Origin of the sequence: Arenibaculum pallidiluteum (genome assembly GCF_017355985.1) — a bacterium.
In the GTDB taxonomy this organism is placed as follows: Bacteria; Pseudomonadota; Alphaproteobacteria; order Azospirillales; family Azospirillaceae; genus Arenibaculum; species Arenibaculum pallidiluteum.
This window is the reverse complement of the sequence record NZ_JAFIQU010000015.1, coordinates 1-52,866: the sequence shown is the minus strand read 5'-3', so window position 1 is coordinate 52,866 and position 52,866 is coordinate 1. Positions and strand designations below refer to the sequence as shown.

Here is a 52,866-nt window from a genome sequence, read left to right as displayed (position 1 = left end):
CGACGGCCCGGAAGCCGTCGAGCAGCGTCCGCGCCGAGCGCAGGAGATGGTCGCGCTGCGCGGCGTTGTAGTAGATCCGCGCATCGGGCTTGAACACCTGGGCGCCGAAACCGTGCTCGGGATGGGCATGGGTGACCGTCAGCACGATCCGCCGCCCGGGGGCGAGCCGCCGGGCCAGCGCCAGCACCTCCTCGGCGCTGCCGATACCGAGCCCGCAATCGACCACCAGCACCGAATCCCGGCCCACGACGATGCCGATGTTCGGCACGAGCGGGATCCGTTTGTCCGGAAGCACGAAGACGCCGGGCGCCATCTCGGCCGGGAACCGGGCATCGACCACGGGCATGGGGCGCGCCGGCGCGGGCAGCGTGGCCGGCGCCGGATCCTGCCGCTGGTTCCGGTCCTGGGCCATGGCGCCGACGGGCGGGGCGGCCGCGGCCAGGCCGCCGAGCAGCGCCGCCTTCAGCAGCCGGCGACGCGCGCCGAAGTCATCGGAGGATTGCGAAGCTTCCATCGGATCCACCTGCATCGGTTTCACGGAAGGACATGGGGTTTCACGGAAGGACATGGCGCGACAGCCGGACCCGGCGCGGGGCCGCCCTCGAAGGATCACGCGGGCGCCGCGATCCCTCAAATCAATAAAGCGTATGGGCGCCGATCCATGGCAGCCATGACCCGACGGCAGGCTTGCTATGAGCTGCGGCGCTGCTTGACGCCGAATGCGGCGGATGCCACCTCCTGACCACCACGCCCGCGGGGACGGCCCCGCCGACGCATCTGCCTTCCACCCGGAAGCAGAGGCGGGAACCGGAACGGGCGCATCGGACGGGACGGCCCGGTCCTTTCGATGGGAGATCCCCCTTGGCCTGGTTCGTCCTGTTCCTTGCCGGCCTGCTGGAGGTCGGGTGGGCCCTTGGGCTCAAATACAGCGCGGGCTTCACCCGCCTGGTCCCCTCGCTCCTGACGATCACCGCCATGGTGGCCAGCATAGGCCTGCTCGGCCTCGCGCTGCGCACGCTGCCGCTGGGCACGGCCTATGCCATATGGACCGGGATCGGGACGGTCGGCACCGCGCTGGCGGGGATCGCCCTGTACGGAGAGCCCGCCGACGCGATACGGCTCGCCTGCATCGCCCTCATCGTCGCTGGCATCGTCGGGCTGAAGCTGGCCTCCTGAGAACGAGCCGAAGTCAGGGCGGATGCGATCCGCCCTAACGCAGGAGGCCGGCCCCGCCGGGAAGCGTCACGCCGCGCGGGCGAGCGCGTCCCGGATCAGCGCCTGCGTGTTGCCGATGCCGTAGAGCTCGATGAAGCCGCCCATCCTGGGGCCCTGGGTCTGGCCCAGCAGCACCTCGTAGAGCGACTGGAACCAGGCGCGCAGCTCGGGGAAGGGGTGGCGCTTGCCGACCTCGTAGACGAGGTTCTGGATCTCCTCGGCCCTGGCGCCGGGCGGCAGCGCCTCCAGCCCGGCCAGCAGGTCCTCCAGCGCCGCGCGCTCCTCCGCCGTGGGGGCGCGGTAGTTCTTCTGCGGCTTCACGAAGTCCTGGTAGTAGGTGACGGCATAGCCGACCAGACGGTCCAGGAACGGGTTCGCCTCGGGGCTCGCGTCGGGCGCGTAGCGGGTGATGAAGCCCCACATCACGTCCTTGCTCTCGGCATTCGCGACGCCGGCGAGGTTCAGCAGGATGTTGAAGCTGAGATCAGTGCGCACAGCCGGCGTCTCGCCGGCATGGATGTGCCAGGCCGGGTTCTCCAGCAGCCGCGCGGGCTCCTCCTGGCGGGCCTTCTCGGCGAAGGTCAGGTACTCGTCCACCGCCCTCGGGATCACGTCGAAATAGAGCCGCTTGGCCGCCCGGGGCTTCTGGAACATGTAGAGCGACAGGCTCTCGGGCGGGGCGTAGCGCAGCCACTCCTCGACCGTCAGCCCGTTGCCCTTGGACTTGCTGATCTTCTGGCCCTTGTCGTCCAGGAAGAGCTCGTAGTTGAACCCCTCGGGCGGCTCGCTGCCGAGGATGCGGCAGATCTTCGAGGCCAGCTCGACCGAGGCGATCAGGTCCTTGCCGGACATCTCGTAATCGACCGACAGGGCGTGCCAGCGCATGCCCCAGTCGGGCTTCCATTGAAGCTTGCAGTGGCCGTCGGTAACCGGCAGCTCGGTGCGGGTGCCGTCCTCGTCCTCGAAGACGATGGTGCCTGCGGCGACGTTGCGCTCGAGCACCGGGACCTGGAGGACCTTGCCGGTCCTGGGCGAGATCGGGAGGAAGGGCGAGTAGGTCTGCTGCCGCTCCTCGCCCAGGGTCGGCAGCATCACCGCCATGATCTCGTCGTAGCGCTCCAGCACCCGCAGCAGCGCGTCGTTGAAGCGGCCCGAGGTGTACCACTCGGTCGAGGACTGGAACTCGTACTCGAAGCCGAAGCTGTCCAGGAAGGCGCGCAGGCGGGCATTGTTGTGGTGCCCGAAGCTCTCATGCGTGCCGAAGGGATCCGGCACCTTGGTCAGGGGCTTGCCCAGGTGCTGGCGGATCATCTCCTGGTTCGGAACGTTGTCGGGGACCTTGCGGAGCCCGTCCATGTCGTCGGAGAAGGTGAACAGCCGGGTCGGCAGGTCCGAGAGCTGCTGGAAGGCGTGGCGCACCATGCTGGTGCGCACGACCTCGCCGAAGGTGCCGATATGGGGCAGGCCCGAGGGGCCGTAGCCGGTCTCGAACAGGACGTAGCCCTTGGCGGGCGGGGCCTTCCCGAAGCGCGCGAGCAGCTTGCGCGCCTCCTCGAAGGGCCATGCCTTGGCCGCCAGGGCCAGTTCCCGCTCGCTCGCCATCACCCGAAACCTTCGCCGCAGCCGATCTGGATCAGGCGGCGAAACTAGGGCCGATCGGCGGGCGAATCAACGCCGGGCGGCGTCGGCCCCCGCCAGCAGCGCCGCATGCACCTCGAGCACCCAGGCGTTTAGGGCCAGGATGGTGTTGGTGCCGGCGGCGTCGGCCGCATGCAGGGCCGGGCAGCCGGTGCGGGGCCGCTCGTTCGCAAGGGCGGGCAGGGCATCGGCGATGGCGCCGCGCAGGGCCAGGGCGGGGCCGCGCGGCGTGTCCTGCAGGGTGAACAGCTCGGCCATCAGCGCCGCGTGCTCGGCATTGGTCAGGTTCAGGCCATAGGCGCCGGCCTCGCTGCCGCCGATCCGGTCGGTCAGCGAGACGAGCTGGTCCAAGTGCATGCGCGCCGCCGTGATCAGCAGCGGCACGCTGTTGCGCGCGACCGCCACGGGATCGAGCCCCGGCCGGCCCGCGGTCAGCACGCAGGCCGCGGACGCGATGGCGGCGGTGAAGAACACGGCGGTCTTCACGCCGGCCATCAGGTGCCCTTCCGGGGTGAAGGCCAGGTGCTGGACGGCGGTGTGGCCGGACTGGAAACGGTGCAGCGTCTCGCGGTAGCGGCGGTAGAGCGCGGTCTCGGCATCGCTCGCCCCCGCCGCGGCGGCGGCCTCCATCGCGAGCGCCCAGCGGTGCGTGCAGTCGATGAAGACATTGGCCATGCCGGCCTGGATGATCGCCGAGACCGAGCCGTGCAGCCGCTCGGGATCGATCCAGCGCAGGAACATGTCGACCGGGATCGGGATCACGGCGTCGCCCGGGGGCGAGCCGTCGCCGGGATCCGCCTCGGGCAGGGCCAGGCAGCCGGGATTGCGCGCCCGCCAGGCGTCGACCACGCGCCAGAGCGGCTCGACGAAGACGGCCGCCAGGACGTTCTTGTCGACCTTCAGCGCGGCCGCGTCGCCCGCGTCGGGCTCGGGCGGCGTCGTCCCGGCAGCCATCGCGGCCAGCATGGGCTTCAGCGCGACGTCGGGGAAGCTGCACCGGCGCATCCAGCCGGCGAAGCCGGACAGGCGCCGGTCCTCCTCCCGGTCGGAAAGCGAATCAGCGGAAGAATTCGAAGAATTCAGGGTCGGGTCGGCCGTCATACCGGTCTCCGTCATGCGCAGCCGGTCTTCGGCAGGCCTTGGTTGTCCGGCGGGTCTTCATGCCCCGCGCGCCCGCTCCGCGCAAGGCGCCATGCGGTCGCGGAGCCGTGTCATTTTGTGACCACTTGCGTGGGCGCGCTCGCGTCATCTCCGCCGGGGGGCCGACTTCGCTTGCCTTCGGACGTTTTCGTGATTATCTGTCTCGCGTCGATCCAGCTATGGGGTGCCCGAGGGCACCATCGGCTTGCCGATTTTCCCCACAGTGACGCGATGCCCCGCCGAGACCCTGGCGGGGGCCCCCGGCCCCGAGATCCCCTCGGGCCGAAACCCATGCGCGCCCCCCGCTGCGGGGCCGGCGCGCCGCCAAGAGGATTTCGCATGGCCAAGGAAGATTTGGTCGAGATGGAGGGCGTGGTCACCGAAGTGCTGCCCGACGCCCGGTTCCGCGTAAAGCTCGAAGGCGGCCACGAGGTGATCGCCTATGCCTCGGGCCGCATGAAGAAGAACCGCATCCGCGTGCTGGCGGGCGACCGCGTGTCGCTCGAGATGACGCCCTACGACCTGACGAAGGCGCGCATCAACTTCCGGCACAAGGACGAGGCCGCCAGCAGCCCGGGCGCCGTGCGCCGTCCGCCGCCGCGCCGCCGCTGACGAAAGCAAGCAATGACTGAGTTTACTTCGCTCGGCCTCTCGGGGCCGCTGCTCGAGGCTGTCCAGGCCGAGGGCTATACTGCCGCCACGCCCATCCAGGCGGGCGCCATTCCGCATCTCCTGGCCGGGCGCGACGTGCTCGGCCTCGCCCAGACGGGCACCGGCAAGACGGCGGCCTTCGCGCTGCCGATCCTCCAGCGCCTGGCCGAGGCGAAGCGCAAGCCGCTGCCCAAGGCGCCGCGCGCCCTGATCCTGACGCCGACGCGCGAGCTGGCGCTCCAGATCGCCGAGGGCTTCCAGACCTACGGCTCCCGCCTCACGCTGCGTGCCGCCGTCGTGCATGGCGGCGTGTCCATCAACCCGCAGGCGGCGGCGCTCGCCCGCGGCCTCGACATCCTGGTCGCGACCCCGGGGCGCCTGCTGGACCTGCTGTCCCAGGGCATGGCCAAGCTGGACGCGGTCGAGATCTTCGTCCTGGACGAGGCCGACCGGATGCTCGACATGGGCTTCATCCGGGACGTCCGGAAGATCGTGGCCCTGGTGCCGAAGAAGCGCCAGACCATGCTGTTCTCGGCGACCATGCCCGATGCCGTCTCCGAGCTGGCCGCGAGCCTGCTGACCGACCCGGCGCGGGTCGAGGTGACGCCGCCGGCCACCACGGTCGAGCGGATCGAGCAGAAGGTCCTGTTCGTCGACAAGGGCAACAAGCGGCACCTGCTGGCCGACCTGTTCCGCGACCCCGCCATGACGCGGGCCATCGTCTTCTCGCGCACCAAGCACGGCGCCAACCGCGTCGCCGAGTACCTGGAGAAGGCGGGCGTGCAGGCGGCGGCGATCCACGGCAACAAGTCGCAGTCGGCGCGCCAGCGGGCGCTCGACGGCTTCAAGGCCGGGCAGGTCCGCGCGCTGGTGGCGACCGACATCGCGGCCCGCGGCATCGACGTCGACGGCGTGACCCACGTCGTCAACTTCGACCTGCCGAACGAGCCCGAGAGCTACGTGCACCGCATCGGCCGGACGGCCCGTGCCGGGCGCGACGGCATGGCACTGTCCTTCTGCGATGCCGAGGAGGTCGACTACCTCCGCGCGATCGAGAAGGCGATCCGCCAGCCGGTGCCCGTGCACGAGGAGCACGCCTACCACGCCGCCCCGATCGCGGGGGCCTATGCCGCCCGCGCGGCGCGCGGCGGGCATGCGGCGGGCCCCCGTCCCGGCCAGGCCGCGAAGGCGGCCGGCAAGGGCGGTCCCGGCGGTCCCGGCGGCCAGGGCCGGCGGCGCCGGCGCTCCGGGCGGGGCGGGGGGCAGGCTGCGGCCTGATCCATCGCCGGCCCGATCCATCGCCGGTCTTGCCGGATTCGAATGCGACAGGGCCCGCCCCCGCAAGGGGGCGGGCCCTTCGCTTTGGTGCCGGACGCGGCCGTTCGGGTCAGGGGGACAGGGGCGGCGAGGGCTGCTCCGCCGGGACGGGATGGCCGTGGCAGTCCGGGGCGTGGGCGCAGGCGCCCCGCTCGACCTGGACGGTGGCGTGGTCGATGCCGAACCGCGTCTGGAGCACGCCGTTGATGGCGGCCACCGCCCCGTTCTGGTCGGCATCCTCGTCGATCACGGCGTGCAGCGTGACCACCGGCCGCTCGGTCGTCAGCGACCAGGCATGGACGTGGTGGACGTCGACGACGCCGGGCACCTGCCGGACCGCGGCGCCGACGCTCGCGGCGTCGATGCCGCTCGGCGTGCCCTCCAGCAGGATGTGCGCCGATTCCCTTGTCACCCTCCAGGCGCCGCGCAGGATGAGGAGGACCACCGCGACCGACAGGATCGGGTCGATGGTTGTCCAGCCGGTCCACAGGATCACGAGGGCCGCGGCGATTGCGCCGACGGACCCCAGCATATCCCCGAGGACGTGCAGCGCGGCGCCGCGGACGTTCAGGTTCTCGCCCCCGCCGCGGTGCAGTATCCAGAACGCGGCGAGATTGACCGACAGGCCGAGGATCGCGACGACCAGCATCTGCCCGCCGAGCACCTCCACGGGATCGAACAGGCGGCCGAGGGCCTCGACCGCGATCCAGGCGGAGATCGCGAAGAGCGAGATCCCGTTCAAGAAGGCCGCCAGCACCTGGAAGCGGTGATAGCCGTAGGTCCGCAGCCGGTCGGCCGGCCGGCGTCCAAGCCTGAAGGCGAACCAGGCCATGGCGAGCGAGGCGAAGTCCGTGAGCATGTGCCCGGCATCGGCGATCAGGGCCAGCGAGCCGGACAGCACGCCGCCGATGACCTCGACCAGCATGAAGCCGCCGGTCAGGACCATCGCCCACAGGACCCTGCGCTCGCTGTCGGCCGTCACCGCATGGACATGCCCTCCTGGTCCATGGCCCGGCCCGTGCCCCGGTCCATGGTCGTGATGCCCGTGCCCATGGTGGGCATGGGCGCCATGCCCGTGATCGCCATGCCCGTGATGGTCATGCCCGTGGTCGCCGTGGGTGTGGGAATGGGTGTGTGCCATGTGGCCGATTCCTGTCGCCGGTCGTGCGGACGGGGGAGCCTCAAGGATGCCGTGCCCGCCCGCATCGGTCCGGTAGAAATGGACCCTGCAGCCGTTGGAGGGTCAAGGGGGCGTGCCGCAGTCGCCTCAGCCCGCGCAGTCGGCGAGGCCGTCCCGGGCGACGATCGCCATGCGCCGCTGGATCACCGTGGCGCGGCGCTGGATGTAGTCGGTCGGACGGGCGGGCGACCAGCGCAACGGGTTCGGCAGGACCGCGGCCATCAGCGCCGCCTGGCGCTCGGTCAGGCCCGAGGCCGGCCGGTCGAAGTAGCGTCGGGCCGCCGCCTCGGCGCCGTAGAGGCCAGGGCCCCATTCCACGATGTTCAGATACACCTCGACGATGCGCGCCTTCGGCCAGAGCGTCTCGACCAGCAGTGTGAAGCCGGCCTCGACGCCCTTGCGCAGCCAGCTCCGGTCCGGCCACAGGAAGGCGTTCTTCGCGGTCTGCTGGCTGATCGTGCTGCCCCCGCGCATGGAGCCCCCCTCGGCATTGTCCTGGAGCGCGTCCTCGATCGCCTCCAGGTCGAAGCCGTAGTGCCCGCAGAACTTGGTGTCCTCGGCGGCGATGACGGCGCGCGCGAGGTTGGGCGAGATCCGATCGAGCGCCGTCCAGTCCTTGTCCAGCCCGTGGCCCTGGACGGCACGCACAAGCATCAGCGGCGTCGCGGGAACGGGGACGACGCGGTAGGCCAGCACCCACAGCACCGAGAAGGCTGCGAGTGCCGCGAGCACGGTCAGGGCGAGGCGGAGGATCCGGCGGGGCACGCCCGGCTTAGACCATGGCGCGCTCGGCAAGGTCAACCGCCGCGCCCGTCGGTCGCGCGGCCCGCGGATGCCCCGGGCGGTCAGGGCTTCCTTCGCTCGATGCCGCCGGTCTCGATGTCGCCGCCGGCATGGCCTGCCGAGCTGTTGCCGGCATCCGCGCCGCCGCCGAGGCCGCCCCTGCCGCCGGAGGGGGCGCCGGGTGCGCCGCCGGGCGTCTCGCCGGGCGCGGCCGGCGGGTCCTGCGGCTGACCCTGCGGCGGGCCGGGGCGGATGTCCATGCCAGGATCGCCGCCCTTGCCAGCGCTGCCCGGGATATAGGACCCCTCCTCGGGGCGGTCGCTCGATCCCAGCGGCTTCCTGGTCATGGTGTCCTCCCGAGTGCGGCGGGGTCAGCGGTTCCGTTCCGTGCCCAGCTCCGTCATGGGGCCGGGAATGCCGGTCCAGGCCAGCAGCGATGCGGCGCCGACGGTCAGGACCGCGAAGGCCAGGTAGGCCACGAGCTTCGAGCGGCGCCTGCGCGGGTGGAGGCCGGGCAGCGTCCGGGTCGGTTCGGGAATGACGGCCATGGTTCCACGTCCCCTTTGGGAACTCGCATCATCTTCGAAACCCCCGCATGCCGCCGGTGTTCCTGGCTTCCCCCGAGCGGCGGCCCTCCCCCTGACCGAAGGGTCAGGGGTGCGGCGCCCTCATCCCATCGCCTCGGCGAAGAGGGCTGCGTAGTCCTCGGCCGTGGCGGGGCGGGGGTTGGTGGCCGCGGAGTGGTCGGCCAGGGCGCCCTCGACCATGCGCGGCAGGACGGCCGGATCGACCCCCATGGCGCGCAGGCTGCCGGGCAGGCCCAGCCGCTCGGTGAGCCGGGCCACCGCATCGGCCAGGTCGGCCCCTTCCGGCAGGCCCAGCGCCGCGCGCAGCCGCGCGAACTTCTCGGGCGCCGCCGGCGCGTTGAAGCGCAGCACCGCCGGCATGATCACGGCGTTCAGCGTGCCATGGTGCAGCACCGGGTCCTTCAGGCCGCCCAGCGGGTGCGACATGGCATGCACGGCGCCAAGACCCTTCTGGAAGGTCAGCCCGCCCTGGAGCGAGGCCATCATCATCTCGCGGCGCGCCTCGGCGTTGCCGCCGTCACGCACCGCGGGCTCCAGCCAGCGCCAGGCGCGGGCGGCGCCGTCGATGGCGATCGCCTCCGCGGGCGGGTTGTAGCGCGGTGACAGGAAGGTCTCGATGCAGTGCGTCAGGGCGTCCATGCCGGTGGCCGCGGTCAGGACCGCCGGCAGGCCGAGCGTCAGGGCGGGATCGCAGACCGCCCGGCGCGGGATCAGGTGCGGGCTGATCAGGCCGAGCTTGCGCCCGTCGCGCAGCGTGATCAGGGCGCCGCGCCCGACCTCGCTCCCCGTGCCCGCCGTGGTCGGAACCGCCAGCACGGGCGCCACGGCCGCGGTGATGCGCGCAGCCCCGCCCAGGATCAGCGCGTAGCGCTCCAGCGGGCCCGGATGGGTAGCCAGCAGGGCCACCGCCTTGGCCAGGTCGATGCTGGAGCCGCCGCCGACGGCGACGACCCCGTCGCAGCCGGCGTCGCGGTAGAGCGCCAGCGCGGCCTCGGCCGCCTCCTCGGTCGGGTTCGAAGGGGTCTCGGCATATGTGGCGGCGATGCGGGCGCCCAGCAGCTCCGCCACGGTCCCGGCGATGCCGGCCGCCATGACGCCGCGGTCGGTGACCAGGAGGGCGCGGTTGATCCCGGCCTCGGCCGCGTCCGCGGCGACCTCGGCGACCGCGCCCTCGGCGAAGCGGATGGTCGTCAGATAGGTGATCAGGCTCATGGGCGGCTCCCCTGCGCGTGCTGGCTTGCGTGCGGGCCTCGGCGGCCCTGTCGGATCTGCCGCTCCGGCGGAGCGGAAGCCGATGGTAAGGTCCGCCGACCCGATGCGCCAAGTCCCCGCCTTGGTGCCAAGCGTGGGAGGAACGTCACGGGAACTCGCGCGCGGCCGGCGGCGCCCCTATAGTGGGCGCCCATGGACACGGCGCCCACCAAGCTTCCACCCCGCCTGATGCTGCCCGACGCCCCGGCACTCGTCGCCGGCGCGCAGCATGCCGTCTGGCTCAGCCCCGACGGCGAGGTCGAGCGGCTGGGGACGAAGGAGGCCCGCGCCCGGCTCGGCATGGAGCCGCCGCTGGTCTGTCACGCGCCCGCGACCTTCCGGCGCCTGGGCGTCGAGCGCCTGCCGGCCTACGACCTGCTGGAGCTCTTCGCCTTCGTGCATCCCGCCCGCTTCTGCGTGCCGACGCCGCGGGGGCTGGCGGCGGCGCTGGGGATCGACGCGCCCCGCGGGCCCGAGGGCGAGGCGCTGGTCCTGTTCTCCGCCGCGCGGCGCCTGCTCGAGGACATGGCGGCCCCGGGGCGCGAGGAGCGCTCGGACCCCGTCGCCATCGCCTGGGTCATGGGCACGGCCGGCGCCCAGCAGGGCTACGGCTGGCCCTGGGCGCGCTTCGTGCTCTCGGCGCTCGGCGCGCCCGCGGGGCCGGCCGGGGCCAGCGCGGCGCAGGCGGCGCGCGCGCTGCAGGTCTGGCGGCGCCTGCCGGAATGGTCCGAGCACGCGCCCGAGCCGCCGCCCGGCCAGGTGCCGGTCGAGCCCTCGGAGGCACGCACCCGGCTCGGCGAGATGCTGGCGGCCGCGGTGCCCGGAAAGGCCGTCGAGCCGCGGCCCCAGCAGGCCGACTACGCGAGCGCCGTCACCCATGCCTTCACGCCCCGCAACCAGCAGGGCGCCCCGAACCTGGTGCTGGCCGAGGCCGGGACCGGCGTCGGCAAGACCCTGGGCTACCTGGCGGCGGCCAGCCTCTGGGCCGAGAAGAACAAAGCGCCGGTCTGGATCTCGACCTATACGCGGAACCTGCAGCACCAGATCGACGGCGAGCTGGACCGGCTGCATCCCGAGCCCGCCGTCAAGGCGCGGCGCGTGGTCGTGCGCAAGGGGCGCGAGAACTACCTGTGCCTCCTGAACCTGGAGGAGGCCGTGAACGCGATGCCGGCCCAGCCGGCCTATGCCGTGCCGCTGGGCCTGATGGCGCGCTGGGCCGCGGCGACGCGCGACGGGGACGTCCAGGGCGGCGACTTCCCGGGCTGGCTGGCCGACATCGCGGGGCGCGTGCGCACCCTGGGCCTCGCCGATCGGCGGGGCGAGTGCATCTATTCCGCCTGCCCCCACTACGACCGCTGCTTCATCGAGCGCAGCGTGCGCCTCGCCCGCCGGGCCGAGATCGTGATCGCCAACCATGCCCTGGTGATGGTCCAGGCGGCGCTGGGCGGCGGGGACGACGCCTGGCTGCCGACCCGCTACGTCTTCGACGAGGGCCACCACGTCTTCGAGGCCGCGGACAATGCCTTCGCGGGACACCTGACCGCCGTCGAGGGCAGCGACCTGCGGCGCTGGCTGATCGGGCCGGAGGGCGGCGCGCGCAGCCGGGCGCGCGGGCTTAAGCGCCGGGTCGAGGATCTCCTGCAGGGCGACGAGGACGGGCTGGAGCTGATCGACGAGATCCTGCGGGCCGCCCGCGCCCTCCCGGGCGAGGGCTGGTCGATGCGGGTCAACGACGGCGCCCCTTCGGGACCGGGGGAGGCGTTCCTGCTGATGGTCCGCCGCATGGTGCTGACCCGGGCGCCCCACCAGGATTCCGGCTACAGCCTGGAATGCGACACGGCCCATCCCATCGAGGGGCTGCTGGACGCCGCCGGGGAGCTGGAGGTCGCGCTCGCGCGGCTGCAGAAGCCGATCGAGGCACTGGTCAAGCGGCTGCGCCAGCGCCTGGACGACGAGGCGGCCGAGCTCGACACCGACACGCGCGGGCGCATCGAGGCCGTGTGCCGGAGCCTGGACCGGAGGGGCACGCTGCCGCTCGGCGCCTGGCAGCGCATGCTGGCCAGCCTGGAGGAGGGCACGCCCGCGGGGTTCGTCGACTGGTTCGGGCTGGAGCGGCACGACGGGCGCGACCTCGACGTCGGCCTCTACCGCCACCACGTGGACCCGACCCAGCCCTTCGCGGCGACGGTGGGCGCGCAGGCCCACGGGATGGTCGTCACCTCCGCGACGCTGACCGACGGCACCGGCGACCTCGAGACGGACTGGCTTGCGGCCATGACCCGGACGGGGGCGCTGCACATGCCGACCCGGGCCATGCGCGCCAGCGTGCCCTCGCCCTTCGACTACGGCGCGCACACGCGGGTCATGGTGGTGACCGACGTGCGCAAGGACGACCTGGACCAGGTCTCGGCGGCCTATCGCGAGCTGTTCCTGGCGGCCGGCGGCGGGGGGCTGGGCCTGTTCACGGCGATCGGCCGGCTGCGCGCCGTGCACAAGCGCATCGCGGGGCGGCTCGAGGATGCCGGGCTGCCGCTCTACGCCCAGCACGTGGACGGGCTGGACGTGGGCACGCTCGTCGACATCTTCCGCGGCGAGGAGCATGCCTGCCTGCTGGGCACCGATGCGGTGCGCGACGGGGTCGACGTGCCCGGCCGCTCGCTCCGCCTGATCGTCTTCGACCGGGTGCCCTGGCCACGGCCTGACATCCTGCACCGGGCGCGGCGCGAGGCGTTCGGCGGCCGGCGCTGGGACGACATGCTGACCCGGCTTCGCCTGCGCCAGGCTTTCGGCCGGCTGGTGCGCCGGGCCGACGACACCGGCGTCTTCGTCCTGCTGGACCCCATGATGCCGTCGCGCCTGGAGGGTGCCTTCCCGCCGGACGTCGAGATCCGCCGCGTGGGCCTGGCCGAGGCTGTCCAGGCGACCCGCGCATTCCTGTCCCAGGGGGACGGGACGCTCTAGTCAGGCCGGGGCCGCCCCCCGGGGAGAGGAAGGCGTGGGCCGCCCCAGCAGGCGCGCGAGCGTCGCGACCAGGGCGTCGCGGTCGATGGGCTTGGCGAGCGCGGCGTCGAGCCCCGCCGCGAGATAGCCGGCCACGCGCTCGGGCAGGGCATCGGCCGTCAGCGCCACCACCGGGACGCGGGCCTCGGGGCCGGGCAGCGCACGGATGCGCCGCGTCGCCTCGAGCCCGTCCATCACCGGCATGCGCATGTCCATCAGAACGAGGTCGGCCTCGCCGGCGGCGACGGCGGCGACGGCCGCCGCCCCGTCCGCGGCCGTGCGCACCGCGTAGCCGAGCCGCCGCAGCATGGTCGCCATCATGGCGGCATTGATTTCGTTGTCCTCGGCCACCAGGATCCGTGCCGCGGACGGCTTCTCCGCCGGCTGGTCCGCCGGCGCGCTCCCGGAGGGAAGTCGCATCGCCATTCGGGCCCGTTGCTCCTGACGAACGCTGATCGTCCCCGAACAAGAGCCGATCCCCGGCGCCGAGGCAAGGGCGGCCGCTTCAGGCCGGCCGGAACACCAGCCGGAAATGGGTCCCGCCGCCGGTCTCGAACCCGGCCTCGCCCTGGAGCTGGATCGCCAGGCTCTTGATGATCTGCATGCCGAGGCCGCGGCTCGCACGCCAGTCGTATCCCGGGGGCAGGCCGACCCCGTCGTCGTCCTGGGTCAGCAGCCAGCTGCCGTCGTCCATGGCCGAGAGCCCGATCCGCACCGTCCCGGGGCGGCCATCGGGGAAGGCGTGCTTCAGCGCGTTGGAGAAGGTCTCGTTCACGATCAGGCTGAGCGGGATCGCGGCGTCGAGGCCGAAGCGCGCAGGGGCGGCGTCGACGGTGACGCGCACGCGCCCCTGCGTTCCGTAGGCTTCCTCGAGATGGCTGATCAGCGTGCCGAGATAGACCGCGAAATCCAGGTCGGCGAGCTCGTTGCTGGCGTAGAGCAGCTTGTGGACCAGCGCCATGGCGTGGATCCGGTCGATGCTCTCGCGCAGGCCCTCGCGCACGCGCTCGTCCTCGATCCGCGCGGACTGGAGCCGGAGCAGCGAGGTGACGACCTGCAGGTTGTTCTTCACCCGGTGATGGACCTCCTGGAACAGAATCTCCATTTCGACCTTGGCGCGGGTCAGGGCCGCGGTGCGCTCGACCACGCGGCGCTCCAGCTCCTGCTGGGCGGCGCGGTCCGCGCGCGTCTGCCGCAGCACCTGCGAGGACAGCAGCCCGAGGCCGAGCAGCGACAGCGCGCCCACCGCGCCGTAGATGCGCAGATCCGCCATCAGGGTCTCCCGGACGGCGGGACCCGGGACGGACACCGCGACGAGGAGCGGCAGGTCGGGGACGTGGCGGATGGCGAAGGCCGCGGTGTCCGGGGGCGGCTGGTCGGCGCGCCGGCCGGCGGGGACCGAATTCTCGCCGTGCGGGCCCACATGGATCAGCGCATCCCCGCCGGCCTCGCGGACCAGCGAGATGCCGGCGCCGAAACGCAGGTTCAGCGAGCGGTAGAAGGTCTCGAAATAGGCGATGTCCAGGGTGATCGACACCATTCCGCGGAACTGCCCGTCGGGCCATTCGAGCCTTCGGCTCATCAGGAAGGTCGGCCGGCCGGTGACGCGACCGACGATCCGCGGCCCGACATAGTCGCCGCTTCCTGGCCGCTCGCTGGCCTGGAAGTTCTCGCGGTCACTAGCGTTGTCGTGCGGGCTGGGCCAGGCGGTGGTCGAGAGGCGCAGCGTCCCCTCGGCGTCGTTCAGCCAGATGTCCTCGACATAGGGGAATCGGTCGGATATCGCCTTCAGCCGGTCCCACGTCCTGCGGTCCACGGCAAGCGCCTCCCAGGGCAGGATGCTGACCTCGTTTGTCGCCTCGGTCAGGACGAGGCTCGATGCCTCGAACAGGCGCGCCGCATGGTCCGCCAGGAAGAAGGTGGAGTCCTCGGCCAGCCGCTCCGCCGCGCCACGGACGTCGCGGCGTGCCTCGAGCCCGAGCCAGACGGTCGCGGCGACGATGACCGCCAGGCTGAACATGGTGAGGCCGATGGTCGCCCAGCCCTTGCGGGTCCGGCGGCGGGCCTCGGCCGCCGGGCCTGCCGCCAGGCTTGCCACCGGGCCCGACGAGACCGTCGATTGCGGGTTCGCGGCCGGAATTGCGGCCAAGGGCGCCGCGCGGGCTGCCGCCGGGTCGGTTACGGGGTCGCGCGCGTCCTGATCCCTCAAACTCGCTCCGCCGGAGAAGGCTTACGGACCCGCGGGCGCATAGACGGCCAGCAGGCCCGACAGCGTCAAAACCGAGAGGACCGTGCTGACCAGGATCACGGCCGAGGTCCTCTCGACATAGGTCTTGTACTGCTGGGCGATCACGAAGGTAAGGGCTCCCGTCGGCAGGGCGGCCAGAATGACCGCCGAGCGTGCCCAATGCGCCTCCATGGTCAGCATGTGGAATGCCACGATCCAGGTCAGCAGCGGCTGCCAGATCAGCTTGAGCGCCGTGATCCAGCCGATCTCGGCGAGATCGGCCGAGAGCGGCCGGCCCGCCAGGAAGAGGCCGATGGCGAAGAGCGCGCAGGGTCCCGCCGCGGCGCCCAGAAGGTTGCCGAGGTTCACCGCCGGCACCGGCACCGGCAGGTCGGTCATGGAGACCGCCATGCCGACCAGAGGCGCCATCACCAGCGGGTTGCGCAGCAGCGCGGACCCGACGTCGCGCAGCGCCTTGGCGATGCCATGGCCGGCGCTGCGGCAGAGCTCCAGCACGATGACGGCAAGGCCGACTCCGATGGCGCTCATGATCACGGTGGCGAGGATCGCTGGCGGCAGCCCCTCCTGCCCGAAAGCGGTCAGGAACAGCGGGATTCCCATATAGCCGGTGTTCGCGAAGGAGGCGTTGAGCGCCTGCAGGCTGAGATTCTCGGCGCTTTCGCGGTGGAGTATCCAGCCGAGCGCCCAGGCCATCACGTAGATCGCCAGCATCGGCCCCAGAAAGGCCGTGATGAAGGGCCAGTTCAGGATCTCGTCCAGCGGGCGGCGGGCCATGCCCAGGAAGACCACCGGCGGCAGGGCGAAGTAGTAGACGAACTTGTTCAGCGCCTCGGAGGCGAGGTCGCCCAGAAGCCTGGACCGTCCGGCCAGGAAGCCCGCGAGGATGATCGCGAAGACGGGAAGGGCGACGTTGACGACCGCGGACATGGAGGGCGGACCATAGGGCAGCGCCCTCCGGCTTGTCGAGTTCGCCCGGGACCGCCACCCGGGGACCGCCACCCGGGGACCGCCGGCACAGGCCGCCGGCCTAGACGCCAGCCGCGACGGAGTGGGGGCTTGACGGTGCCCCGGTCCAGGCCCGAGTTTGCGGGCGGGCCGGGGATCCGGTCAGGAATGGCCGGATCGGGAGACGAGGGAATGATCGATCACCAGAGCGCGCTGCTCTACACCATGGTCCTGGTCGCGGCGGCGGATGCCGAGATGACCGACCCGGAGCTGGACAAGATCGGCGAGCTCGTGCGCTACCTGCCGGCCTTCCGGGGCTTCGACCTCAGGCGCATCCCCGAGGTCACGCGGGCCTGCTCGGCCCTGCTCCAGGACGAGGACGGCCTGGACAAGGCGTTGGAACAGATCCGCGACGGGCTGCCGAGGAAGCTTCACGAGACCGCCTATGCCGTCGCCTGCGACGTGGCGGCCGCGAACGTCCAGATCAGCCAGGAAGTCCTGCGCCTGCTCGAGATGATCCGCCACCGGCTCGAGATCGACCGCCTGGTCGCCGCCGCCATCGAGCGCGGCGCCCGCGCCCGCCACGCGACGGCCTGAACGACCGTCCGGTCAGGGAACCGCCCGCGTCAGGGTAGCACGGCCGTCATGCCGGGAACCCGCCCCGGCGTGATCAGGTCGCCATCGGGCGTGCCCGGGATGCCCGGCTCCACGTCCGGGACCGGCAGGTCCGGAACGCGCGGCGGGCCCGGGTCCGGAAGGTCCTCGTTCGGGCGGGGCGCGCCGTCCGGGGGAAGCGGCTGGGGGTTCGGCATCGGCCGTCCTGCTCTGTCGTGGCTCCTGATCCGACAACAGCGGAATCCCGGACACGTCCCCGGCGCCTTGCCCGCGGCCTCAATTGCCCGTCCTCGGGCCGCCAGGGACGGGCCTCACGGCTCGATGCCCCGGCCGCCCCGGCGCGGTGTTCCTGCGGGCTTGATGTCGTCCGGGCTCCAGGCCGGTTTGGCGCCGGCCCGGCCTGCAGGGTTCTTGGACCGCACGCGGCGCGCCGGCCGCGGAGCCGCCGCCGTGTCGAGCGCATCAGTCACGAGGCGGCCGGCGGCCATGTCCTCGTCGACGATCTCCGCCAGTGCCCGCACCCAATGCTCGTCATGCCGGCCATCCGGTCGCCCTTCGCGCTCCCAGATCTCATACGCGCGCCGGCGCACGCGCTCCTCGCGCTCGAACATGTCGTCGCTCCTCATAGCCCTTCCATGCTCAACGGCGCACGGCGACTTCCGTCCTGCAACGGATCCTGGGCGGCGTCCGGATCGCCTTCGGCGCTGGTTTGCAGCGCTGCCGGTACGGGGCCTTGCGACGCGGTTGACACGCCGTTCGCGTCCGTGTCGAAGAGGCCGATAGCGTCCGCACGCTTGGTGAAGCCGGTAATGACGTCGCGTAAGCCTGATCCCTTATCGCTTTCCAGCGCACCCAGGAGCGAGCACAAGGACGAGCCTGGCGATGATGCGCAGGCTGCCCCGCCTGCGAAAGGAGGAGCTGCCGAGCCTCGGGGACAGTGCACCGACGGCCGTCTATCCGTCGGAGCAGATCTTTACCGCCGCAGCCTCATGCCCGACTCGGATTATCCGATGCTTGCGACGCATGAAGGGATCGACCTTCGATCGCCAGAATTCGTCGCGGAGGTGGGCGAATCGTGCGGCGAGTTCGACGGGCTCGCCGCGCTCGAAGCGCCCGTCGATGCCCGGCATTGCTCCCTGTCCCTCCACCTCTGCGCCACCTTGAGTCCCCGGCGCGGCGTGCTGCGCTGGGGAAGCTTCATGAGTGCGCGATTTCCCACGACATGGTGCTCGGCGCACTCAGGGGAATTCCCATGACCAGCGAACTCGTCGTTCGGCAGGCCTGATGCAATCAAGGTCCGGCTGCAGCCGTGATGTGCTTGGCCAGGCGACGGCGAAGATCAGAACGTGGAGGCGTCCTGTCGCGCATTCGCTACCCCGCCACCGGACTGTGCAATCCCATCGCTCGTGACGACGGCGATGCCGGAAGGTGCCGAGCAATTTCGCCGTTGTCCTTGATTTCGGCGAGGAGCCAATCGCGGAAGGCGGCGATCTTCGGTTCCCCGAACCGGCCGCGCTCGGCGAAGAGGTAATAGCCCGTTCCTTCCGTGACTACGGGACCGAAGGGCACGACCAGGCGGCCGGAGGTCAGCTCCTCGTGCACGAGCAACAGGTCCATGATCGCGACGCCGAGACCGGCCACGGCGGCGGAGGTTGCCATCTCCAGGGTCTGGAACACCTGCCCGCTACGGACATCGATGCCGGTCATCCCGGCTGTCGCCAGCCAGAAGCGCCAGTCCGCCCGGTCCCGCGTGGGGTGGAGGAGTTCGTGCGCCGCGAGATCCGCAGGCCCGCGCAGGGGAACGCTTCCCTTCAGGAGGTCTGGCGCACAGACCGGAGCCAGCATCTCCCGGCGCAGCAGGACGGATTCCAGGTCGGCCGGGCGGTTCCGTTCCATCTCGTGATAGCTGATGCCGAGGTCGTAGCCGCCGAGGCGGAAGTCGCCGTAGTCGCACATCAGGCCGAGCGTGACCTGAGTTTGCGGGCGTATGGTGCGAAAGGCCGCGAGCCGTCGGACGAGCCAGCGCGAGGCGAGCGTAGGTTGGCAGGCGACCCGCAGCTCTCGACCGGGATCGGCGACCTGCTGCGTGGCCCGGACGATCCGCTCGAAGGATGCCGTCAGCTCCGGGAGAAGGGCTCGCCCTTGGGGCGTCAGCTCGATCCCCTGGGGACGCCGCCGGAACAGCGCGACGCCGAGTTCCTCCTCAAGGAGCTTGACATGCCGGCTCACCGCGCCCTGCGTCACGTGCAGCTCCTCCGCCGCCCGCGCGAAGCTCTGGTGCCGTGCGGCGGCCTCGAAGGCGTGGAGCGCATTGAGCGACGGCAGGCGCATGACTACTCCGCAGGCTCAGGAAAGCTGAGGCTGAGGGAAAGTTAACTTGGTTTGCGAAGGTGCGGAACCGGTGGCCTCATTTCTCGTACGTAAGAGATGGAGGCCCTCATGGCTTCGGTGTCTGGCTTCATCTCCCTCGCAGCTCTCCGGTTCGGCACGTTGGTGGTGCCGCATGGCGTGGTGGGCGTCTGGGCGGAGAGACGGCGCTACCGCCGTGATCTGCTGCGCTTGCTGAAGGTCGGGCCGCACATGATCGACGATGTCGGATTGACGGTCGGCGAGGCCGAGCAGGAGGCGAAGAAACCGTTTTGGCAGGCCTGATCCGGGCCGGCACCTCCACGACGGGTCCCGTGCCGCCAAGGTGGCCGGGCGACCCTGGTCGGAGCGCCATTCATGAGTTCTGGAAACGGCTTCAAAGGCGCGGCGTTCTTCATGCCCGGCTTGGGGGCTCAGGGCAGTGTCCTCGCGACGATGCGGCCGCGGACGGGCGCCGTGATCTCGAGATGGTCGGCCTGCGTGACGTCCAGGATGTTGCGGGGCCGGTAGGCGACGGCACAGGTTCCCCCGGCGTGCCGCACGCTGTCGTAGACGATGCCGGCGCCGCCGCCGGCCCTGACCGCCTCGCCGAAGGGCTGGGAGGCCGCGTAGCTGTCCCGGCTGTAGAGATCCGGACGGGCGGCGGCCTGACCGCGGATGTCCGCATAGAGACCGTCGAGCCGGGCGACATAGGCCCGCAACTGGAGGCGCATCTCGCGCCTGCGGCGGAAGATGGCCTCGCGCCGGAGATGGTGGGCGACCTCGGCGATCGCGGTCCGGAGAGCCATCCCGGCATACCAGGCGCCGAGCTCCCCCGTGTTGAACCGTGCGCCGCCGGCCGGGGCGTGCAGGAAGGAGGCCATCACCACGCTGGCATTCGGGGCGCCGAACACCCACTCCGCCCGCGGCAGCCGCGCCAGACGCTCGATCACGAGCCGGTCGTTCGTCCAGCCCTCGAGCTCCATCACGGCCTGCAGGTCCTCGGCCGAAGCGACCCCCTGGAAGGCGGGAATGGGCGGGAAGCGCGACGGGATCAGCCGGTAGGTCGGTCCCGGGATTGTCGTGCTCGGGAAAGACATCAGACGAAGACGATGTCGTCGTCCCGGTAGGGCGCGAAGTCACGATCCGCCTCGTTCGGCACCGCGAAGATGCCGCCGCGCATGGCATCGAGATAGCGTCGGACCTGCATCAGGGCGTCCTGGGTGCCCGCCGTCAGCAACGCGATCGGCGGCTCCCCGCCGAAGGTCGGCGCGTCGTGCGGCTCCCTCAGCCAGCCCGTCCCCTCGGCATCGGTCTCGAACAGGATCCGCAAGGCCTTGTGGATGCCAAGAACGGCCGAGATCCGCAGCAGCGTGTCCACGCCGAGGACGAGATCCTGCCCGGTGCGCGCCCGCGCCACCCAGCCGTGATAGGTGGATCGGCCGGGAAAGCCGAGGACGCGCAACCTGTCGGCCTCGGAAAGCCCCCAGAGATCGGCGATGGCGAGGAACGCCCGCAGGCCCGGCGCACTCAGCCGGCGGCGGTTCGCGCTGGAGTACCGGGTCTCGTCCAGATACTGCGCAGGGGCGGCGATCTCGTGCCCGCCTTCTCGGGCTGCCTTCGGCATGGCTTCCTCCATGGCCGGATTTTATGTCCAGATCTGGACATTATGCTCCGAATCTGGACAGGTCAACCCGCCCGGGGCAGGCCCGGTTCCCTGCTCGCATTGCGGCGCCGGCGGAAATGCCCGGTCGTCACGGCAGCGCCGCCGCATGGATGGGGCGGGCGCCATGACATGCGAAACCACTTTCATGCGACTGGCGATCACACGCGCTTCGCCCGGCCAGGGCTCGACCGGAAGCGCGCCTTCCCCGGCGCCTACTGGCTTGCCCAGATGATGCGGGCCATCCAGGCGACGTCCTCGACGGACAGGCTCCGGTCCGGATGGTCGGGGTTCACGGAATGCAGGTCGATCCGCGTGGCCGTCTGGCGGACGAATTCCTTCGCCAGCACCTCGCCGCCGCGGGTGCGCACGACGACCCTGTCGCCGCGCCTGATCCCCGCGGCGGGCGAGACGATGATGGTGTCGCCGTCGCGGTAGACCGGCTCCATGCTGTCGCCGCTGATCTCCAGCGCATAGGCATGGGGATCGCCGATCTGTGGGAAGAGCAGGACGTCCCACCCAGCCCCGGCGGGATAGCCGGCATCGTCGAAATGGCCGGAGTCGCCGGCCTGGGCGTAGCCGATCACGGGGATGCGCTGGGCGGGCATGCGGGCCGGCGTCTCGCCGATCAGGCCGACGAAGGCGTCGACGCCGGTGCCTGTCGCATCCAGGATCTTCGCGATGCTCTCGGTCGAGGGCCAGCGCTGCTTGCCGTCGCCGGTGACCCGCTTGCTCTTGTTGAAGGTCGTCGGGTCGAGCCCGCCGCGCCGGGCCAGCCCCGAAGGCGACAGCCCGTGCTGCTGGGCGAGCCGATCGATGGCGCGCCAGATGTCGGCATGCTTCAGCATGGGAACAATGTCTCACGCCGGAGAAATGCTGTCCCGCGGAAAATCCTCGCGCGTTACGATTGCACGAAAACTTCACGCGGCGGGTAAGGCCGTAATGCGCGCTGGGCGCGCGCAAGAATTGGCCCGCCGCCCGGCCGGGCGGCGACTGCCACATTCCGGGTGCAACCCGGTGCGCAACCCGCGTCGCGGTACGCTGTTGCCGCGGGTGCGGCGTTCCTAGCCTGCACGAGCGGCGAAAGGAGGGCGCGATGGCCACCGCGTCGGCAAGCGATACCAGCGTGCTCCCCGACCCCCGGGCGCTGGCCGCCATGGACGGGAGGGCGCTGGACGCCCTGTTCCGGCGCAGCCCGGCCGGTGCCGTCCCGCACGGGCGCGCCGAGGGGCTGTTCCTGCTGCTGCCGGGCACTCGCCTGGCGGGACCCCTGGCGGGCCTGCTCGGCATCGCCTGGCGGGGAAAGGACTTCGATGCCGCCGACGGGTCCATGGTGAACCGCGTCACGCCCCTCGGGGTGCGCGCGGTGCCGGCCCGGGTGCGGGCGGAGGCCAGCCGCATGGACGGTCGTCCCTGCCACGTGCTGGACTACACGGTATCCTCGCGGATCGCGCGGGCGGTGCGCGACGAGATCCGCGAGGTCGCCCCCGGCCTCTATCTCGGGCAGGTCTACTGGCACGGGATCCGCGTCGGCCGCTTCGCGCTGCGCTTCCCGCGCCGCTGAGGCCGGCATCCGCGGCGTCCAGTGGTCAATCATTCCGACTTCGTTATGAATATACTCCGCTAGCGTCCGTAGATCCCGTCGAGCACCCGGGCCACCGAGACAAGCCGTTCCGCAGACGGATCGAACCGCTCGCCGGCCGCGAGCCGCGTCGCCCAGTCGGCGGCCGCGCGGCCGCCCCATTCGTCGGGCGGCAGGGTCAGCGTCTCTCGCGCCGTGCCGCGATAGCGCTCGGCGGTGAAGTCGTAGAAGGAGCCGCCGACATTGCGCAGCGCGGCCCCGCCTTCCGTCCCGTAGAAGGCCGCCGAGATCATCGCGTCGCATCCCGCCTGCAGCCGCCAGGAGCAGGCGAGCTGCACGACGGCGCCGGTCTCCAGGGTCATGGTCGCGACCGCGTAGTCCTCGACCCTGTCGGGCCGCCCGCCCAGGGGCTCACCCCCCGCGAAGAGCGTTCCGGAGACCGCGGACACGCCGGGGAAGTCGAGGGTCCAGAGCGCGAGGTCCACCAGATGCACGCCCAGGTCCATGACGCAGCCGCCGCCCGAAAGGGCGGGGTCGTAGAACCACGGCTTGTCGGGGCCGTAGGCGTTGTGGAAGACCAGGTCCACCGCGTAGACGCGGCCGAGCCCGCCTCCGGCGACCACCTCGCGGATGCGGCGCATGCCCTCGGTGAAGCGGTAGGACAGGTCGACGGCCAGCAGCCGGTCGGCCGCGCGCGCCGCGTCGACCACGGCGCGCGCCTCGGCCGCGGTGCGGCCCAGCGGCTTCTGGCAGAAGACGGCGGCGCCGCGCTCCAGCGCCCGGATCGACTGCTCGGCGTGGAGCGCGCTGGGGGTGGCGATCACCACCCCGTCGACGCCGGCATCCAGGAGGCCGTCCAGGCCGGAGACCAGATCGGCCCCGGGCGCGAGCCGCGCGGCCTCGGCCGCCATCTCCGGCGAGGGGTCGGCGATGGCGGCCGCCTCGACCGCGCCCGTGTCCAGAATGGCCTTCATGCGGTGCCGGCCGATCCAGCCCACCCCCAGGAAGCCGACGCGCGGGCGCGCGGTCCGGCCCGTGGCCTGCGAGCCGGGGGCGGCCATGGGTGCGGTGCCGGCCGTCATGGCGTCACCAGCGCCTTGAGGAAGCCGTCGGGCCGGTCGCGCGTCGCGTCCAGCGCGGCGTCCAGCCGGTCCAGCGGGAAGCGGTGCGTGTAGAGCGGCGCGGGATCCAGCCGGCCCGACGCCACCGCGTCGACGGCCGCCCGGATGCCCTGGACGTAGATCCCGGGGTCGCGCTCGTGGGCGTTGATCACGTCGAGCCCGCGCCAGTTCCAGAGCCACATGTTCACCTGCCGCGGCCCGTCCTGGTGGTAGCCGGCGACGATCAGCCGGCCGCGCTCGCGCGTGAGCTCCGCCGCGAGGTCGAGCGGCCACTGCTTGCCCACGGCCTCGATCACGCGGTCGCAGAAGGTGCCGCCGGTCAGGTCCCTGACGCGCTCGATGATTCCGCCGTGGTCCTCCATGGGGATCGTCTCGGCGGCCCCGAAGGAGCGCGCCACGTCCAGCGAGAAGGGACGGCGCGAGATCGCGATCACCCGCGCCCCGGCATCGGTGGCGAGGCGGGTCAGGATCGCGCCCAGGAAGCCGATGCCGACGATGGCGACCGTCTGCCCGGCCTCGATGCCGCTGCGCTGGAAGATGTTCATGGCGCAGCCCAGCGGCTCGCCGGGGAAGGGCTGGCCGGCCAGCGATTCCGGCAGGCGGACGACGGCGTCCGCCTCGGCGATGTCGTACTCGGCATAGCTCTTGTACGAGAGCGCGGCGACCCGGTCGCCCTCGGCCAGGCCGGCGACGCCCGGGCCGACGGCATCCACCACGCCCCAGCCCTCGTGGCCGAGGGATCCGGGCTCCGTCGGGAACTGCATCCATTCGGGCCCGGCCCAGGGCGTCAGGTTGGACGCGCAGACGCCGCAGCCCTCGATCCGCACGCGCACCTGGCCGGGGCCGGGGTCGGGGCGGGCGATCTCCGCGATCTCCACGCGTCCGGGGCCGGTCACCACGGCCGCGCGCATCCTCCCTGCAGCGGCGCCGCTCATGCCGTCACCGTCGGGCCGGCCATCGCCCGTGCCGTGCCCCCGGAAAGCCCGCGGGGGCTGTTGCCGAACTTGTCGCTCAAGATCCTCTCCACGCGTCCTGGACGCCGAAACGGCGCCGGCCGAAATGGCGCCGATTGTGGGGGCCTTCCGTGACGCGGCGAAACTTCTCTTGTTGGATCGCCCGAAAGGGGATGCCGCCTATGAGGAAAGCGTGGTTGATCGCCGGACTCGCGCTGGCCGGATGCGGGACCATGGACGTCACCGACGCGCCGCGCACGATGACGGTCGATTTCGCCTTCGCGCGCGACCAGGCCTGCGGCACCGGCCCTTACGAGATGAACCCGCTGCGGGTGTCGCGCCGCTCGCCGGCGATCCGGGTCGAGGGCGTGCCGGCGGGCGCGCGCCTTCTGCGGTTCGAGATGGTGGACCTGGACCTGCTGGATTTCGATCACGACGGCGGCGAGGTTCCGGCGACGCCGGGAACCGCCACCATCGCCGAGGGCGGGCTCGTGCACTGGACGGGACCGTGTCCGCCCGGCGGCTCGGACCATCGCTACGAGATGCGGGTGGAGGCGCTGGACGCGGCCGGGAAGCCGCTGGCGACCGGCCGGTCGGTGCGCACCTGCTGCCGCCAGTTCGAACGGAGTTGAGGAGGACGCCGCCCATGCGGGGCAGGAATCTGCGCCGGGTCCTTGGCCAGGCCCTGGCCCTGGCCGCCCCCGTGGCGCTCGCGGCCTGCAGCTCGGTCAGCCCCTATGCCGGGATGGGCGTGGGAACGAATGTGGGCGGCGTGCATCTCGGGACCGGCCTCAGCGTGAACCCGCTGAGCCTGCTGCGCAGCGCGGGGAGCGCCGCCACCCCCGCCGCGCCTGCGGTGGCGCCGCCGCAACCGCGGCAGCTGACGCCCGTCCGGGACTTCGTGGGGCCCGGCGGGCGCCTGTGCCGCGACTTCGTCGAGACCGTCGCGACACCCACCGGTCCCGCGACGCGCAGCGGCACCGCCTGCCAGCAGCCGGATGGATCCTGGCTGATCCCTCCGGGCTGAAGGAGGCGGCCTTCCGCTGCCGGGTCCTCCGCTACTCGGCAGGCTGTGCCGCTGCGCCGGAGGGCGCCGGGGCGGTCAGGCGTGCGCCGGCGAGCCGGCGCAGCACCACGTAGAAGACCGGCGTCAGCATCAGGCCGAACAGCGTGACGCCCAGCATCCCGAAGAACACCGCGATCCCCATGGCCTGGCGCATCTCGGCGCCGGCCCCGGTGGACAGCACCAGCGGCACCACGCCCATGATGAAGGCGATGGAGGTCATCAGGATCGGGCGCAGGCGCAGCCGGCTGGCCTCGACCGCGGCGGCGATGGGCGAGCGGCCCTGGTGCTCGAGCTCGCGGGCGAACTCGACGATCAGGATCGCGTTCTTCGCCGACAGGCCGACCAGCACCATGAAGCCGATCTGGGTGAAGATGTTGTTGTCCCCGCCCATGAGCCAGACGCCGGCCAGGGCGGACATCAGGCTCATCGGGACGATCAGGATGATCGCCAGCGGCAGGGTCAGGCTCTCGTACTGCGCTGCCAGAACCAGGAACACCAGCAGCACGCTGATGGGAAAGATCCAGAGCGCGGCGTTGCCCGCCAGGACATTCTGGTAGGTCAGGTCCGTCCATTCGAACCGGACGCCCCGGGGCAGGGTCTCGGCGGCGATGCGCGCGGCCGCCGCCTCCGCCTGGCCGGAGGAGTAGCCCGGCGCCGGGCCGCCATTGATGTCGGCGGCGGTGTAGCCGTTGTAGCGCACGACCATCTCGGGCCCGTAGCTCGGCGAGACCGTGACCAGGGACGAGAGCGGCACCATGGTGCCCCGGTCGTTCCGGGTCTTCAGCAGGCCGATGTCGTCGGGCGTCGCGCGGTAGGGCGCATCGGCCTGGACCCGGACCTGGTAGACCCGCCCGAACAGGTTGAAGTCGTTCACGTAGAGCGAACCGAGATAGACCTGCATGGCCTCGAACACGTCGCGCACGGAGACGCCGAGCTGCTTGGCCTTGACCCGGTCCAGGTCGACGTCGAGCTGCGGGACGTTGATCTGGTAGTTCGAGAAGGTCGGGCCGAGCTCAGGGGTCTGGGCGGCCCGGGCCAGGAAGGCCCCGACCGCCTGGTTCAGCGCCTCGTAGCCCAGCGCCCCGCGGTCCTCGATCTGCATCTTGAAACCGCCCAGCGTGCCGAGACCCATGACAGGCGGTGGCGGGAAGATCGCGATGAAGCCCTCCTTGATTGCGGCGAAACGGCCCTGCAGGTCGGCCGCGATGGCCGCCGCCGAGAGCGAGGGATCCTTGCGCTCCGCGAAGGGCTTCAGCGTGACGAAGACGATGCCGGCGCTGGAGCTGTTGGTGAAGCCGTTCACCGACAGGCCGGGGAAGGCCACGGCGCTCTGCACGCCGGGCCGCGCCAGGGCGATGTCGGTCATGGCCCGGATCACCCCTTCGGTGCGGTCCAGCGAGGCGCCGTTGGGAAGCTGGGCGAAGCTGACCAGGTACTCCTTGTCCTGCTGCGGCACGAAGCCGGAGGGCACCTCGCGGCCCAGCAGGACCGTGACGCCCAGCAGCGCGGCATAGAGCAGGAGCATGGAGCCCTTGTGGCGGACCACGCCGCCGACGCCGCGCCCGTAGCTCTCGGAGCTGCGGTGGAACACCTTGTTGAAGAGCCGGAAGAAGCCGCCGAAGACGCGGTTCATGAGCCGCGTCAGCCAGTCCTGCGGCTGGTCGTGGCCGCGCAGCAGCACGGCCGAGAGCGCCGGCGACAGGGTCAGGGAGTTGAAGGCCGAGATCACGGTGGAGATCGCGATGGTCATCGCGAACTGCTTGTAGAACTCGCCCGTCAGGCCGGTCATGGCGGCCAGCGGCACGAAGACGGCGACCAGGGTCAGGGCGATGGCGATGATGGGGCCGCTGACCTCCTGCATGGCGCGGTAGGTCGCTTCCTTGGCCGAGAGGCCGGCCTCGATGTTGCGCTCGACGTTCTCCACCACGACGATGGCGTCGTCGACGACGATGCCGATCGCCAGCACCATCCCGAACAGGGACAGGGCGTTGATGGAGAAGCCGAAGGCGAGCAGAAGCGCGAAGGTTCCGACGATCGAGACCGGGACCGCCAGCAGCGGGATGATCGAGGCGCGCCAGGTCTGCAGGAAGACGATCACCACCAGCACGACCAGGGCGATCGCCTCCAGCAGCGTGTGCACCACCGCATCGATGCTGGAGCGGACGAACTGCGTCGGGTCGTAGACGATGCTGTAGTCCACGCCCTGTGGCATGTCCTCCTTCAGCTCGGCCATGGTCCGCCGGACCTCGTCCGAGATGGCGAGGGCGTTGGCCTCGGGCGTCTGGTTGATCCCGAGCGCGACCGCGGACTTGTTGTCCAGCAGCGCGCGCAGGCTGTACTGCGACGCTGCCAGCTCGAGCCGGGCGACGTCGCGCAGGTGGGTGACGCTGCCGTCGGCGCCGGTCTTAAGGACGATCTCACCGAACTCCTCGACGGAGCGCAGGCGCCCCCGGGCGTTGACGGAAAGCTGGAGCGGGACGTCGGCGGAGGAGGGCGAGGCGCCGATCACGCCGGCCGCGACCTGGACGTTCTGCTCGCGGATCGCCGCCACCACGTCGCCCGCGGTGAGCCCGCGCTCGGCGACCTTGGACGGGTCGAGCCAGACCCGCATGGCATAGTCGCCGGCGCCCCAGATCTGGACCTCGCCCACGCCAGCAATGCGCCCGAGCCGGTCCTTCACGTTCAGCAGCGCGTAGTTGCGCAGATAGGTCATGTCGTAGCGGTCGTCGGGCGAGATCAGGTGCACGACCATGGTGAGGGTCGGCGAGCTCTTGACCGTGGTGACGCCCAGCCGCTGCACGTCCTCGGGAAGGCGCGGCAGCGCCTGGGAGACGCGGTTCTGCACGAGCTGCTGCGCGTGGTCGGGATCCGTGCCGAGCTTGAAGGTGACCGTCAGCGCCATGTTGCCGTCGCTGTTGGCCTGCGACTGCATGTAGATCATGTTCTCGACGCCGTTGATCTGCTCTTCCAGCGGCGAGGCCACGGTTTCGGCGATGACCTTGGGGTTCGCGCCGGGGAACTGGGCGCGCACGACGACCGAGGGCGGGACGACCTCGGGGTATTCGGAGATCGGCAGCCGGAAGAGCGCGATCAGGCCCGCCAGGAAGATGGCGACCGACAGCACGCCGGCGAAGATCGGCCTGTCGATGAAGAAGCGAGAGATGTTCATGGCGGACCTCGCCGGAACCAGGGGGATGGATCAGGGGGCGGCGGCGGTCTCGACCGCCGCGGACGCCGTGTCGGTGTTGCGGCCGGGCGCCGGAGTCCGGGAGCCCATGGCCGTCATGACCGGCTGGACCTGGGCGCCGGGCCGGGCCTTCTGGGTGCCGTTCACGACGATGCGGTCGCCCTCGGCCAGGCCGCGGGTCACGACGCGCAGGCCGTCCTGCAGCGGGCCGAGGCCGATCTGACGGTACTCGACGCGGTTGTCCGCCGTCAGGGCGAGCACGAACTTCTTGTCCTGGTCGGTGCCGATGGCGCGCTCGTCGACCACCAGCGCCTTGTAGGGTTCGCTGCCGCCGACCTTCACCCGGGCGAAGAGGCCGGGCACCAGCCGCCCGTCCGCGTTGTCGAAGCGCGCACGCACCCGGATGGTGCCGGAGGTGATGTCCAGACGGTTGTCGACATGCTCGATGGTGCCGCTGCGCGGGTGCCCGTCCTCGTTGGCGAGGCCGAGCTGGACCGGGACGTTGGCGGCATCCTTCACCGAGGCGATGTGGCGGAGATAGGTCTGCTCGTCGACGTCGAAGGAGGCGTAGATCGGCGAGACCGAGACGATGGTGGTCAGCGGTGCGGCCGAGGCCCCCGCGGTCACCAGGTTCCCGGGCGTGAACTCGGCGCGGGAGACGCGTCCGGACACGGGGGCGACGACCCGGGTGTAGCCGAGGTTCAGACGCGCGACCGCCAGCTCGGCCTCGGCCGCCTTCAGGTTGGCAGCGGCCTCGCGGGCCGCGTTCTCCTTCTCGTCCAGCGAGCGCCGCGAGATCGTGTTGTCGGCGGTCAGCCCGCGGGCGCGCTCCAGGTCGGCGGCGGCGTAGCGGGTGCGGGCCTGGGCCGCGGCGACGCGCGCCTCGGCGCGGGCGACCTCGGCCTCGTAGGGGCGGGGATCGATGGTGAAGAGGACGTCGCCCCTGTTCACCAGGGCGCCGTTCCGGAAATGGACCGCGACGATCTCGCCGGGCACCTGCGGGCGCACGTCGACCCGGTCGACGGCCTCCAGCCGTCCCGAATAGAACTGCCAGTCGGTGACCTGCCGGGCCAGGACCGGCGCGACGTCGACCGCCGGCGGCGGGGGAGCCGCGGCGGCGGCCGGCGGGGCCTCGGCCTGGCCCTTGACGGCGTAGAGACCGGCCAGCGTACCGGCCGAAATGCCGGCGGCCAGGAGGAAGGCGATCTTGGAACGGGACTTCTGATGGGTCTCGGGCATCGGGATGCTCCTGCGGTTCAGTTTCCGCCGGCGCGCGCAAGGCGCCTGCGGAAGAATTCGGAAACGGCCGCCAGGGCGGGCCGGTGGGTGGACAGGGACGCCTGGGAGGCGTCCGGGAAGCGCTTCACCTCGGCACGGATGCCGGCCTGGGCGAGGCATTCCGCATAGCTTTCGGCCTCCATGCGCAGGGCGGCGTCCTGCGCGGTGACGATCAGGGCCGGCGGCAGGTGGCCGAGCCGGCGGGAATCCAGAGGCGCTGCATAGGGGTGCATGCGCGAGGACGGATCGGGCAGGTAGGCCCGGTAGCAGCGCGAGCATTCGGCGATGCTCTGCCCGAATGCCACCCCGCGCGGAGCGGCGGCCTGGCGGACCCGGGTCAGGCTGGGGTCGAGCATCGGCCCCAGCAGGGCCTGGGCCGCGATGCTCACGTCGCCGCGGTCCCGCGCGAGGAAGGTCAGCGACGCGGCGACGTGACCTCCGGCCTCATGGCCCGCGACGCCGAGCCCGGCCGCCGTGACTCCGAGTCGTCCCGCCTGGGCCTGCACCCACTGCGCCGCCTCATAGGCGTCGAGGACGGCGGCCGGGAACGGATGCTCGGGCGCCAGCGAATAGGCGACCGAGATCACCAGAGCCGGAACCGCCTCGGCGATGAAGCTGGCCGCGGCCTCGTCCGTCTCGGGCGCGCCACCGGTGAAGCCGCCTCCGTGGAAATAGAGCACGCAGGGCACCGGCCCCGCCGCCTGCGGGCGGTACAGGCGCAGCCGGACGGTCCGCTCCGGGCCCGCGATGCTGCGGTCCTCCACCGCCGGAGCCTGCGCACCGGCTGCGTCCATTCCGATCCTGCCAGCCCCGATAACCATGCCGTCCGGGCGCCCAGCGCCCCTCCCGCTTGTTGCGGGGCACAATTTCGGTGGCCGGCGCGGATGAATAAATGTCGCGTTTCCGGGAACAGAATTCGTCCGCGACAAACAATCGCAGCCCGCGACGGCGCCGCATCCCTGGGCGTGGCCTGGGCGGTATCTGCGGGGGCTCGGAGACTCCGCTTTCCATCAACCTGCCGGCCTCGGACGGAGTCCGCCGGCGGCGCGCGAGCTTTCCCGGCACCTCGGGTGTGATCTCCGCCTTGTCGTCGCGGGGCAGGTCCCCGAGGCCGGGGGCAGAGACGGCGCCCGCCCGGCACCAGGTGGGATCGCGTGCGATCACGCGAACGGGCCCGCCGGTTCCGAGGACGTCCGACGGGGCCTTCCGGCCGAGGTGGCCGGCGGGCGTGTGAAGACGCTCATGGAACGGGCGCTCCGGGTTTCCTGTGACGGCCGCTGCGACATGGACCCAGGTTACGGGCCGGCCGAGGCAGCGGCGATACCGGAAAGTCCGGTTTCCGTGCGCGATCGTCCGGAAAGCCCGCGCCAGCAGGCTCAGAGCACGCAGGTCGCGCTGGGATACCCGTCGAAGATTCGGCGCGGCTCGGGCGGGGTTCCGTCGCAGAGACCGTCGACGAAATCCTCGCCCTGCATCAGCGGGCACTGCTCCAGCAATTCGGCGACCCAGTCCACGAAGGCGCGGACCTTGGGCGAGAGATGGCGGTTGTGCGGGTAGACCGCCGAGATCTGCATGGGCCGCGGGCGCCATTCCGGCAGGATTTCGGCCAGCGAGCCGTTCCTGAGCCAGGGCAGCACCATGAAGCGCGCGGGCTGGATGATGCCCAGCCCCTCCAGTCCGCAGCGGACATAGGCGTCCGCGTCGTCCACCGCCACGATGCTGCGCATGCGCACCTCCTGCATCTCGCCGTCCCGCTCGAAGCAGAGATCGACGATGCGTCCCGTGCGCGTCCCGAAGTAGTTGACCGCCAGGTGCCGGTCCAGATCCTCGATTCCCCCGGGGCGGCCATGCTTCTCGAAATAGGCGGGGCTGGCGCAGGTCACGCGCTGCAGGGCGCCGACACGGCGCGCGATCAGGCTCGAATCCTGGAGGTCGCCGACCCGGATCACGCAGTCCACGCCTTCCTGCACCAGGTCGATGGGGCGGTCGCTGAGCCCGATCATGATCTCGATCTCGGGATAGCGCGCGTGGAACTCGTGGATCGCGGGAATGATCACGAGCCGGCCGATGGACCCCGGCATGTCCACGCGGAGCCGGCCGCGCGGGCTCTTGCGCGCTGTGGAAAAGGCTGCCTCCACCTCCTCCAGCTCCGAGAGGATGCGCGAGGCGCCCTCGAAATATGCCGCGCCCTCCATGGTCAGGCTGAGGCGCCGGGTCGTGCGCTGCAGCAGGCGCACGCCCAGCGAGGCCTCGAGATTCTGGATGGTGGTCGTCACCGAGGCGCGCGGCAGGCCCAGCGTGTCGGCCGCCTTTGAGAAGCTGTTGGCCTCGACGACACGGATGAAGACGCGCATCGCATGCAGTTTGTCCATGGCCGGTCCGACCTTCCCCCTGCCCGTCGAAGGGACGGGCCCCCATCGTTAGGGATGTAACCGCGCCGCGCACCTCCTGTCGAGATGGCCGAGGGGATGAGGCGGCGGACAACGGATGGGCTCTCATGGGCGTTCTCCCGGGCTCTCGGATGCTGTCGAGAAAGCCCCAGGCGATTCGCGCCGTCGATTACCTCCGGCGTAACGGCCGGGATCGCGGCCGCATCCCGGGCGGGTACCCGCGTCTCAACCGCGGAGCGCGCGCACTCTGGCGGCCAGGGCGTCGAGATGCGGGTCGGGAAGGCCGATCTCGCGCAGGTGGTCGGCGGTGCTGAACAGGTACTCGGCGCAGCTTCCGCCGCGTCCGAACGCATCGGCGATCAGCGCGGACGCGAAGGCGTCCGGCATGTGGCCGGCATAGAGCGGGTGGCCGCGGTCGGCCACGAAGGAAAGAGCCTGGACGGTGCCGGTCGCAGTCTCCACCGGCAGCCAGCGCGCGTCATAGGCGCCGGTCGCCATCTCGCGCACCCAGATCAGCGGCAGCTCGTCCAGCACCTCGGCGGCCCGGATGCGGAAGGCGACGCCCCGGCAGGTGGCGCCGCGCTCTTCGTCGATCGCGAGCATCAGCCCGGGCTGGCTGACACTGCCGCGCCCGATGCGCATCCACAGGCAGAAGCTGCGCTGCCAGCCCCGCAGAAGGGCGATGCGCCTTTCGGCATGGTGGAAGGCTGGGTTCCAGATCAGCGATCCGTAGCCGAAGAGCCAGAGGTCGCTGCGCCGGTCCCAGGGGGCCAGCGCCGCGTCCATGGAGCGGGCGAGCTCCGCCTCGCTGAGGAGGACGTGCCCGCATTCGGGGGATGATCCGATCTCCTCGCGAATGAAGTCCAGCGCGGCGCCGCTGGCCAGCGCGTCGCGCGTGATCCGGAAGGTCATGCCTGGAGCTCCCTGGTGGCGCAGAGCCCGGCGCCCGCGGCTGTGGGCGGGCGGGTCGGGGCTCGACGCGTGGGGGATGGCGGTTGGGTCGAGTGTTGCGGCGCGGGCGCCGGCGCTTACTCGGCCACGGGGCTCAGGCCGGCTCGCCGCCGACCGGGTGGGGTGTCAGAATCCCGCGACAGCGACGGCCGCGTGCTCGACCGCGGGCGGACCCTCGAAGAAATCGCCGACCAGGCGGCGCCATTCCTGGAAGTCGGCGGAGCCCCGGAAATGGACCGTGTGATCCTCCAGCGTCTCCCACCGCACGTGCAGGAGGTAGCGGCCGGGGCTCTCGACCGAGCGGCGCAGTTCCATGCCATGGCAGCCGCGCGCCCGGCGGAACAGGGGCACAGCGGCGCGCACGCCGGCTTCGAATGCGTCCTCGCTCCCGGGCCTGATGGTGAGGACGGCGATCTCCAGAATCATATCGGGGCCTTCGCTGCTGGAATTGCCCGGCGCGGCTGGCTGCCTGCCGTGTGGACCTCACCGATTCCTACTGTGCAGGCGCAGCGGGCAGCAGTCAAACCGCCCGAATGGTGGAGCGCGGCGCGCCAGGATTGCGCCAGCATTGCCGAGGTCTCGGGCTACTGGGCCGCGGTTCGGGCCGCGGTTCGGGCCGCGGCTCAGGAAAGTCCCAGCATGGCGGCGATCTCGGCCTCGGTCGGACGCCGGCGGTAGGCCGCGCCGTAACGCTCCAGCGCGTCCAGGCACTGGGCCGGCGAGCCCGAGCCGACCGCGCGGCAGTCCTCGAGCTCCGCTGCGGCCGGGCGGACCCAATGGGTCAGGTGGCAGGGCTCGCCGGGCTCCATGGCCAGTGTGAAAGACAGGCGGCCCTCGCCGCCGAGCCGCACGCGCCAGATGCGCCGCAGCTCCGCCCGGAGCTCGTCGAGGGTGGGATTGGCGGGGTCCATTGGCTGCGCTCCAGCCGCTGTGCCGGGGTCGCGATCGTCACATCGGGCCTCTCGGCACGTCAAGTAGAAATCACATTGTGATGTGATCATGGGGCGCCGCGCGGGCCCGTTGCCCGCCACCCCTTGACTCAGAACCTTGCGCGGGATGAGAACATAATGAGAACCCTGGAGGGAAAGCCATGGCGCAAGCCGCCGTCTTCATCTGCCGGCCCTACATGCGCGGACGGAAGGGCGGGCTTCAGCCATGCCCCGCCTTCGCGGCGGCCAGCGCCGAGGCGGCCTGCCGGAGGGGCGAGCGCCTGCTGGCCGGCGATGCCGGCTTCGTCGGCGTCGACGTCCTGCAGGTGGAGCATGGCGAGAGCGGCGCCTGGGACGAGCCCGTGGTCCTGGCGCGCCTGGGCCAGGTGCCCGAGCTGCCGGGCTGAGGGGCTCCCGCGGAAGCCGTCCGATGGGCGGAGAGCGGCGGGCAGCGCGTGCCGGGGGGCGGTGGGCGTGTGTGGTGGGCGCTCAGCGGCGCCGGTTGTACTTGCCGACCACCAGGTGGATCCCTGTGACGTCCACCCGCGGGATCTCGAACTCGGGTTCCTCGCCAGGGGGCGGGTTCCACTGACGAAGCTTCAGGCGCTGGTGGTCCATGGCGACGAGGCGCTTCACCATGGCCTCGTACATCCCGTCCTCTGCGGCGCCCAGGACCACCAGCACGTCGTCGCCGGGCAGGGGCGGGCGGGTGGGGTGGACCAGGATGCTGTCGCCCTGCTCGTAGGCGGGCGTCATGGAATCGCCGACCACGTAGAGCGCGAAGCCCCGCGGCACGCCGAACAGCGGCTCCGGCCGCTTCACCCACTCGATGGGCTCGTAGCTGATCAGCATGGTGCCGGGACCGCCCTGGGCGCTGGCATAGACCGGCAGGTCCCTGTCGCCCACCAGCGCATCCGCCCGCGGCGCCTGGGCCTGCTGCGCGAAGGGCTGGTGCGGCGGATGCGGGGCGGGAGGGCGGGCGCCCGCGCGGACGGTGTCCGGAGCGCCGCGCGCGCCTTCGGGCGCGGCATCGCCCAGGATCTCCGACACCGGGACGCCCCGCTCCGCCGCCAGCTTCTCCAGCGTACCCTGGCTCAGGGACTGGGTCGCGCCGTTCAGGAAGTTGTTCAGCGCGTTCACGCTGAGCCCCGCCGCGCGGGCCCAGCTCGACGGCCTCAGCCCATGAGCGGCCATGAAGCGCCGCAGCGCGGCGCGGCGCCGGTCCGACAGATCGTTCATGGATGCACCCTACGCCAGTTCACATTGCGGTGTGATATCATAGTGCTGTGAGAAGCACTTGTGAATCATATTGCGATGTGATTGAGTGTCGGAAATGGATCCTGCGGGATCGTCCCGAACGACGAGGCCACAGCCGTGAAATCCACGATCGAGGCAGCGGAGTCGCCCAGGCCGGTGCCTGGCGGTGGGCGCACGCCCGCCGCGGCATGCGACGCTGCGCAGGCCCGAGCCACCGACGCCCGCACTGCCCAGAACCGCCCCGCCCAGTCCTGCCTGGACCGGTATCTCGCCCGGGGCGCGCTGATCCCGCGGGATGGCCGCCCGCGGGCTCAGGACTGGGCGACGTGGCGCTGGCAGGCCGGGCGCCGCCTGCTGGCGGACTATCAGGAGGCCGGAGGCGGGCGCGCCCTGGTCGAGGAATATGCCGACTGGCCCTGCTCCCGCCACCCGGGCCGGCTCCGGTCCGGCGGCGGCGCGGCCGGGGCGGCGCGGCGGATGCAGGCGGCGATCCGCGCCGTCGGCATCCGCCTCTCGCCCGTGCTGGTGCATGTCTGCTGCCTGGACAGGCCCGCCGGCGAATGGGCGCGCCGGCGCAACCTGCCGGAGCAGGCGGCCCTGCCGCTGCTGGCCGTCGCGCTGGATTGCCTGGTCGACCATTACGGCGCCCTGCCGGAGCGGGATCCCCGGGGAGATGCCCGGGATATATCCACCAGCCATGGAAACACGAAAGGACCGACGCCATGAGCCGCCGCGGACGCAAGCGCAACCCCACTGTCCTGCGCGAGCCGAACGGGCGCCCGTCGCGCGCCCAGCGCCGGACCGAGCCCGCCATGACGGCGGAACTGCTGGCCCGCCGGGCCGAGCGCTGCGGCGCCGGCGTCGATCCGCTGGATGCCCGCGCAGGCACGGTGCTGGGCCTGCTTCTGCTTCGCGGCTGGATCAGCGAGCGCCAGCACGACGGCGGCTGCGCACTGGCGGGCGCGTGGCGACGCTGGGCGCGCCTTGCAGAGTCGCCGGACAGGCACCCGCGCTCGCACCGGCTCGACGCCGTCTCTTCCGTGCCGCCGGACGCGATGCCGCTCGACCCCCCGCCCTGCGAGCCGCCGGACGAGGCCGGGGCTTGGCGCAGGGCTGACCGCCAGATGCGGGCGTTCCGCGCGGCCCTGCCGGCGCCGCGCGCGCTCGCCCTGGCGCTGGCCGAGAGCGTATGCATGGACGAGACGATGCCGGCGCGCCTCGGCCCCGGCTGGCCGGACGGGCTGGTGGCATTGCGCGGCGCGCTGGACACCGCGGCCGAGGCGTTCGGTGTCGCGCGCCCGGCGCGCGCCGCTCCGGCCGCCTGAGGAAAATGCGCTGGAAAAAGCGCCTATAGGAAAATAATCCTTGACGGCGCTGCGGCGCCTGATAGTCTCAAATGGAGCTTGGGACTTGGGCCCGCCGTTCCCCCGGGGACGGCGGGCTTCGCGTTTCCGGGCCACGGATCGCTGCGGGGCGTGCCATGACCGATGACTCGGAGAAGCCGCGCAGGCGGCCGCGCCGCGCCAGGGCGGAACGGGCTGACCCCGGCGCGGGCGCCCCGCCCGGAACCGCCCTGAATGCCCCGGCGGGCGCATCCGCGGATACCCGGGCGGATGCGCCGACGGACGCCCTGACGGACGCCCATGCGGTGCTGAAGGCGGTCTATGCCGATCCCGGCCAGGACTGGCCGCTGCGCGTCAGCGCCGCCAAGGCCGCGATCCGCTACGAGCGGCCGGCCCTGGCCTCGACCGAGCTGACGGGGAAGGACGGGGGGCCCGTGCTCCAGCGCATCGAGGTGGCCTTTGTCGAGCCCGGCGGTGAGGGCTGAGTTCCCGGCGAAGCTCCGCTGCCTGTTCGAGCCCGCGCGCTACAAGGTGCTCTACGGCGGGCGCGGAGCCGCCAAGTCCTGGGGGATCGCCCGGGCGCTGCTGATCCAGGGAACCGCGCGGCCCCTGCGGGTGCTGTGCGCCCGCGAGATCCAGCGCTCCATGCGCGACAGCGTGCACCGGCTGCTGGCCGACCAGGTCCGGGCGCTGGGGCTCTCGCGCTTCTACACGGTGCTGTCCGATACGATCCGAGGAGCCAACGGCACCGAGTTCCTTTTCGCGGGCCTGCGCCACAACGTCGACAGCATCAAGTCGAAGGAGGGCATCGACATCGCCTGGGTCGAGGAGGCGCAGGCGGTCACGAAGTCCTCCTGGGACACGCTGATCCCCACCATCCGCAAGGAGGGCTCGGAGATCTGGGTGAGCTTCAACCCGGCCCTGGCCGAGGACGAGACCTACCGCCGCTTCGTCCTGGCGCCGCCCGCGGGCGCCGTCGTCGTGAAGGTGAACTGGTCCGACAACCCGTGGTTTCCCGAGGTCCTGCGCCGCGAGATGGAGGACCTGCGCATGCGCGACCGCGACGCCTGGTTGAACGTCTGGGAGGGGCACTGCCGCCAGACCGTGGACGGCGCCGTCTATGCGGCCGAGCTGCGCCAGGCCGCGGAGGAGGGGCGGCTCGGCCGGGTGCCCCACGATGCGTCCATGCACGTGCACTGCTTCTGGGATCTCGGCTGGTCGGACTGCGTGTCGGTCTGGATGGCCCAGACCGTGGGGCTGGAATTCCGCATCCTCGACTTCCTCCAGGCGAGCCAGCGGCCCATCGCCTGGTACGTCGCCGAGCTGCAGCGCAGGCCTTATGTCTGGGGCGTCGACTGGCTGCCCCACGATGCCCGGGCCGAGCTGCTGGCGGCCTCGGGCCGTACCATCGAGAGCCAGATGCGCGAGCTCGGCCGCACGGTGCAGATCGTGCCCCGAATCTCGGTGGCCGATGGCATCAACGCCGCCCGCACGGTCTTCCCGCGCTGCTGGTTCGACGAGGCCCGCTGCGCCGAGGGGCTGCAGGCGCTGCGCCACTACCGCTACGAGGTCGACCCCGACACCGGCCGCTTCGGCCGTAACCCACTGCACGACCAGGCGAGCCACGCCGCCGACGCCTTCCGGTACCTCGCCCTGGTTCTGGCCGAGGCGGGGCTGGCGCCGCGGCGCGGTGCGGACCGCCCGGCCGGCGCCGGCGGCTGGATGGGGTGAGCACCATGGGGTGACCACTGCCGACGACCGGAGAAAGAGAGAGATCCATGGCCAGGGACGAGGACATCCTGGCGGAGGCGCGCGAGGCCTTCCGCCTGTGCCAGGAGGCCGAGGCCCACAACCGGGCCGAGGCGCTGGACGACATCCGCTTCGCCCGGCTGGGCGAGCAGTGGCCCGAGCCCGTGCGCCGGGCCCGCGAGCGCGAGCAGCGCCCCTGCCTGACCATCAACCGCCTGCCGGCCTTCATCCGACAGGTCGTGAACGACGCCCGGCAGAACAAGCCGTCGATCCGTGTCCGCCCGGCCGACGACCGGGCCGACCCCGCGACGGCCGAGGTCATCAACGGGCTGATCCGCAACATCGAATACGTCTCGGACGCCGACATCGCCTACGACACGGCGGCCGAGAGCGCGGTGACCTGCGGCATCGGCTATCTCCGCGTCGGCATCGGCTATGCCCATGACGACGGCTTCGAGAAGGACATCCGCATCGAGCGCGTCGCCAACCCCTTCACGGTCTATGGCGACCCCCGCTCCACGGCGGCCGATTCCTCGGACTGGACCACGGCCTTCGTGACCGAGCTGCTGCCCCGCGACGTCTTCGCCGCGGCCTACAAGGGCGCCGAGCCCGCGGGCTGGGATGCGGGCTATGCGGGGGTCGAGGGGCCCTGGCTCCAGGACGGCGGCGTGCTGGTCGCGGAATGGTGGAAGCGCGAGGAGGTGCTGCGCACGATCCTGCGCCTGTCGGACGGGACGGTCGTCGAGGCCGGGCGCTTTGCTGCGGCGCGCGACGCCTTCGAGGCGCTGGGCCTGCGGGTCGTCGGCGAGCGCGAGAGCCGGTCGTGGAAGGTCACGCAGCGCATCGTGACCGGGGCCGAGGTGCTTGAGGAGACGGTCTGGGCCGGGCGCTACATCCCCATCGTCCCGGTCTACGGGGACGAGGTGAACGTGGAGGGGCGGCGGCATTTCCGCTCGCTGGTGCGCGACGCCAAGGACCCGCAGCGCATGTTCAACTACTGGCGGACCACCTCCACCGAACTCGTCGCACTCGCGCCAAAGGCGCCCTTCGTGGGGCCGCGCGGCGCCTTCAAGACCGACGAATCGAAATGGGCCACCGCCAACACGCAGTCGCACCCCTATCTCGAATATGACGGGCCGGTGCCGCCCCAGCGGCAGGCCTTCGCCGGCGTGCCGGCCGGCGCCCTGCAGGAGGCGCTGAACGCCGCCGACGACCTGAAGGCGATCATGGGCCTGCACGACGCCTCGCTGGGCGCCGCGGGGAACGAGACCTCGGGCCGCGCCATCCTGGCTCGGCAACGCGAGGGCGACACCGCGACCTTCCACTTCATCGACAACCTGACCCGCGCCATCCGGCATACCGGCCGGATCCTCCTGGACCTGATCCCGGCGGTCTATACGGGCGAGCGGGTCGTCCGCGTGCTCGGCGAGGACGGCACCCCCCGGACCGTGGCGGTCAGCGGGCGGGCCGCGGACGACCAGCGTCAGCAGGCGGGCCAGGAGGCGGGGCAGCAGGTCGGCCAGCAGGCCGGCATGTACGACCTCTCGGCGGGCAAGTACGACCTCGTCGTCCGGGCCGGCCCGTCCTTCACGACCAAGCGCGAGGAGGCGGCAGCCCAGATGACGGAGCTGATCCGGGCCTTCCCGGCCGCGGCTCCCGTGCTGGGCGACCTGCTGGCGAAGAACCTGGACTGGCCCGAGGCGGACACGGTCGCGGAGCGGCTTCAGTCCCTCCTGCCGCAGCGGGCGCAGGCTCAGGATCCCGCCATGGCCCAGCAGATCCAGGGCATGCAGGCGGAGATCCGGCGGCTCGCCCAGGAAAACCGGGCGCTCGAGGCGGAGGCCGCGATCAAGGCGCGGGAGCTCGAGATCAAGGCGTTCGAGGCCGAGACCAGGCGTATCGAGGCCATGGCGAAGCTGCGGCAGGCCGGGCAGCCGACAGGGCCCGCGGCGCAGGCCGTGCGAGGGGATGCGATCATTCCGGACCTCGCTCCCGGCGCGCCGCTGCGGGGAATGTAAGACGGCGAGGCTACTCGCGGCGCCGGACGCGTCGCAGACACTGTCGGCGTCCGAGGTCACGGCCAGTCCGAAAGGACCAAGCCGCTCCGTTCGGGGCGGCTTTTTCTTTGCCACCACCAACCCCCGAGGAGTGGATTTGATGGAAGAGACCAATCTGGACTTCGCCGCCGGCCTTCCGGAGGCCGCGCCGGCCCCGGAAGTCTCGAACGGGCCCGGGCAGCAGGCCGGGGCGGAGGTCGGCACCGGGGGCCGGGTGCCCGAGGACGACACCGACGAGGTCGAGCACGAGGGCCAGAAGTACCGCCTTCCCAAGGCGCTGAAGGGCGCCCTGATGATGCAGGCCGACTACACCCGCAAGACCCAGGAGGTCGCCGAGACCCGCAGGGCACTGGAGCAGCGCGAGCGGACCCTGGCCCAGCAGGCCCAGGCGCTCGGCCAGGACTTCCAGGAGCGCGCCCGGCTGGTCGCGCTGGACGACGAGATCGAGCGGTACAGGGCCGTGGACTGGCAGCAGCTCGAGGCCGAGGACCCCGCGCGGGCCCAGAGCCTCTGGCGCCAGTACCAGCAGGTCAAGGAGGCCCGCCAGGAGCTGGCGGGACATCTCTTGCAGAGGGAGCAGCAGCGGTCTGAGGAGACGCAGCGCGAACGCGCCAGGCGCCTTCAGGAAGCCCAGGACGTGCTCGCCCGCGAGATCCGGGGCTGGGGCCCCGAGCTCCAGGAGAAGCTGACGGAGTTCGGCACCCGGCAGGGCTACCGGCCGGACGAGCTGGCCGGGGTGGAGGACCCGCGCGCCGTGCGGATCCTCCACCTTGCCTGGATCGGCCAGCAGCTCCTGGAGAAGCAGATCGCCGCCGCGAAGGACCCCCCGGCGCCCCAGGCGGTCCCGGTCACGCAGGTCGGCAGGGGCAGGACCCCTGCCACGAGGGACCCGGAGCGCATGGGCATCGAGGACTGGATGCGGCACCGCAACGCACAGCTGGAGCGCCGTCGCTGACGCGTCTCCCAGGAAAGGACGACCATGGCCAACAGCCTTCTCACCCCCACGCAGGTGACCCGCGAGGCCTTGCGTATTCTCCACCAGAAGCTGAACTTCATCGGCTCCATCAACCGTCAGTACGACGACAGCTTCGCCCAGTCCGGCGCCAAGATCGGCGACAGCCTCAAGATCCGGCTGCCCAACCAGTACACGGTGCGCAGCGGCGCCACCCTGTCGCCCCAGGACACCGCCGAGACCAGCGTGACGCTGCAGGTCGCGACCCAGAAGGGCGTGGACCTGAACTTCTCGTCGGTCGAGCTGACGCTGTCCCTGGACGATTTCAGCCGGCGGATCCTGGAGCCCGCGATGTCGGTCCTGGCGGCCAACATCGAGTTCGACGCCATGTCGATGTACAGGGACGTCTACCAGCAGGTGGACAACCACGGAGCCGCGGCGTCCTTCGCGAAGATCCTCCAGGGCCGCAAGATCCTGGGCGACGCCCTAGCGCCCCCGGCCGACCGCGCCTGCAACCTGAACACCCAGGACAACGTGGACCTGGTGGACGCGCTGAAGGGGCTGTTCCAGGACGGGCCCGCCCTCGCGAAGCAGTACCGCGAGGGCTACATGGGGCGCAGCGCCGGCTTCGACTTCATGGAGAACACGCTGTGGCCCGGCCATGCCCGCGGGGCCGGGGCGGGCTATCTCGTCAACGGCGCGGGACAGACCGGCTCCGCCCTGGTGGTGGACACCGGGTCGGGCGCGATCAGCGCCGGCGACGTCTTCACCATCGCCGGCGTCTTCCGCGTCCATCCGGAGACCAAGGCCAGTACCGGCGTGCTGCAGCAGTTCGTGGTCACGGCGCCAGCGGCGTCCGGCACCGCCGGCATCGCGTTCAGCCCGGCGATCGTGACCACGGGGGCGGGCCAGAACGTCAATGCCGCCCCGGCCGACAACGCGGCGATCACCTTCGCCGGGCCGGCCGGCACGGCACACGGCATCTCCATGGCCTATCACCAGGACGCCTTCGCCTTCGCGACCGCTGACCTGGTGATGCCCAAGGGCGTGGACTTCGCCGCGCGCGAGGTCTTCGACGGCATCAGCCTGCGCATCGTGCGCCAGTACGACATCAACGCCGACAAGTTCCCGTGCCGGCTCGACGTGCTCTACGGCTACCGGACGGTGCGCCCGCAGCTCGCCTGCCGGCTCGCCAACCGGTAGGCGCGAAGGCCGGGATCCAAAAGCGGAAGGGGCGCCCCGGGGAGCATTCCAGGGGGCGCCCCTTCCGCGATCGGGGCCCTGTCATCGGGCCCGACATCGGGCTTACGTTATCGGGGATGCATCATGGCGATCACCACCTATGCCGAGCTGAAGGCGGCCGTCGCCGACTGGCTCCAGCGGGACGACCTCGCTGATGTCGTGCCGAGCTTCGTAGCCCTCGCCGAGGCGCAGCTCTTCCGCACGGCGCGCATCCGGCAGATGCTGGTCCGCGCGACGGCCGTCCTGGACGAGGAATACGAATCCCTCCCCGACGACTTCCTCGAGGCCGTCTCGCTGAAGCTCGCCACCAGCCCGCCCCTGCTCCTGATGGGCATCGCGCTGGACGCCATGGAGCGGCGCAAGGAGGACGGCGCCGTCGGCATGCCCGAGGTCTATGCCGTGGTCGGCGCCAGCATCACGGTCCATCCCGCGCCGGCCGCGCCCCAGCCGGTGGAGCTGATCTACTACGCCCGTCCGGCGCCCCTGTCGGATGCCGCGCCGGTCAACGCGCTGCTGCGGGAATGCCCGGACCTCTATCTCTACGGATCCCTCCTGCAGGCGGCGCCCTATCTCCTGGACGACGCCCGCCTCGCCATCTGGGAGGCGCTCTACGGCCAACGCCTGGACGCGCTGGAGGTCGCCGACCACGCCAGCCGCGCCGGCACCGCGCGCCTCGTCACCGAGATCGGCCTTGCGCCACGACGGAGCTGAACCATGGGACTTCTGAAGGGGAGGCCGCGCGAAGGCCTGCTCGGCATTCCGCGCGCCGCGGTGCTGGGCGGGCAGCCGCACATGCTGGCCTATGTCAACGCGGACGAGATCGCGCTGCTCCAGGCCAACCGGGGCGGCGCGCCGGCCTGGGCGGGTCCCGGCGGCGTTCCGGCCTTCGGCTATGGCAGCGACAGCCCGGGCGGCTCGGACGAAGGCGTCGGCGGCTCGTTCGGCGGCGGGGATTCCGGGGACGGAACCGCGGGCGGCCATGGCGAACCCGCTGGCTACGACGGCTTGGCGGCCGCCGTGGGCCAAGCCGTGCACGACGCGGTCGGCATGGGCCATACGGGGCCGGTGCCGGGGATGGATGTCGGATCGGTCCTGGGCGCGTCGCTCGACGCCGGGCTGGGCCAGGACCTCACCGGCATGGTCGCGGAGTCCGGGTCCGGCTACGGCCGAAGCATGCTCGACCTGTCGCCGACCGTGCTGGACACGCCGCTTGGGCGCATCACCGCCCAGGACATCGCCCTGGCCCCCATGTCGGCCTTCATCGGCATGCCGGCGACGGCAGCCCATGCGGCGGCCTACGGGCTCGGCTCGCTCGCCTCCGCCATCACGGGGCAGCCCATGGGCGTGGACACCGGCTATGCCGGGCTCGGCATGCCCGGCGCCTCGGGCGCCTCGGGCGCGTCGGAGCACGGCGCCGAGGGCCGCTCGGCCGCCGGCGTCGCGGCGGCGGCGCAACCGGGCCGGATCCGCCTTGCGGGGCGGGACGTCCCGGTCCCGCCGGCCGGGGTAACGGCAGGCGCGGCGGCAGGGGGCGGGCTGCTGCTTGCCGGCCGCCGGATCCGGAGCCGCTGATGCCGACGTCATGGGCGCCCGTGGCTGCGGGCACGGCCCGGTACGGGCGGCTCGACGGGGCCGCCAGCCGGTGGGACAGGGGCGCCAGCCTCTGGGACCTCGAAGGAAACCTCGCGCGATCGGTCTGGGACGTGGGCACCCCCGGTGCCTGGACGGCGTCCGAGGCCGGAATGCCCACCATCTGGACGGAGGTCTGAGATGGCATCGAGCATCGATCCCGCAGTGCCGGTCGCCGGCGCGCCGACCACCGCCTCCGTGCGGGCGAACTTCGCCGCCGCCAAATCGGAGATCGAGGCCGTGCAGGCGGCGCTGGCGCTGCTGGCGCCCCTCGACGCGCCGGCCTTCACGGGGACGCTGACGGCGGCCGGGACGGCCATTCTCGGCGGCACCGCCGGCGCCGAAGGGCTGCGGGTGGTTCCGGCCCCCGGGGCCGACGCCCGGGTCGAGATCCAGGGGGCGCAGACTGCCGCGGGCGCCCGGCCGCGGCTGGGCGTCGCGGGGACGGGCGCGGATATCGGCCTCAGCCTCTCGTCCAAGGGCGGGGCGGGGATCACCTTCTACACCGGCGGCTTCACCGCGGGTCAGCTCGCCATCGGCCATGTGCCCGGCGCGGTGAACCATCTCCAGCTCACCGGCGCCCCGTCCGGGGCCGCACCCGCCATCGCCGTGCACGGCGCCGATGCGGCCATCGACCTGTGGCTGGTCCCGAAGGGCTCCGGCCTCGTCCGCTTCGGGACCCATGCCGGTTCGGCCGACGGGCCGGTGAACGGCTTCGTCACCATCCGCGACGGCGCGGGCAACACGCGCAAGCTCGCCACCATCGCCTGAAGGATCGCCCCATGGCTCTCAGGAAGTCCGTGCCGACGGAATTCGGCATCGATGCGACCTACCACAGAATCGCGGGTATGCAGGCCTATTACGCAGACCGCTGCGCCGACGTGGTGCTGCACGGCTACGTCTCCGACGGGGCCCGGCATGGCGGCAGCCGGGCCGTCGCCGCGGCGACGCTGCGGGTCTCCGCCGCGCAGATGGGATACGGCCCCGAGGACGGGATCGAGCCGACGCGGGCGCAGCTCTACGCCGCCGTGAAGGCGTCGGAGGGGTGGGCCGACGCGGCCGACTGCTGACCGGGAGACTGCGATGGCGAGCATGGATGCCGGCGCGCCCGGCTGGGCGCAGCGCTTCGCCGCCGAGGTCAATGCCGAGATGGAGGATCTGCGCCGACGCCGCGGACCCGTACGCCTGCCCGGCTATGCCAAGGCGGACCTGCCCGCGGCGGGCGCCAATCCGAACTGCTTCATCTACGTGACGGACGCCGCCGGCGGCGCCGTGCCCGCCTTCTCCGACGGGGCGGCCTGGCGCCGCGTCACCGACCGCACCGTGATCTCGTGAGGGACCCATGCCCAGCACGCCAACCACCCGCAACCGCCTGGAGAAGCAGGCCACCGGCGAGAACCTCAACGTCTGGGGCTCCAACCTCAACACCAAGGTGATCGACCTTGTGGACGAGGCGTTGGACGGCGTGGAGACCATCGCGATCACCTCGGCCACCACGGCCCTGACCAGCACGAACTACGTCCCGGACCAAGCGCGGAACCGCGTGCTCGTCCTGTCGGGCACGCTAGCGGCCAACTCCGACGTCGTGATCCCGGGCGTCGAGAAATGGTACCTGGTCGTCGACAGCACCGTCCGGGCGGGCTTCTCGCTGACGATGAAGGTCTCGGGGCAGGCGGGCTATGCCCTGCGCCCGGGGCCGCAGCTCGTCTACTGCGACGGCACCGACGCCCGGCGCGGGGGCCCGCGGCTGGACCAGCTTCCGCTTCCGGCGAGCGCCGTGGACCTGAACGGGCAGCGGCTGACGAACCTCCCGGCGCCGGCGGCCAATGCGGATGCGGCGACCAAGAGCTATGTCGACAACACGGCCTTCAGCATGGCGGGCGGGGCGCTGCCGGGCCAGGTCGGGAGCGCCGGGCACTTCCTGACCACGGATGGCTCCACGGCGACCTGGGCCAGCGTCAACGCCGCCATCGAGCCGGTCAGCCACACCTTCACGGCGGCGCAGCGGGGCAAGATCGCCGCCCTTGCGGACGGGGCGACCATCACCCCAGACTTCGCCGACGCCAATTTCTTCACCGTGACGCTCGGCGGCAACCGGACCCTGGCGAACCCCACCAACCTCGCGCAGGGCCAGAGCGGGTCCATCATCATCCGGCAGGACGCCACCGGCTCGCGGACGCTGGCCTATGGCAGCCACTGGAAGTTCCCGGGCGCCAGCGCCCCGGTCCTGACCACGGCCGCATCCCGCGTCGACCGGCTCGACTACCTCGTGGTATCGGGCACCGAGATCCACGCGGCCCTGACGAGGGACATCCGATGATCCCCGGCGCGGGGACGATGCTGGCGAGCTCGGCGCGCCGGGTCTCGTTCGAGATCGTCGGCGCGGGAGGCCAGGGCGGACAGGCCAACCTTCAGAACCCCGGCGCTAGAGGTGGTGACGGTCAGGTTGTTCGCTTCGACGCCACGCTCGAGCGCGGAACGGTCCTCGACCTCGTCGTCGGCAGCGGGAACATCGGCTATTCCAGCGCGAGGGCGAACAGCCACAAGGGCGGCATTGGGGGCACGGGCCTCCTAAATTCTAATGGCGGTGACGGTGGTAACGGCGGTCAAGCCAGTGTGATCTACTTCAATGGCGTGCCCTGGGCCGGTGCAGGTGCCGGCGGAGGGGGAGGGGGACGAAGCCATTTCGCACCCGGCGGTGCTGGCCAGGCAACCCACACCGGTTCCGGCGCGTCGACGGGCGCGAATGGACAGTCGGCTCCCATCGAAGGTCCCGGAGGCGGCGCTGGCGGCGGCGGTATCACATCAACAAGCGGCCAGCAGGGCGGTGCGAGTGGGGCGGGCGGAAACCCGGCGTCGACCGGTGGTCATGTGGGCGGCACACTCACCCCCTCGGGGGCTGGAACGTTCACCGGAGTGAATAACAACAATGGTGCCGGAACCGGCGGGGCTGGAGGGTTCGTGATTCCCAGCGGCTTCGGTTCAAACGGGCAGAATGGGCGCATCACCATCACCATGGATGGCTTGCAACACGTCTTCAATTACACAGGCACCGATCAGGTTTTCACCGTCCCATAGCGGCTTCTATGCGTTGTCCAACCGCCCGCTTGTTCCGGCAGGACCGCGCGGGCGACTGGGCCGGCGTGGTTGAGCGGGTGGCCGAAGCGCTGCGGCACTGAGGAGCGCCGCAGGCGGACGGATCGGGCCCGCTGCGGCGGACCGGGCTCGTCAGGGCCGCCGGACGGCGGTGACGTTCAGGCTGTACTGGACGTTCTCGAAGCCCGGAAGCGAGACACGCGCCGTGCTGGTGTCGTGGAACAGGTTGAAGCGCTCCACCTGGCGGATGTCGGCGAACCCGAACTGCCCCAGGATCGAGGACAGCGTCTCGAAGTCGAAGCCGGTCTTGTGGAAGTCGAAGGGACCGATCCCGGTCCCGTAGATCAGCTCCATGACGCCCCAGCGCTGCTGGGCCGAAAGCCCGGGGCTGAGATAGATCCTGCAGAGCTCCCGGAGGTCCGGGACCGCGATCATCAGCACGCCGCCGGGGGCGAGCACGCGGCCGAACTCCCGCAGCGCCTGCGCGAGCTCGCGGGCGAAGTCCAGGTGCTCCACCACATGGGACGCGTAGATCTGCTGCACCGATCCGTCCGCGAACATGCGGAGGTTCGTGCAGGACCCGACGATGTCGACCTCCGGCCGCGCTTCGGCATCGAGGATCGTCCAGCCGTCGCGCCGCTGGCGACCGCCGATGTGCAGGAGGATGGGTGCCGTCATGGCGCGGAAATTAGCGGATCGGCACGGGCCAGTCAGCAGGAGCTTCCATGGCGCTCATAAAGATCCCCCTTCTTCCCGGCATCTTCAAGGACGACACGCCCCTGTCCGCGGAAGGCCGTTTCGTGGACGCCGACAAGGTGCGCTTCGTGCAGGGGCGGCCGCAGACCATCGGCGGCTGGGAGAGCGTCACCACCGACACGGTGGACGGGGTCTGCCGGGGCATCCACACCTGGGCGGACACGGCGGGGGAACGGCAGATCGGGCTGGGCACACACAGCCACCTCTACGCCTACCAGGGCGGGGCCGTGTACGACATCACCCCGGCCGGCCTCGCCGCTGGGCTGGTCGACGGGCTCGGAGGGGCCGGGTTCGGCACTGGCGCCTATGGCAGCGGGACCTACGGCGCAGCCTCCACCGGGGACGTGTTCCCGCGCACCTGGAGCCTCGACAACTGGGGCGAATACCTGATCGCCAATCCCAGGGGCGGGAAGATCTACGAATGGCGGCTGGACGGCGGCGCGGCGGCGGCCGGCATTGCGGGCGCGCCTGACCGGGCGAATGCGGTCTTCGTGACGCCCGAGCGCCAGCTCGTCGTCGTGGGCTGCACGAATCTCGACGGCGCCTTCGACCCCATGTGCGTCCGGGCTTCGGACATCGAGGACAACACCGAATGGACGCCCTCCGCGACGACATCGGCCGTGCAGCGCGTGCTTTCCGGCGGATCCAGGCTCGTCCGCGGGCTGGCCTCGCGCGGTATCAACCTGATCTGGTCGGACACGCACCTGTTCGGCATGCGCTATGTGGGCGACCCGCCGCTGGTCTTCAGCTTTGCCACCCTCGGCGGCAACTGCGGGCTGCTTGGGCCGAACGCGGTGACGCTGGCCGGCGGCTCGGCCTACTGGCTCGCCCCCAACGGGCAATTCTTCGTCTGGGCCGGCGGCGAGCCGCAGGCCATCCCCTGCACCCTGCGCCGCGACGTGATGGACAACCTGGCCGCGGCCCAGGGTGACAAGGTCTTCGCCGCCTCCGTCACCCAGTACGGCGAGATCTGGTGGTTCTACCCGGATGCGCGGGACGGCAACGAGGTCTCGCGCTACGTCGCCTACAACCACCTGGAGGGGCACTGGACCTGCGGGAGCTTCGACCGGACGGCATTCACGGATGCAAAGGCCTTCGACTATCCCATCGGGGTCAGCGCCGGCGGCCGGATCTACTTCCATGAACGCGGCTTCTCCGCGGATGGCGGCGCCTTCTCCTGGCGGTTCGAGAGCGCGCCCATCGATATCGGGGACGGCTCCAGCCTGATGGCCGTGCGCTCGGTGATCCCCGACACCGAGGACCAGCAGGGAACCTTCTCCCTGTCCCTGTCGGGCCGGGCCTATCCTCCATCCGGCGCGCGGATGGCGGGGCCCTACACGGTCGGTCCTGCGACGGGCAAGGTCGACACCCGCATTGCCGCGCGCCAGGTCGCGCTGGCCTTCGCCGGGTCGGCCGCACCGTGCTTCCTGCGGCTCGGGGCGCTGCGCCTCGACCTCGTCGAGACCGGGCAGCGCCGATGAGCTTCGCCACCGAATGGGAGCGCTGCGGCCCGTGGCTCGCGGCGGCGCTGGAGCATGCCGGCGGCACGCACGCGCTGGACGACGTGTGCGCCAGGGTTCTGGCCGGGCGTGCGCAGTTCTGGCCGGCGCCCGACGCCGCGCTGGTGACCGAGATCGTCGCCTACGACCGCCTCCGGGCGTGCCGCGTCTGGCTCGGCGGCGGGGCGCTGGAACGGCTGAGGGACATGGTTCGCAGCGTCGAGGCCTGGGCCACGGCGCAGGGCTGCGCCCGGGTCGAGATCCTGGGGCGGCCGGGTTGGGAAAGGGCGATCCCGGAGGTCCGGAAGATCGCCGTGCTGCTGGTGAAGGAGCTTTGACATGCTGGCAATCGTGATCCCCGGCGCGCCGCGCGACCTGCGGTTCGGGGCCGTCCCGGGCCTCGGCGGCGGCTCGTCGCAGACCCAGACCTCCTCCTATCCCGCGGAGATCCGGGACGACGTCTTCGGACAGATCCGGGGCAACATCGCGGCCGCGAACCATCTCGCGGGCGAGCCCTACAGGCCCTATGCCCCGGAGCCCGTCACGGGCCGGTGGGGCGCGCTGACCCAGGACCAGCGGAACCAGGTCGCCCGCAACTACGGCTTCCAGGGGGAGGCGCAGGGCGGGCAGTTCGCGGTCTATCTGGATGCCAACCCCGCCCTGCGCCGGCAGTTCGACAGCGAGCTCGCCGCCGGGCAGTTCACGGGCGTGCCGCAGGTGGCCGGCCTGTCCGCCGCCCAGCAGGGCGCCGTCGACCGGCTGCAGTCCGCCGACTGGGGGCGCGGCGCGCTGGCGGCCGCGGAGCAGACGGCCCGCGGCATCGCCGGCTACAGCCCCACCCCGGTCCGCGAGGCCGACCTCTCGGCCTATATGAATCCCTTCGCCGGCGCGGTCGTCGATTCGACGCTGGCGGACCTGTCGCGCCAGAACGACATCGTCCAGAACAGGACCCGCGCCCGCATGGCGGGGGCTGGGGCTTTCGGCTCCCAGGGCGACGTCGCCCAGGCCGAGACCGACCGCGCCTATCTCGACACGGTGGCGCGCACCTCGGCGGCGTTGAACCAGGCCAACTACGCCAACGCGCTCCAGGCCGCCCAGGCCGATGCCGGACTCGGGCTCCAGGGCGCCAATCTCGGCCTGTCTGCCGCGAACATCCTGTCCGGCCTGGGCATGCAGCAGCAGCAGTACGAGCTCGGCGGCGCCCGGGCGGCGCTGGGCGCGGGCACGCTGGAGCGAGACACCGAGCAGGCGAAGCTGGACGCGGCCTACCAGGACTACCTGCGCCGGCAGCAGTATCCCGTGCAGATGCTGGGCGTGCGCCAGGCGGCGCTGGGCGGCCCGCTTCCGACCACCACGACCACCGCCAGCAGCGGCCCCGGCCTGGTCAGCGGCCTGCTGGGCGCCGCGTCGGGCGCTGGCAACGCCTTCAACATCCTGACCGGCGGCCAGCTGCTCAGCGGTGGCAATGCCCTGGGCCGGTTCCTCGGATTCTGAAGGCAGCCGGCGTCCCCTTGCAGGATCCCGGGGCCGGCGCCCGGGGTGCCCCTTCCTCGCGCCCCCCGGTCCGGCGCCCGCCCTTCGTCGGGCTTCCTGCGCTTCCGTTCCCGAAAGGAGCCCGCCATGCAGATCCCGACCGTCGCCCTTATCGGAGTCGGCCTCGCCCTGATTGTCCACGCGGCCGCCTTCCTGTGGTTCGCCCTGAGGGCCGCCTGGCAGGTCTCGCGCGTGCACAGCCGGATCGAGGCGCTGGAGGACTGGCGCCGCACCCATTCCGAGGCGGCCGCCGGCCAGGCCGGAGAGCTCCGCGAGATGGTGGCCGAGATGGCCCGCCAGGGCCAGGCGCTGCACGACATGAAGAACTGGCTGCAGCGCATCGACAGCCGGCTGGAGACCGCCTTCCGCCAGCGCCGCCTGGGAGCCGAGTGATGGGCCCGGCGATGGTGGGTGGCATCACGGGCGCCAGCGCAGGCCGAGGGGCGCCGCCGCAGGCCTTTCGCGGACCGGGCACCCCGCTTGCCGATGCCGACGTGGCGCGGGCGGCCGCGGCCCTCGGATGCGAGCCCGCGGTCCTCTCCGCCGTGATCGCGGTGGAGACCGGCGGCCGGGGCGGCTTCCTGGACGAGGCGCCGCCGCGGCGCCCCCGCATCCTGTTCGAGGCGCATGTCTTCTCGCGCCTGACGGCGGGCCGCTGGGACGCATCCCATCCCGGCCTCAGTCGGCCGCGCTGGGGCGGTCCCGGCACCTATGGACCGGCCGGCGCCCACCAGCACGAGCGGCTGGCGCACGCGGCGGCGCTGAACGGGCCGGCGGCCCTGCAGGCCTGTTCCTGGGGGCTGTTCCAGATCCTCGGCGAGAACCACCGCCTGTGCGGCTTCGAGGATCCCGAGAGCTTCGCGCGGGCCATGGCGCGGGACGAGGCCGCCCAGCTCGATGCCTTCCTGGCCTTCGTGCGGGCACGCGGCCTCGTGCCGCTGCTGCGAGCCCGCGACTGGACGGCCTTCGCCCGGCGCTACAACGGTCCTGGCCAGGCCGGCAACCGCTACGATGCCCGGCTCGCCGCCGCCTATGAGCGGCATGCCGTCGAGGAGGCCTGAGGCATGTTGCCCTTCATCGCGGCCCTGGCGCCGCTGATCCCGTCACTGATCGGCCTTGCCGACGACAAGGCCGGCCGCCTGGCCGAGCGGCTGGTCCCCGCGGTCCAGGTGCTGGCGGGGAGCGGACCCTCGACCCCCCAGGCGCTGGCCGCGGCCCTGCGCGCCGATCCCGCCCGGCTGCTGGAGGCGCAGCGGATGGCCGCCGAGACGCTGCTGGCACTGGAGCGCGACGAGACCGAGCGGCTGCGCATCGTCAATGCGAGCATGCAGGCCGAGGCGGCCTCGTCCGATCCGTTCGTGCGGCGGATGCGTCCGTTCTTCGGCTATGTGATGGCGCTGAGCTGGGGCGCGCAGATGGCTGCCGCATCCTGGACCATCGTGGCGGATCCCGCCCGGGCGGGCGAGATCCTGCGCGGCCTCGCCGAGACGACGGCCCTCTGGGGGCTCGGCCTCGCCGTGCTCGGCGTCTATGTCTGGAAGCGCTCGTCCGAGAAGGCGCCGGGCTGGCAGCAGGCCGCTCTGTCCACCCGCGCGGGCTGACGCCCGCGACCGGTCCGGCGGCCCCGATCGGGGCCGTGGCGCCGGCGGACTGTCAGCGGCGGGGCTGTCAGCCCTCTTCCTTGAGCATGGCCTGGTAGATCTTCCAGGCGGTCTCG

At 71.8% G+C, this 52,866-nt stretch carries 62 protein-coding genes (1 of these 62 only partly in view); 31 read left to right on the top strand and 31 right to left on the bottom strand.

What is annotated here, in order from left to right; genetic code table 11:
* Positions 1–514, bottom strand: the 5' end (the start) of a protein-coding gene (locus JUB13_RS23370) for an MBL fold metallo-hydrolase (RefSeq protein ID WP_207483229.1). Its footprint begins 515 nt before the window's first position; the window shows 514 of its 1,029 coding nt (coding positions 1–514); it begins with the start codon at positions 512–514; its stop codon lies off the left edge, out of view.
* A 347-nt stretch (positions 515–861) separates the two neighbouring features.
* Between JUB13_RS23370 and sugE the strand changes: the two genes are divergently transcribed.
* The gene (sugE, locus tag JUB13_RS23365) at positions 862–1,176 is read left to right on the top strand and encodes a quaternary ammonium compound efflux SMR transporter SugE (RefSeq protein ID WP_207483227.1); all 315 of its coding nucleotides are present in this window, start codon (positions 862–864) and stop codon (positions 1,174–1,176) included.
* A 66-nt stretch (positions 1,177–1,242) separates the two neighbouring features.
* Here sugE and JUB13_RS23360 read toward each other — a convergent pair whose 3' ends face one another.
* On the bottom strand, positions 1,243–2,817 hold the full coding sequence (locus JUB13_RS23360) for a lysine--tRNA ligase (RefSeq protein WP_207483225.1): 1,575 nt from the start codon (positions 2,815–2,817) through the stop codon (positions 1,243–1,245).
* A gap of 66 nt (positions 2,818–2,883) precedes the next feature.
* A complete protein-coding gene (locus JUB13_RS23355) occupies positions 2,884–3,969 on the bottom strand; it encodes a hypothetical protein (RefSeq protein ID WP_207483223.1) in 1,086 nt (361 codons plus the stop codon).
* Positions 3,970–4,332: 363 nt separating this feature from the next.
* On the opposite strand from JUB13_RS23355, the gene infA reads away from it, so the two are divergent.
* Together infA and JUB13_RS23345 are read left to right on the top strand one after the other, a co-directional pair.
* Positions 4,333–4,605 (top strand): translation initiation factor IF-1, encoded by a 273-nt coding sequence (infA, locus tag JUB13_RS23350; RefSeq protein WP_207483221.1) that lies wholly within the window; start codon positions 4,333–4,335, stop codon positions 4,603–4,605.
* Positions 4,606–4,617: 12 nt separating this feature from the next.
* Positions 4,618–5,922 (top strand): DEAD/DEAH box helicase, encoded by a 1,305-nt coding sequence (locus tag JUB13_RS23345; RefSeq protein ID WP_207483219.1) that lies wholly within the window; start codon positions 4,618–4,620, stop codon positions 5,920–5,922.
* A 109-nt stretch (positions 5,923–6,031) separates the two neighbouring features.
* Here the strand turns inward: JUB13_RS23345 and JUB13_RS23340 are convergent, their stop codons facing one another.
* The 6 genes from JUB13_RS23340 to JUB13_RS23320 all read right to left on the bottom strand — a co-directional run bounded on the left by JUB13_RS23340 (position 6,032) and on the right by JUB13_RS23320 (position 9,723).
* Positions 6,032–6,943, bottom strand: coding sequence for a cation diffusion facilitator family transporter (locus tag JUB13_RS23340; protein ID WP_328702991.1), 912 nt, complete (start codon positions 6,941–6,943; stop codon positions 6,032–6,034).
* Positions 6,940–7,062, bottom strand: coding sequence for a hypothetical protein (locus JUB13_RS31870; protein WP_268914410.1), 123 nt, complete (start codon positions 7,060–7,062; stop codon positions 6,940–6,942). The genes JUB13_RS23340 and JUB13_RS31870 overlap by 4 nt, the downstream gene beginning before the upstream one ends.
* A gap of 166 nt (positions 7,063–7,228) precedes the next feature.
* On the bottom strand, positions 7,229–7,906 hold the full coding sequence (gene mtgA / locus JUB13_RS23335) for a monofunctional biosynthetic peptidoglycan transglycosylase (RefSeq protein WP_207483215.1): 678 nt from the start codon (positions 7,904–7,906) through the stop codon (positions 7,229–7,231).
* Positions 7,907–7,986: 80 nt separating this feature from the next.
* Complete coding sequence (locus JUB13_RS23330; protein WP_207483213.1) at positions 7,987–8,271, bottom strand: hypothetical protein; 285 nt, start codon at positions 8,269–8,271, stop codon at positions 7,987–7,989.
* A 24-nt stretch (positions 8,272–8,295) separates the two neighbouring features.
* Positions 8,296–8,472 (bottom strand): hypothetical protein, encoded by a 177-nt coding sequence (locus tag JUB13_RS23325; protein WP_207483211.1) that lies wholly within the window; start codon positions 8,470–8,472, stop codon positions 8,296–8,298.
* 120 nt (positions 8,473–8,592) lie between these two features.
* A complete protein-coding gene (locus JUB13_RS23320) occupies positions 8,593–9,723 on the bottom strand; it encodes an iron-containing alcohol dehydrogenase (RefSeq protein WP_207483209.1) in 1,131 nt (376 codons plus the stop codon).
* 192 nt (positions 9,724–9,915) lie between these two features.
* Here JUB13_RS23320 and JUB13_RS23315 point away from each other — a divergent pair, with 192 nt between their 5' ends.
* Positions 9,916–12,723 (top strand): ATP-dependent DNA helicase, encoded by a 2,808-nt coding sequence (locus tag JUB13_RS23315; RefSeq protein WP_207483207.1) that lies wholly within the window; start codon positions 9,916–9,918, stop codon positions 12,721–12,723.
* Here the strand turns inward: JUB13_RS23315 and JUB13_RS23310 are convergent, their stop codons facing one another.
* From JUB13_RS23310 to JUB13_RS23300, 3 genes are all read right to left on the bottom strand, one after another.
* A complete protein-coding gene (locus tag JUB13_RS23310; protein WP_207483205.1) occupies positions 12,724–13,188 on the bottom strand; it encodes a response regulator in 465 nt (154 codons plus the stop codon). It lies immediately after the preceding gene.
* 79 nt (positions 13,189–13,267) lie between these two features.
* Positions 13,268–14,971, bottom strand: a complete 1,704-nt coding sequence (locus JUB13_RS23305) for a sensor histidine kinase (RefSeq protein WP_207483204.1) — start codon at positions 14,969–14,971, stop codon at positions 13,268–13,270.
* 21 nt (positions 14,972–14,992) lie between these two features.
* Complete coding sequence (locus JUB13_RS23300; protein WP_207483202.1) at positions 14,993–15,937, bottom strand: AEC family transporter; 945 nt, start codon at positions 15,935–15,937, stop codon at positions 14,993–14,995.
* A 210-nt stretch (positions 15,938–16,147) separates the two neighbouring features.
* Here JUB13_RS23300 and JUB13_RS23295 point away from each other — a divergent pair, with 210 nt between their 5' ends.
* On the top strand, positions 16,148–16,552 hold the full coding sequence (locus JUB13_RS23295) for a tellurite resistance TerB family protein (protein ID WP_207483200.1): 405 nt from the start codon (positions 16,148–16,150) through the stop codon (positions 16,550–16,552).
* A gap of 29 nt (positions 16,553–16,581) precedes the next feature.
* Here the strand turns inward: JUB13_RS23295 and JUB13_RS23290 are convergent, their stop codons facing one another.
* From JUB13_RS23290 to JUB13_RS23270, 5 genes are all read right to left on the bottom strand, one after another.
* On the bottom strand, positions 16,582–16,767 hold the full coding sequence (locus tag JUB13_RS23290; protein WP_207483198.1) for a hypothetical protein: 186 nt from the start codon (positions 16,765–16,767) through the stop codon (positions 16,582–16,584).
* 114 nt (positions 16,768–16,881) lie between these two features.
* Positions 16,882–17,181, bottom strand: coding sequence for a DUF2934 domain-containing protein (locus tag JUB13_RS23285; RefSeq protein WP_236025170.1), 300 nt, complete (start codon positions 17,179–17,181; stop codon positions 16,882–16,884).
* An 11-nt stretch (positions 17,182–17,192) separates the two neighbouring features.
* On the bottom strand, positions 17,193–17,438 hold the full coding sequence (locus JUB13_RS23280) for a hypothetical protein (protein WP_207483194.1): 246 nt from the start codon (positions 17,436–17,438) through the stop codon (positions 17,193–17,195).
* An 85-nt stretch (positions 17,439–17,523) separates the two neighbouring features.
* Complete coding sequence (locus JUB13_RS23275; protein WP_207483192.1) at positions 17,524–17,700, bottom strand: hypothetical protein; 177 nt, start codon at positions 17,698–17,700, stop codon at positions 17,524–17,526.
* A 241-nt stretch (positions 17,701–17,941) separates the two neighbouring features.
* The gene (locus tag JUB13_RS23270; RefSeq protein WP_207483190.1) at positions 17,942–18,901 is read right to left on the bottom strand and encodes a LysR substrate-binding domain-containing protein; all 960 of its coding nucleotides are present in this window, start codon (positions 18,899–18,901) and stop codon (positions 17,942–17,944) included.
* Positions 18,902–19,009: 108 nt separating this feature from the next.
* On the opposite strand from JUB13_RS23270, the gene JUB13_RS23265 reads away from it, so the two are divergent.
* Positions 19,010–19,222, top strand: a complete 213-nt coding sequence (locus JUB13_RS23265; protein ID WP_207483188.1) for a DUF1127 domain-containing protein — start codon at positions 19,010–19,012, stop codon at positions 19,220–19,222.
* 128 nt (positions 19,223–19,350) lie between these two features.
* On the opposite strand, the gene JUB13_RS23260 is transcribed toward JUB13_RS23265, so the two are convergent.
* The 3 genes from JUB13_RS23260 to JUB13_RS23250 all read right to left on the bottom strand — a co-directional run bounded on the left by JUB13_RS23260 (position 19,351) and on the right by JUB13_RS23250 (position 21,427).
* Positions 19,351–20,016, bottom strand: a complete 666-nt coding sequence (locus JUB13_RS23260) for an RES family NAD+ phosphorylase (RefSeq protein ID WP_207483186.1) — start codon at positions 20,014–20,016, stop codon at positions 19,351–19,353.
* A complete protein-coding gene (locus tag JUB13_RS23255; protein WP_207483184.1) occupies positions 20,016–20,543 on the bottom strand; it encodes an MbcA/ParS/Xre antitoxin family protein in 528 nt (175 codons plus the stop codon). Before JUB13_RS23255 ends, JUB13_RS23260 begins: the two co-directional genes overlap by 1 nt.
* 251 nt (positions 20,544–20,794) lie before the next feature.
* Positions 20,795–21,427, bottom strand: coding sequence for a S24 family peptidase (locus JUB13_RS23250; RefSeq protein ID WP_207483182.1), 633 nt, complete (start codon positions 21,425–21,427; stop codon positions 20,795–20,797).
* Between the two features lie 248 nt (positions 21,428–21,675).
* Between JUB13_RS23250 and JUB13_RS23245 the strand changes: the two genes are divergently transcribed.
* Positions 21,676–22,143 (top strand): hypothetical protein, encoded by a 468-nt coding sequence (locus tag JUB13_RS23245; protein WP_207483180.1) that lies wholly within the window; start codon positions 21,676–21,678, stop codon positions 22,141–22,143.
* 59 nt (positions 22,144–22,202) lie between these two features.
* Here JUB13_RS23245 and JUB13_RS23240 read toward each other — a convergent pair whose 3' ends face one another.
* The gene (locus tag JUB13_RS23240) at positions 22,203–23,243 is read right to left on the bottom strand and encodes a Gfo/Idh/MocA family protein (protein WP_236025169.1); all 1,041 of its coding nucleotides are present in this window, start codon (positions 23,241–23,243) and stop codon (positions 22,203–22,205) included.
* Positions 23,240–24,217 (bottom strand): MDR/zinc-dependent alcohol dehydrogenase-like family protein, encoded by a 978-nt coding sequence (locus JUB13_RS23235; RefSeq protein WP_207483178.1) that lies wholly within the window; start codon positions 24,215–24,217, stop codon positions 23,240–23,242. Before JUB13_RS23235 ends, JUB13_RS23240 begins: the two co-directional genes overlap by 4 nt.
* A gap of 251 nt (positions 24,218–24,468) precedes the next feature.
* On the opposite strand from JUB13_RS23235, the gene JUB13_RS23230 reads away from it, so the two are divergent.
* Both JUB13_RS23230 and JUB13_RS23225 read left to right on the top strand, forming a co-directional pair.
* Entirely contained in the window at positions 24,469–24,867 is a 399-nt protein-coding gene (locus tag JUB13_RS23230; RefSeq protein WP_207483176.1) for a YbhB/YbcL family Raf kinase inhibitor-like protein, read from the top strand.
* 14 nt (positions 24,868–24,881) lie between these two features.
* Complete coding sequence (locus JUB13_RS23225) at positions 24,882–25,262, top strand: hypothetical protein (protein WP_207483174.1); 381 nt, start codon at positions 24,882–24,884, stop codon at positions 25,260–25,262.
* Positions 25,263–25,293: 31 nt separating this feature from the next.
* Here the strand turns inward: JUB13_RS23225 and JUB13_RS23220 are convergent, their stop codons facing one another.
* From JUB13_RS23220 to JUB13_RS23190, 7 genes are all read right to left on the bottom strand, one after another.
* On the bottom strand, positions 25,294–28,470 hold the full coding sequence (locus tag JUB13_RS23220) for an efflux RND transporter permease subunit (protein WP_207483172.1): 3,177 nt from the start codon (positions 28,468–28,470) through the stop codon (positions 25,294–25,296).
* Positions 28,471–28,500: 30 nt separating this feature from the next.
* A complete protein-coding gene (locus JUB13_RS23215; protein WP_207483170.1) occupies positions 28,501–29,727 on the bottom strand; it encodes an efflux RND transporter periplasmic adaptor subunit in 1,227 nt (408 codons plus the stop codon).
* A gap of 17 nt (positions 29,728–29,744) precedes the next feature.
* Positions 29,745–30,560, bottom strand: coding sequence for an alpha/beta hydrolase (locus tag JUB13_RS23210; protein WP_207483168.1), 816 nt, complete (start codon positions 30,558–30,560; stop codon positions 29,745–29,747).
* 582 nt (positions 30,561–31,142) lie between these two features.
* Positions 31,143–32,138 (bottom strand): LysR family transcriptional regulator, encoded by a 996-nt coding sequence (locus JUB13_RS23205; protein WP_207483166.1) that lies wholly within the window; start codon positions 32,136–32,138, stop codon positions 31,143–31,145.
* A 243-nt stretch (positions 32,139–32,381) separates the two neighbouring features.
* Complete coding sequence (locus tag JUB13_RS23200) at positions 32,382–33,068, bottom strand: gamma-glutamylcyclotransferase (RefSeq protein ID WP_207483164.1); 687 nt, start codon at positions 33,066–33,068, stop codon at positions 32,382–32,384.
* Between the two features lie 165 nt (positions 33,069–33,233).
* On the bottom strand, positions 33,234–33,533 hold the full coding sequence (locus JUB13_RS23195; RefSeq protein WP_207483162.1) for an antibiotic biosynthesis monooxygenase family protein: 300 nt from the start codon (positions 33,531–33,533) through the stop codon (positions 33,234–33,236).
* Positions 33,534–33,730: 197 nt separating this feature from the next.
* Complete coding sequence (locus JUB13_RS23190; protein WP_207483160.1) at positions 33,731–34,018, bottom strand: hypothetical protein; 288 nt, start codon at positions 34,016–34,018, stop codon at positions 33,731–33,733.
* Between the two features lie 179 nt (positions 34,019–34,197).
* On the opposite strand from JUB13_RS23190, the gene JUB13_RS23185 reads away from it, so the two are divergent.
* Entirely contained in the window at positions 34,198–34,443 is a 246-nt protein-coding gene (locus JUB13_RS23185) for a hypothetical protein (RefSeq protein WP_207483158.1), read from the top strand.
* Positions 34,444–34,525: 82 nt separating this feature from the next.
* Here the strand turns inward: JUB13_RS23185 and JUB13_RS23180 are convergent, their stop codons facing one another.
* Positions 34,526–35,275, bottom strand: coding sequence for a S24 family peptidase (locus JUB13_RS23180; RefSeq protein WP_207483156.1), 750 nt, complete (start codon positions 35,273–35,275; stop codon positions 34,526–34,528).
* 135 nt (positions 35,276–35,410) lie between these two features.
* On the opposite strand from JUB13_RS23180, the gene JUB13_RS23175 reads away from it, so the two are divergent.
* The 15 genes from JUB13_RS23175 to JUB13_RS23105 all read left to right on the top strand — a co-directional run bounded on the left by JUB13_RS23175 (position 35,411) and on the right by JUB13_RS23105 (position 47,343).
* A complete protein-coding gene (locus tag JUB13_RS23175; RefSeq protein ID WP_207483154.1) occupies positions 35,411–36,019 on the top strand; it encodes a DUF6456 domain-containing protein in 609 nt (202 codons plus the stop codon).
* Positions 36,016–36,618: a hypothetical protein gene (locus tag JUB13_RS23170; protein ID WP_207483152.1), complete on the top strand. Its 603-nt coding sequence runs from the start codon at positions 36,016–36,018 to the stop codon at positions 36,616–36,618. The genes JUB13_RS23175 and JUB13_RS23170 overlap by 4 nt, the downstream gene beginning before the upstream one ends.
* Before the next feature lie 155 nt (positions 36,619–36,773).
* Positions 36,774–37,121: a hypothetical protein gene (locus tag JUB13_RS23165; RefSeq protein ID WP_207483150.1), complete on the top strand. Its 348-nt coding sequence runs from the start codon at positions 36,774–36,776 to the stop codon at positions 37,119–37,121.
* A complete protein-coding gene (locus tag JUB13_RS23160; protein WP_207483148.1) occupies positions 37,111–38,367 on the top strand; it encodes a PBSX family phage terminase large subunit in 1,257 nt (418 codons plus the stop codon). Before JUB13_RS23165 ends, JUB13_RS23160 begins: the two co-directional genes overlap by 11 nt.
* A gap of 47 nt (positions 38,368–38,414) precedes the next feature.
* Positions 38,415–40,403 (top strand): portal protein, encoded by a 1,989-nt coding sequence (locus JUB13_RS23155; RefSeq protein WP_207483147.1) that lies wholly within the window; start codon positions 38,415–38,417, stop codon positions 40,401–40,403.
* 139 nt (positions 40,404–40,542) lie between these two features.
* Entirely contained in the window at positions 40,543–41,397 is an 855-nt protein-coding gene (locus JUB13_RS23150; RefSeq protein ID WP_207483145.1) for a hypothetical protein, read from the top strand.
* A 24-nt stretch (positions 41,398–41,421) separates the two neighbouring features.
* Complete coding sequence (locus JUB13_RS23145) at positions 41,422–42,597, top strand: P22 phage major capsid protein family protein (RefSeq protein ID WP_207483143.1); 1,176 nt, start codon at positions 41,422–41,424, stop codon at positions 42,595–42,597.
* A gap of 123 nt (positions 42,598–42,720) precedes the next feature.
* A complete protein-coding gene (locus tag JUB13_RS23140) occupies positions 42,721–43,347 on the top strand; it encodes a phage adaptor protein (RefSeq protein WP_207483141.1) in 627 nt (208 codons plus the stop codon).
* 3 nt (positions 43,348–43,350) lie between these two features.
* Positions 43,351–44,208 carry a hypothetical protein gene (locus JUB13_RS23135; RefSeq protein WP_207483139.1) on the top strand — a complete coding sequence of 286 codons (858 nt, stop codon included), beginning with the start codon at positions 43,351–43,353 and terminating at the stop codon, positions 44,206–44,208.
* Complete coding sequence (locus JUB13_RS23130) at positions 44,208–44,405, top strand: hypothetical protein (protein ID WP_207483137.1); 198 nt, start codon at positions 44,208–44,210, stop codon at positions 44,403–44,405. The genes JUB13_RS23135 and JUB13_RS23130 overlap by 1 nt, the downstream gene beginning before the upstream one ends.
* A 1-nt stretch (position 44,406) precedes the next feature.
* Positions 44,407–45,036: a hypothetical protein gene (locus tag JUB13_RS23125; RefSeq protein ID WP_207483135.1), complete on the top strand. Its 630-nt coding sequence runs from the start codon at positions 44,407–44,409 to the stop codon at positions 45,034–45,036.
* 11 nt (positions 45,037–45,047) lie between these two features.
* Complete coding sequence (locus JUB13_RS23120) at positions 45,048–45,335, top strand: hypothetical protein (protein WP_207483133.1); 288 nt, start codon at positions 45,048–45,050, stop codon at positions 45,333–45,335.
* 13 nt (positions 45,336–45,348) lie between these two features.
* Positions 45,349–45,600 carry a hypothetical protein gene (locus tag JUB13_RS23115; protein ID WP_207483131.1) on the top strand — a complete coding sequence of 84 codons (252 nt, stop codon included), beginning with the start codon at positions 45,349–45,351 and terminating at the stop codon, positions 45,598–45,600.
* A gap of 7 nt (positions 45,601–45,607) precedes the next feature.
* Positions 45,608–46,585, top strand: a complete 978-nt coding sequence (locus tag JUB13_RS23110; protein ID WP_207483129.1) for a hypothetical protein — start codon at positions 45,608–45,610, stop codon at positions 46,583–46,585.
* Entirely contained in the window at positions 46,582–47,343 is a 762-nt protein-coding gene (locus JUB13_RS23105) for a hypothetical protein (RefSeq protein ID WP_207483127.1), read from the top strand. The genes JUB13_RS23110 and JUB13_RS23105 overlap by 4 nt, the downstream gene beginning before the upstream one ends.
* A gap of 150 nt (positions 47,344–47,493) precedes the next feature.
* Here the strand turns inward: JUB13_RS23105 and JUB13_RS23100 are convergent, their stop codons facing one another.
* Positions 47,494–48,039, bottom strand: coding sequence for a class I SAM-dependent methyltransferase (locus JUB13_RS23100; protein WP_207483125.1), 546 nt, complete (start codon positions 48,037–48,039; stop codon positions 47,494–47,496).
* 47 nt (positions 48,040–48,086) lie between these two features.
* On the opposite strand from JUB13_RS23100, the gene JUB13_RS23095 reads away from it, so the two are divergent.
* From JUB13_RS23095 to JUB13_RS23070, 6 genes are all read left to right on the top strand, one after another.
* Positions 48,087–49,598, top strand: a complete 1,512-nt coding sequence (locus JUB13_RS23095) for a hypothetical protein (RefSeq protein ID WP_207483123.1) — start codon at positions 48,087–48,089, stop codon at positions 49,596–49,598.
* Entirely contained in the window at positions 49,595–49,954 is a 360-nt protein-coding gene (locus JUB13_RS23090) for a hypothetical protein (protein ID WP_207483121.1), read from the top strand. The genes JUB13_RS23095 and JUB13_RS23090 overlap by 4 nt, the downstream gene beginning before the upstream one ends.
* A 1-nt stretch (position 49,955) precedes the next feature.
* Positions 49,956–51,110: a hypothetical protein gene (locus JUB13_RS23085; RefSeq protein ID WP_207483119.1), complete on the top strand. Its 1,155-nt coding sequence runs from the start codon at positions 49,956–49,958 to the stop codon at positions 51,108–51,110.
* Between the two features lie 126 nt (positions 51,111–51,236).
* On the top strand, positions 51,237–51,542 hold the full coding sequence (locus JUB13_RS23080) for a hypothetical protein (protein WP_207483117.1): 306 nt from the start codon (positions 51,237–51,239) through the stop codon (positions 51,540–51,542).
* Complete coding sequence (locus tag JUB13_RS23075; protein WP_207483115.1) at positions 51,542–52,210, top strand: N-acetylmuramidase family protein; 669 nt, start codon at positions 51,542–51,544, stop codon at positions 52,208–52,210. Before JUB13_RS23080 ends, JUB13_RS23075 begins: the two co-directional genes overlap by 1 nt.
* Positions 52,211–52,213: 3 nt before the next feature.
* Entirely contained in the window at positions 52,214–52,750 is a 537-nt protein-coding gene (locus JUB13_RS23070) for a 3TM-type holin (RefSeq protein WP_207483113.1), read from the top strand.
* The last annotated feature ends 116 nt before the right edge of the window (positions 52,751–52,866 follow it).

What these genes read in the sequence shown, in the direction of transcription:
- JUB13_RS23190 (WP_207483160.1), bottom strand. Translation starts at nt 34,018, where the DNA reads ATGGACCCCGCCAATCCCACCCTCGACGAGCTCCGGGCGGAGCTGCGG.
- infA (WP_207483221.1), top strand. Translation starts at nt 4,333, where the DNA reads ATGGCCAAGGAAGATTTGGTCGAGATGGAGGGCGTGGTCACCGAAGTG.
- JUB13_RS23210 (WP_207483168.1), bottom strand. Translation starts at nt 30,560, where the DNA reads ATGGACGCAGCCGGTGCGCAGGCTCCGGCGGTGGAGGACCGCAGCATC.
- JUB13_RS23145 (WP_207483143.1), top strand. Translation starts at nt 41,422, where the DNA reads ATGGCCAACAGCCTTCTCACCCCCACGCAGGTGACCCGCGAGGCCTTG.
- JUB13_RS23120 (WP_207483133.1), top strand. Translation starts at nt 45,048, where the DNA reads ATGGCTCTCAGGAAGTCCGTGCCGACGGAATTCGGCATCGATGCGACC.
- JUB13_RS31870 (WP_268914410.1), bottom strand. Translation starts at nt 7,062, where the DNA reads ATGACCATCACGGGCATGGCGATCACGGGCATGGCGCCCATGCCCACC.
- JUB13_RS23260 (WP_207483186.1), bottom strand. Translation starts at nt 20,016, where the DNA reads ATGTCTTTCCCGAGCACGACAATCCCGGGACCGACCTACCGGCTGATC.
- JUB13_RS23075 (WP_207483115.1), top strand. Translation starts at nt 51,542, where the DNA reads ATGGGCCCGGCGATGGTGGGTGGCATCACGGGCGCCAGCGCAGGCCGA.
- JUB13_RS23070 (WP_207483113.1), top strand. Translation starts at nt 52,214, where the DNA reads ATGTTGCCCTTCATCGCGGCCCTGGCGCCGCTGATCCCGTCACTGATC.
- JUB13_RS23215 (WP_207483170.1), bottom strand. Translation starts at nt 29,727, where the DNA reads ATGCCCGAGACCCATCAGAAGTCCCGTTCCAAGATCGCCTTCCTCCTG.
- JUB13_RS23090 (WP_207483121.1), top strand. Translation starts at nt 49,595, where the DNA reads ATGAGCTTCGCCACCGAATGGGAGCGCTGCGGCCCGTGGCTCGCGGCG.
- JUB13_RS23095 (WP_207483123.1), top strand. Translation starts at nt 48,087, where the DNA reads ATGGCGCTCATAAAGATCCCCCTTCTTCCCGGCATCTTCAAGGACGAC.
- JUB13_RS23170 (WP_207483152.1), top strand. Translation starts at nt 36,016, where the DNA reads ATGAGCCGCCGCGGACGCAAGCGCAACCCCACTGTCCTGCGCGAGCCG.
- JUB13_RS23220 (WP_207483172.1), bottom strand. Translation starts at nt 28,470, where the DNA reads ATGAACATCTCTCGCTTCTTCATCGACAGGCCGATCTTCGCCGGCGTG.
- JUB13_RS23320 (WP_207483209.1), bottom strand. Translation starts at nt 9,723, where the DNA reads ATGAGCCTGATCACCTATCTGACGACCATCCGCTTCGCCGAGGGCGCG.
- JUB13_RS23135 (WP_207483139.1), top strand. Translation starts at nt 43,351, where the DNA reads ATGGGACTTCTGAAGGGGAGGCCGCGCGAAGGCCTGCTCGGCATTCCG.
- JUB13_RS23165 (WP_207483150.1), top strand. Translation starts at nt 36,774, where the DNA reads ATGACCGATGACTCGGAGAAGCCGCGCAGGCGGCCGCGCCGCGCCAGG.
- JUB13_RS23295 (WP_207483200.1), top strand. Translation starts at nt 16,148, where the DNA reads ATGATCGATCACCAGAGCGCGCTGCTCTACACCATGGTCCTGGTCGCG.
- JUB13_RS23315 (WP_207483207.1), top strand. Translation starts at nt 9,916, where the DNA reads ATGGACACGGCGCCCACCAAGCTTCCACCCCGCCTGATGCTGCCCGAC.
- JUB13_RS23275 (WP_207483192.1), bottom strand. Translation starts at nt 17,700, where the DNA reads ATGCCGGGCATCGACGGGCGCTTCGAGCGCGGCGAGCCCGTCGAACTC.
- JUB13_RS23180 (WP_207483156.1), bottom strand. Translation starts at nt 35,275, where the DNA reads ATGAACGATCTGTCGGACCGGCGCCGCGCCGCGCTGCGGCGCTTCATG.
- JUB13_RS23185 (WP_207483158.1), top strand. Translation starts at nt 34,198, where the DNA reads ATGGCGCAAGCCGCCGTCTTCATCTGCCGGCCCTACATGCGCGGACGG.
- JUB13_RS23230 (WP_207483176.1), top strand. Translation starts at nt 24,469, where the DNA reads ATGGACGTCACCGACGCGCCGCGCACGATGACGGTCGATTTCGCCTTC.
- JUB13_RS23150 (WP_207483145.1), top strand. Translation starts at nt 40,543, where the DNA reads ATGGAAGAGACCAATCTGGACTTCGCCGCCGGCCTTCCGGAGGCCGCG.
- JUB13_RS23085 (WP_207483119.1), top strand. Translation starts at nt 49,956, where the DNA reads ATGCTGGCAATCGTGATCCCCGGCGCGCCGCGCGACCTGCGGTTCGGG.
- JUB13_RS23205 (WP_207483166.1), bottom strand. Translation starts at nt 32,138, where the DNA reads ATGGACAAACTGCATGCGATGCGCGTCTTCATCCGTGTCGTCGAGGCC.
- JUB13_RS23105 (WP_207483127.1), top strand. Translation starts at nt 46,582, where the DNA reads ATGATCCCCGGCGCGGGGACGATGCTGGCGAGCTCGGCGCGCCGGGTC.
- JUB13_RS23360 (WP_207483225.1), bottom strand. Translation starts at nt 2,817, where the DNA reads ATGGCGAGCGAGCGGGAACTGGCCCTGGCGGCCAAGGCATGGCCCTTC.
- JUB13_RS23115 (WP_207483131.1), top strand. Translation starts at nt 45,349, where the DNA reads ATGGCGAGCATGGATGCCGGCGCGCCCGGCTGGGCGCAGCGCTTCGCC.
- JUB13_RS23310 (WP_207483205.1), bottom strand. Translation starts at nt 13,188, where the DNA reads ATGGCGATGCGACTTCCCTCCGGGAGCGCGCCGGCGGACCAGCCGGCG.
- JUB13_RS23100 (WP_207483125.1), bottom strand. Translation starts at nt 48,039, where the DNA reads ATGACGGCACCCATCCTCCTGCACATCGGCGGTCGCCAGCGGCGCGAC.
- JUB13_RS23255 (WP_207483184.1), bottom strand. Translation starts at nt 20,543, where the DNA reads ATGCCGAAGGCAGCCCGAGAAGGCGGGCACGAGATCGCCGCCCCTGCG.
- JUB13_RS23325 (WP_207483211.1), bottom strand. Translation starts at nt 8,472, where the DNA reads ATGGCCGTCATTCCCGAACCGACCCGGACGCTGCCCGGCCTCCACCCG.
- JUB13_RS23140 (WP_207483141.1), top strand. Translation starts at nt 42,721, where the DNA reads ATGGCGATCACCACCTATGCCGAGCTGAAGGCGGCCGTCGCCGACTGG.
- JUB13_RS23330 (WP_207483213.1), bottom strand. Translation starts at nt 8,271, where the DNA reads ATGACCAGGAAGCCGCTGGGATCGAGCGACCGCCCCGAGGAGGGGTCC.
- JUB13_RS23300 (WP_207483202.1), bottom strand. Translation starts at nt 15,937, where the DNA reads ATGTCCGCGGTCGTCAACGTCGCCCTTCCCGTCTTCGCGATCATCCTC.
- JUB13_RS23235 (WP_207483178.1), bottom strand. Translation starts at nt 24,217, where the DNA reads ATGAGCGGCGCCGCTGCAGGGAGGATGCGCGCGGCCGTGGTGACCGGC.
- JUB13_RS23155 (WP_207483147.1), top strand. Translation starts at nt 38,415, where the DNA reads ATGGCCAGGGACGAGGACATCCTGGCGGAGGCGCGCGAGGCCTTCCGC.
- JUB13_RS23080 (WP_207483117.1), top strand. Translation starts at nt 51,237, where the DNA reads ATGCAGATCCCGACCGTCGCCCTTATCGGAGTCGGCCTCGCCCTGATT.
- JUB13_RS23125 (WP_207483135.1), top strand. Translation starts at nt 44,407, where the DNA reads ATGGCATCGAGCATCGATCCCGCAGTGCCGGTCGCCGGCGCGCCGACC.
- JUB13_RS23285 (WP_236025170.1), bottom strand. Translation starts at nt 17,181, where the DNA reads ATGTTCGAGCGCGAGGAGCGCGTGCGCCGGCGCGCGTATGAGATCTGG.
- JUB13_RS23225 (WP_207483174.1), top strand. Translation starts at nt 24,882, where the DNA reads ATGCGGGGCAGGAATCTGCGCCGGGTCCTTGGCCAGGCCCTGGCCCTG.
- JUB13_RS23245 (WP_207483180.1), top strand. Translation starts at nt 21,676, where the DNA reads ATGGCCACCGCGTCGGCAAGCGATACCAGCGTGCTCCCCGACCCCCGG.
- JUB13_RS23200 (WP_207483164.1), bottom strand. Translation starts at nt 33,068, where the DNA reads ATGACCTTCCGGATCACGCGCGACGCGCTGGCCAGCGGCGCCGCGCTG.
- JUB13_RS23250 (WP_207483182.1), bottom strand. Translation starts at nt 21,427, where the DNA reads ATGCTGAAGCATGCCGACATCTGGCGCGCCATCGATCGGCTCGCCCAG.
- JUB13_RS23345 (WP_207483219.1), top strand. Translation starts at nt 4,618, where the DNA reads ATGACTGAGTTTACTTCGCTCGGCCTCTCGGGGCCGCTGCTCGAGGCT.
- JUB13_RS23265 (WP_207483188.1), top strand. Translation starts at nt 19,010, where the DNA reads ATGGCTTCGGTGTCTGGCTTCATCTCCCTCGCAGCTCTCCGGTTCGGC.
- JUB13_RS23130 (WP_207483137.1), top strand. Translation starts at nt 44,208, where the DNA reads ATGCCGACGTCATGGGCGCCCGTGGCTGCGGGCACGGCCCGGTACGGG.
- JUB13_RS23290 (WP_207483198.1), bottom strand. Translation starts at nt 16,767, where the DNA reads ATGCCGAACCCCCAGCCGCTTCCCCCGGACGGCGCGCCCCGCCCGAAC.
- JUB13_RS23355 (WP_207483223.1), bottom strand. Translation starts at nt 3,969, where the DNA reads ATGACGGAGACCGGTATGACGGCCGACCCGACCCTGAATTCTTCGAAT.
- JUB13_RS23195 (WP_207483162.1), bottom strand. Translation starts at nt 33,533, where the DNA reads ATGATTCTGGAGATCGCCGTCCTCACCATCAGGCCCGGGAGCGAGGAC.
- JUB13_RS23110 (WP_207483129.1), top strand. Translation starts at nt 45,608, where the DNA reads ATGCCCAGCACGCCAACCACCCGCAACCGCCTGGAGAAGCAGGCCACC.
- JUB13_RS23270 (WP_207483190.1), bottom strand. Translation starts at nt 18,901, where the DNA reads ATGCGCCTGCCGTCGCTCAATGCGCTCCACGCCTTCGAGGCCGCCGCA.
- JUB13_RS23240 (WP_236025169.1), bottom strand. Translation starts at nt 23,243, where the DNA reads ATGACGGCCGGCACCGCACCCATGGCCGCCCCCGGCTCGCAGGCCACG.